This is a genomic window from Arthrobacter sp. YA7-1, from assembly GCF_025960325.1.
Taxonomy (GTDB): domain Bacteria; phylum Actinomycetota; class Actinomycetes; order Actinomycetales; family Micrococcaceae; genus Arthrobacter; species Arthrobacter bambusae_A.
The window spans coordinates 1,773,257-1,830,061 of sequence record NZ_CP110114.1 but is presented as its reverse complement, the minus strand read 5'-3'; the positions used below and the strand labels follow the sequence as shown (position 1 = coordinate 1,830,061).

The following is a 56,805-nucleotide window of genomic DNA, read 5'->3' as shown; positions in this document are numbered from 1 at the left end:
TGAAGAGCCGGCAACCAGCAGCACCAAAGGCCTGCCGTTGCCGTCGACCAGGGCATGGATTTTCGTGGTCAGTCCGCCGCGGGAGCGGCCGATCGCGTGGTCGGCCGGCTCATCATACAGATTCATGTAATTCGACGGTTCCCCCTGTGGGGCGGGGAAGGTTCGTGCCGTGCTGGTGGGCGCGGTTGACCGTGGAGTCGACCGAGACCGCCCAATCCACCACGCCTGCGGCATCGGCGGTGGCCAACAACTGGGCCAGGAGCCGGTCCCAGGTGCCGTCGCCGCTGTAGCGGCGGTGGCGCTTCCAGATCGTCTGCCACGGCCCGAACTCAGCAGGAACATCGCGCCACGGGATCCCGCACCGGAACCGGTAAATGATGCCCTCCACGACACGGCGGTCATCCCGAAACGGCCGTCCACGCCGGCCCGAGGTTGAAGGCAGCAACGGCTGAATCCGGGCCCACTGCCCATCAGTCAAAACAGAAGTACGAGACACCCTTCGAGCATCCCTCACCACCGTGCCAACATTTAGGAGACACGCTCTAGTGAAAACGAACTCCAGACCCTCACTCGTATCGTCGCTAAGACGATTGCCGGTTATAGAGGGACAGAACCAGGCCCCGACTCCGCACTTCGTCAAGACCGCCGGCGGGCAACGCAGCCTGGACGAAGCCTCACCGGCACGTGCACGCCACCTGGGCGGGCTGAAAGGTTATGCCAAGGTCGGGATAACAAGGCGTACGTGACCAACATCCCCGCGAAACGTCATGACCTCATGATCGGTTCCAACCACGACCTGTGGCACGTCGAGCAGTCCTTCCGGATGAGCAAGCCAGACCCGCGGGCCAGGCCCATGTTCCACCGCACCGCCCTGCCAGGGCTCCCGCACCTGGTACCACCGTCTCGGTAAGAGTCGACCTGGCAGACCTGAGTACCCCGGTGATGGTCGGCCTCGACGGATACCGGAGGATCCTTGCCATCCTTTTCCGTGTCCTCTGCGCAGCATTCCTGCACCTCGCGGGCTGGCTTCTCTGGAACTACCCGCCAAAGATGCCTGCCTTCCCACGTCTATTTCCAAGATTGCAGGTGTTCAGCCGCGCTGGGCGCACCCTTGATCAGCGCACTGCGCCAAGTAAGCAGCCCTTCATTCTGAAGGCGACCAATCACGATGACGGGATGCACACCTTGGGCCTCTGCTTGAGAGGCCACCCAGCCTTGGCTTATACGCTCCGGTGGAGCTTGAAGCGCCTTCGGGAGTATCCACTGCGCGGCAAGCTCGTTGGCGGACTCCTCCTCCCCGAGTGTGTGCTGATCCTCATCGTCAAGAACCATATGTTCATCGACGTGACCAAGACTCACGTGGGCTATCTCATGGAGAAGCGTAAAGAGGACCTTGTCCAGTCTTTGACCGCGTCCTGAGATAGCTATCACCGGGCTGCCATCAAGTAGAAAAGAAGCACCATCCAGCTTGCTGGAGGGAAAAGCCTCGACGTATACAAGACGAACGCCCACGCAAGCGAAGAGTTTCGGTAGATCACGGAATGCAGACGGATTAAGAACTTCCTGGCTGAGGCGCTTGGCGAGCGAAATTAGGCCTTCCGCAGAGAAGGCCTCTACCGAAAGCGACTTTGCTTTCCGATGCACGCAAGCCAACCAGGTTTTCTGCGTTGGAGAGAGGTTCTCGAGCTGATTGCTGCGGCGCGCGGCGATTAGAAATGCTGGCTCGTCATAAATCGAATCTAGGCCAAAAAGCTGGCGGATCTGATCGGCCTGCCCCTGCGTCGAAGTCGCAGTTATGATGCCGCGTTTCCGCAGCACGGCCACCGGAGCGAGTTCTTTCAGACGGGCGCGCAATCGGACATCATCAAGTTGGACTTGAGTGTTTTCATTTTGCCCTTGGCGCCACAAAAAGTAGCTGTCTTGCAGCTTGAGCCATAACTCGGCACTGGTGCCCAGTGCGGCGCCGATCTGGGCAGCCGACTCCCGGGTGATCTCTTTTTTTCCGGAGATGATCTCCGAGACGAACTGGGGCGGTCTACCCAGGATCTCGGCAAATTCTGCCTGAGTCCAGCCCCGTTCCTCCAACTCTTCAGCGAGGTACTCGCCGGCCGGAAATACTTCCGCCAACCCAGCACTCATTTTGATCTCCATCAGTGGTAGTCGACTAGCTCGAGGATGACCGCGACGCGCTCTCCCTCACTTTGGAAGGTCAAGATCAGCCGGAACTGATCATTGAGCCTGATCGAGGAGGTGCCTTCCCGATCTCCGTTCAGTTGTTTCAGGCGCAGAGAGCGGATCGCTCTAAGATCGCGCTCATCGACCGCAGCAGCTATCACTTGGTGCTTTTTGCGGAAGGCCTTGATGACGTCCGCGCCCCATTGCGGAGGCCGAAAGTCCACGTCGTGAGCGAGGCGGTCCAGCTCCCGGCTGGCATACTCCACACGCAAGTTGACTCCGATCCATCACCCCTCGGCAGATGCGCCGGATCAACCATATCGCAGGAGGACCCGCTGGGCTCACAGACTCGCTTCCAACTAATCGATTTGCCTTCTTCACCCCTTGGGTGAAGACTATGTGTCAAGACTACCTCTAAGCGTCGTCAATCTCTATCCCTGAGGAGGGACACATGGCTACAACCAATGCGCAGCGCGACCCGAAGGAATATGCGGTCATCGTCAATGGGCGCGAACGGGTCATTGCGACCAAGGAAGTTTCCTTTGCAGAAGTACTCGGCCTGGCTTTCGATCCCGTTCCGCATGGTCCGAACTGGGTTTTCACATTGACGTTCCGCAAGGGCGAGGGCAATAGGCCCGAGGGATCGCTCACCGCAGGCTCCTACGTCAAGGTCAAGGAAGGGATGGTCTTCAATGTCACAGCGACTGATAAGTCGTAACGCTCCGCTCAAACGTCTTCGCGATGAGGGATACGAGGTCTCCGTGGAAGGCGGCTACCTGGTTGTACGACACATCCCGTATGTGACCCAGGGTAGGACTTTGAGTTACGGCGTTATGGTCTCCGCACTGGAAGTCAGCGGAGACACTGTCCGAGAACCGAGTGACCACACCGTTCGCTTTGCCGGGGAGGTGCCCTGTACCGGCGATGGGAGCCCGTTCAACCAGATCATTAATGGCTACGTTCAGGAAACGGTGTCCCAGGATTTGGTGGCGGAGTATTCGTTCTCCAGCAAGCCTGCCTCGGGCCGCTATGAGGACTACTACGAGAAGATGACCACCTACATTCGCATCCTGGAGGGGGAAGCACACACTATCGACCCGACGGCGACCGCCCGGACACACCCTGTAATTTCCCCTGAGGAGGAACTCGGCTCAGTATTCAGGTACATGGACACAGCCTCAAGCCGGGCCGGCATAACGGCAATCACTGACAAGCTCGCGGGGCACCGCATTGGAATCGTCGGCTTAGGGGGCACTGGCTCTTACATTCTTGATCTCGTCGCTAAGACTCCCGTCGCGGAGATTCATCTGTACGACAGGGATCAGCTCCTGCAGCACAATGCGTTTCGGATGCCAGGCGCACTTTCCGTAGAGGAACTGGCTGGGAGTCCGGGCAAGGTGGTGCACCTGGCGGCATCCTACTCAAAGCTGCGGTCCGGTGTCGTTGCGCATGAATGTCATATCTCGGATGAGAATGTCGGTGAACTAGCGAAACTCGATTTCGTTTTCCTTTCGCTCACTGGCGGAGAAGCAAAGCGCGGAATCGTCACCGTCCTTGAAGAGAACCATGTTCCTTTCATTGACTGCGGCATGGGGATCTATGAAGTGGACGGGGTCCTGGCCGGGCAACTCCGCACCACCACAAGCACTCCTGGTTTCCGTGAGCATGTCCACGGTCTGGGGCGTATTCCCTTCAGCGACGGCGAGGCGGATGAGTACTCCCAGAATATTCAAATTGCTGACCTCAACGCACTGAACGCTTCAATAGCGGTAATCCGATGGAAGAAATTCTGTGGGTTTTATCTGGACCTGGAAGGCGATCACCACAGCGTGTATGTCATTGATGGCAACCATATGTTGAACGAAGACAAGGCATGAAATGACCGCAATCTCGCACCGTTTCGTTGACCTAATCCCGGAGGACCTAGAAGACGGAGTTGTATACGTATGTGTTCAATACGAAACAGTTAGCCACCTCTGCTTCTGCGGATGCCGCAATGAGGTAGTCAGTCCCCTCCATCCGCAGCAATGGTCTCTCAGTTTCGACGGCAGCACTATTTCTCTTACGCCCTCGATCGGGAACTGGAGCTTTCCCTGCCAGTCCCACTACTGGATCCATCGCAGTCAAGTCCGTTGGGCAAAGGGACTAGGGAGCGATCAGATCTCCAAACTCCGGGCCAGGGAGCAGAGGCTTCTAGAGGACCACTATGAAGCTCAGCTCGACACTGAACCAGATCGAAAGACCCTGATACCGGCGGTGAGCAGGTTGCGGAACCAAATCGCAGCCTGGTTGCGGCGCAGTATGTGAGGACTGCACTGATATCCGCCGGCGCCTTTCCTGAACTGCCAATCAGACGAATAGCCAGGCCATAATGCTTCGGCGGGCTTAGTGACAGGGCATCCTCGTTGCTCGGCCAATCGCCGGGGGTCGATATGAGAGTCCGTTGCTCGACAGGGGAGATGGATGAATGCACTGATCCGGGTAAAGCTGTGAGGACTCGCCCGTATCATCACGGCACCTAAGACAACGGGAGATTTCTCCCGTTGCTGCCCCATTCGGGGAACTCAGGCAAAATGACGATCACCATCCCAGAAGATGCGGTCACAAAAGCAGATTACTCACAAGCAAGCGCCCAGCCATGGCAGGCCCACGGCGCCAAGCTCTCAATTTTGACCCGTATGCGTGGCCAAGCGACTGCATGTTCCGCGAGGAAAGTATGGTGAGCCTGCCTCGGCATACAACAGTACCGGGATTCCAAAACCACGCAGATTGGAGAAGACACCAGTTGCAATTGTTTTGCCGGCTACCCCGCCTCAAATCCTGCTGCGGGCAAACAGAGGCTTTCGGGGTCGGGAGGAGACCATGAGGGCGCCCGGCCAGGTGTTCATTGAGGGCAAGAAGCCGTGCAGTGTGTGCAGGAAAATCCTCGACGTCAGCGCCTTCGGCAAGTCGTCCTCAGCGCCGACCGGTCTGGCTCACGCCTGCAAGGCGTGCGTGAAGGAAAAACGGGACAAGAAGCATGTCGCGGTCCCGCGGACCACAGCAATACTGGTGGTTGACGGGATGAAGCCCTGCCACACGTGTAAGAGGCTGCTTCCAGTCAGCGAATTCCACAAGCACGCGATGACAGTGAGCGGCTTGGCCAGCAACTGCAAAGAGTGCGTGGCCGAGGCGTTCCAGAAGAGATACGTCCCTACCCCAAGGACCACGGCAATTCTGGTGATTGACGGCATGAAGCCGTGCAGTACCTGCAAAGAGCTTCTGCCGGTGAGCGAGTTCGGCAAGGATTCCAACACCGTTACCGGCCTTCGTCATTCGTGCAGGAGGTGTTCCAATGCCGAGACGAGGTCCAGACGAAACAATGAGAAGGCCAAAGATCCCGAGGCATACCTCGCCAGGGAGAGGGCCTCGGCACAACGGTGGCGGGCGAGTGCACCCCCGGAACTGCGCAAGACCAGGGGCCGGAAACAGCTTTTCACCGAGAGAGGTGTGACCGCGGAGTGGTACGACGAAACGCTGGCTGAGCAAGGCGGAGTCTGCGCCATCTGCAAGCAGCCCGAGAGCAAGCTCAGCAGCGGCGGCGGCCCGAAGATGCTCGCGTTTGACCACGACCACACCACCGGAAAGGCTCGTGGTCTCATCTGCCAGCAATGCAACATCGGGATCGGCGCGTTCCGGGACAGTCCGGACCTCCTCCGGAAAGCAGCCCTTTACCTTGTCGAAAGAAAGTGGGAATCAATTGGCCAGAGCTTCGAAGATCGTTGACGGCGAGAAGCAGTGCGGAAAGTGCAAGAAATGGCTTCCAGTAGAGGAGTTCTACAAGCTAGCGAGAGCAGCAACCGGCCTCGCAAGTGCGTGCAAATCGTGCACCCTTACTGTCCATCAAGATGCCAACTACCGCCTCCGCTACAAGGAGCGGGACCCCGAGGGTACCGCCGCGGAGAAGCGCCGACGCCACATCAAGACGATGTACGGGGTGACTCCGGAATGGTACGACGCGATGATGGAGTCACAGCGCGGCACCTGCGCGATCTGCCGTCAACCTGAGACCGTAATGCGGTTCGGCAAGTTGAAGCTGCTATCCGTGGACCATGATCATGCGACAGGCGTGGCAAGGGGCCTCTTGTGTCAGGCATGCAACCAAGGAATAGGCCACCTGGGGGAAGACATCGAACGCATGGAAGCCGCGGCCCAGTATCTCGAAATGCACGCACCAAAAGACCCGGAACCAGAGGCCGGGTATAACGATATTCTTGTGTTGGGCAGCAACACCGCGGGGCATCACTGACTCCGAATTAGCGCCGCGATTCCCGGCAATCAAACAGGCGGCATCTGGATCGTGCGGCGGGCCGCCCAGACCCCCACCCGGCTCCTGGGGAGCGGCCGTGCAGTGCTAGAGGTCACATCTGTCATCATCAGAATTTAGGCGGAGTAGTGAGCGAACATTCCGGGATGCCCGCGATTCGCTCGCAACTTGACTGACTGACATCACGGATCGTCAGGATCAGCTGCAAGACCGCCTTACGTCTTGGCTAGTGCGGCCATATGCGAGTATGCCGCGTTCACACGGGCCAAGCGGCGCAAAATGGATACACCCGACTACCGCGAAAAGTCAAGCTTTGTCAACAGTCAGGGACCAAATAAGCCCCTGACCTGCGGAAACACTGTGCCCGAGGTGGGACTCGAACCCACACACCTTTCGATACCGCATTTTGAGTGCGGCGCGTCTGCCAATTCCGCCACTCGGGCGCGGAAACACCGAAACAAGACTAACCGACGTCGGGCTCTTCACAGAACTCAACGCTCCCTGTTGCAGTGCGCGAAACTACTCTACATGCAGATAGGCTAATTTCCAGAACCGGCTCGGCCGAGCAATAAATCATACGCACGGACCGGGTGCAACTAAGATGGTTGAGAACCCGCCGTACGTCTTGAAGGAGATCCCGTGTCAGAACAGACGGAGTCCAAGCCCGCATCCCAGCCGGCACGCCGAGTAGTTGTCGCAGAGGATGAGACCCTCATCCGCCTGGACATCATCGAGATCTTGAAGGGCGAAGGCTACGACGTTGTCGGCGAGGCCGACAACGGTGAGAAGGCTGTCCAGCTGGCCGAGGAACTGAAGCCGGACTTGGTCCTCATGGACGTCAAGATGCCTGTCATGGACGGCATCTCTGCCGCGGAGAAGATCGTCAAGGCGAGGATCGCCCCCGTGGTCCTGCTGACAGCGTTCAGCCAGAAGGAACTCGTGGAGCGCGCACGCGACGCCGGCGCCATGGCCTACGTCGTCAAGCCCTTCACCCCGGCAGACCTGATCCCGGCCATCGAGATCGCCCTTTCCCGCCACGAAGAGATCAAGGCGCTCGAAAACGAGGTGTCCGACCTTCAGGAGCAGTTCGCCACGCGCAAGCTTGTGGAGCGCGCCAAGAGCCTCCTGACCACGAAGATGGGCCTCACGGAGCCGGAAGCGTTCCGTTGGATCCAGAAGACCTCCATGGACCGTCGCCTGAGCATGCGCGAGGTCGCCGAGACCATCATCAACCAGGTCAACTAGCACTCCCCCGCGAAGGGCGCCGCTTCCACGCGAAGCGGCGCCCTTCGTCGTCTCCGGCCAGCCCCCGACGACGAACAGCACCCGCCGCGGCGACGAACCACCCAGCCCCAAACAAAACAAAACAAAAAAACAAAGGAGGCCCCGCCACACGGCGGAGCCTCCCCTGCTAGATCCGAAAAGCTAATCCGAAAAGATCAGGCCTTCGACTTGGCCTTCTTCTTTTCCGGCCACGGTCCGACCTTTTCCTTGCGGGCTGCGGCCTCTTCCACGCGGGACGTGTCCGCGAGGTCGCCCACCTTGTGGACCTTGAGTGAGTTCGTGGAACCGGCCTGTCCGGGAGGGGAACCGGCAGCGATGACCACAAGGTCGCCGTTCTCCACGATCTTCATCTCGAGGAGGCTGCGGTCCACCTGGGCCGTCATGGCGTCGGTGTGGCCCACCATGGGGACGAGGACGGGCTGGATGCCCCAGGTCAGCGCCAACTGGTTCCAGACGTGCTCCACGGGGGTGAAAGCGAACACCGGCTTGACGGGACGCAGACGGGACAGGCGGCGGGCCGAGTCGCCGGACTGGGTGAAAGTACAGATGTACTTTGCGTCCAGCTGGTCGGCGATTTCAACGGCGGCACGCGTGATGGCGCCACCCCGGGTCTTGGGCTTGGTACCCAGCGGAGGAACGCGTTCGAGGCCGTGCTCTTCAGTGGACTCGATGATGCGGGCCATGGTCTTGACCGTCTCGATCGGGTACTTGCCCACGCTGGTCTCGCCGGAGAGCATGACTGCGTCGGCGCCGTCGAGCACTGCGTTGGCGCAGTCCGAAGCTTCGGCACGGGTCGGTCGCGGGTTGTCGATCATCGATTCAAGGACCTGGGTGGCCACGATGACGGGCTTGGCCCAGCGGCGGGCCAGTTCGATGGCGCGCTTCTGGACGATCGGCACTTCCTCGAGCGGGAGTTCCACGCCGAGGTCGCCACGGGCGACCATGATGGCGTCGAAGGCGTCGATGATTTCGTGGAGCTGGTCCACTGCCTGCGGCTTCTCGATCTTGGCGATCACCGGCACGCGGCGACCCTCTTCGTCCATAATTTCGTGCACGCGCTTGATGTCGGAGGCATCGCGGACGAAGGACAGTGCGACCAGGTCGACACCGCGCTTCATGGCCCAACGGAGATCGTCCTCGTCCTTTTCGCTCAGCGCGGGGACGTTGACGGCAACGCCTGGCAGGTTGATGCCCTTGTTGTTGGAGACCCAGCCGCCGACGGTCACCGTGGCGACCACCTTGACGTCGTCAACCTCGATGGCGCGCAGCGCGACCTTGCCATCGTCGATCAGCAATGCATCGCCGACGTTGACGTCTTCGGTGAGGCTCTTGAGCGTGGTGGAGCAGATGTCCCTGGTACCGGGGACGTCCTCGGTGGTGATGGTGAAAGTGTCACCGACGGCGAGCTCGTGGGGGCCGTCGACAAATCGACCCAGGCGGATCTTCGGGCCCTGCAAGTCGGCCATGATGGCAACGGGCTTGTGGAGCTGGGCGGAAGCCTTGCGGACGTTCTCGTACGTGTTGTCGTGTACCGAGTAGTCGCCGTGGCTCATGTTCATGCGGGCGACGTCGACGCCGGCTTCCAGCACCGCGAGGGTGTTGTCAAAGCTGGAAATTGCCGGTCCGAACGTTGCCACGATTTTTGCGCGTCTCATATACCTACCCTAGTAGTGTGCTGCAGTTGGAGTTGGGAAAGCGTCGTGCGCCGGTCCTTAGAGGACCGCTATAGCCCGGTCGGTGGGAGCCACCGGCGCGGGGAGAATGGTGCTGCCCATGAGGTACTTGTCGACGGCGGCCGCGCAGGCGCGGCCTTCAGCGATAGCCCAGACAATCAAGGACTGCCCGCGGCCGGCGTCGCCTGCGACGAAAACTCCCTCGGTGTTGGTCATGTAGTACCCATCTCGGGCCACGTTGCCGCGGCCGTCGAATTCTGCGCTGACCTGTTCGGTGATACCGGCAGGTTCCGCGCCCGTGAAGCCGAGCGACAGGAAGACCAGATCGGCCGGAATGACGCGCTCCGTGCCGGCCTTCGGCAGGCGCTTGCCGTCCACGAACTCGGTCTCGGCCACCTTGACCCCTGTGAGCTTGCCGTTTTCGCCGACAAACTCGACGGTCGAGGCGAGGTAGGTGCGTTCGCCTCCCTCTTCGTGCGCGCTGGCAACCTCGAACAGTGTGGGAAACGTCGGCCAAGGCTGGTGGGTGGCACGCTCGAGCGGCGGCTGCTTGCCGATCGCGAGGGTCGTGACGGACGCGGCGCCATGACGGTGTGCCGTGCCGAGGCAGTCGGCGCCGGTGTCTCCGCCGCCGAGGATGATGACGTGCTTGCCCTTGGCATCGATCTGGCCTTCCACGGTTTCACCGGCCACCACGCGGTTGGCGGGCACCAGGTAATCCATGGCGAAGTGGATGCCGTCGAGATCGCGGCCCGGGATGGGAAGGTCGCGCGGAACGGTGGCACCGGTGGCGATCACCACCGAGTCGTAACGGCGGCGCAACTGCTCCCACGTCACGTCGCTTCCGACCGCCACACCCGTGCGGAAGCGGGTGCCCTCGGCCTTCATCTGCTCGACGCGGCGGTCGACCTGTTCCTTCTCCATCTTGAAGTCGGGGATGCCATAGCGCAGCAGTCCCCCGATCTTGTCGTCACGCTCGTAGACGGCCACAGTGTGGCCGACGCGCGTCAGCTGCTGCGCGACCGCAAGTCCCGCCGGGCCGGAGCCGACGACGGCGACCGTCTTGCCGGAGAGGCGCGCCGGCGGAAGCGGTTGGACCCAGCCGTTTTCGAAGGCGTCGTCGATGATCGAAACCTCAACCTGCTTGATGGTCACGGCAGGCTGGTTGATGCCCAGGACACAGGATGCTTCGCACGGCGCAGGACACAAGCGGCCCGTGAACTCCGGGAAGTTGTTCGTGGCGTGCAGGCGCTCGATCGCTTCCTCGCCCTTGCCGCGCCACGTGAGGTCGTTCCACTCCGGGATAAGGTTTCCCAGCGGGCAGCCCTGGTGGCAGAACGGAACCCCGCAATCCATGCAGCGGCCTGCCTGGCTCTTAAGCACGCCCTTGTCCTGGGCTTCGTAGACTTCCTTCCAGTCCATGATGCGGACGGGAACGGGACGGCGTGGCTGCGTCTCGCGCTGCCGGACTTTCAGAAATCCGCGTGGATCAGCCACCGGTTACCTCCAGGATTCGGGACCATACTTCTTCGCCATCGGGATCAAGGCCTTCCTCGATGGCATCGAGACGGGTTTGCAGGACTGCGGCGTAGTCGCGCGGCAGAACCTTGGTGATGCGGGCAGCGGTGTCATCGAAGTTCTCGAGCAAGCGGCCTGCCAGGACGGATTCAGTTTCTTCCAAATGCTTGACCAGGAGGCCGTGCACGATGGTGCGGTCCTCGTCGTCGAGCTCAAGCAACTGCAGTTCGCCGGAATCCAAGGCCTGCTTGTTGACCCTGGCAGGCTGGAGGTCCAGCACGTAGGCGGTGCCACCGGACATGCCGGCACCGAAGTTGCGGCCGGTGCGGCCGATGATCAGCGTCTGGCCGCCCGTCATGTACTCGCAGCCATGGTCACCGATGCCTTCGACGACGGCCGTGGCGCCCGAGTTGCGGACCAGGAAGCGTTCGCCCACCTGGCCGCGCAGGAACATTTCGCCGCTCGTGGCGCCGTAGCCGATCACGTTGCCTGCGATGACGTTGCGTTCCGCTTGGAAAACGTTGGTGCGGTCGGGGCGGACGATGATGCGTCCACCCGAGAGGCCCTTGCCGACGTAGTCGTTGGAGTCGCCGAACATGCGCAACGTGATGCCGGCCGGAAGGAAGGCGCCCAGCGACTGCCCGGCGGTGCCTTTCAGCGTGACGTCTATGGTGTCCGTGGCAAGCACATCGATGCCGAACGTCTTGGTGACGACGTGACCCAGCATGGTGCCCACTGAACGGTCCGTGTTGATGACGTCGACGGCGATCTTCACCGGCGTGCGGTCGCTCAAAGCCTCGGCGGCCATGCCGATGAGGCGCTGGTCGAAGTGCTTGTCGAGTTCGTGGTTCTGGCCGGTGAGGTTCCGCAGGGGAACGTCGTCGTCGAACTCGAGGCCGTGCAGGATCGGGTCGAGGTCGAGTCCCTCGGCCTTCCAGTGGTCCACCGCTTCGCGGGTGTCCAGGACCTCGGCATGGCCGATGGCCTCCTCGAGGCTGCGGAAACCGAGTTCGGCAAGCAGTTCGCGGACTTCTTCGGCAAGGAATTCGAAGAAGTTGACCACGAATTCGGGCTTGCCAGTGAAGCGCGAGCGGAGCTCCGGGTTCTGGGTTGCGACGCCCACCGGGCAGGTGTCGAGGTGGCAGACGCGCATCATGATGCAGCCGGACACCACCAGGGGCGCGGTCGCGAAACCGTACTCCTCGGCACCCAGCAGCGCAGCGATGACGACGTCGCGGCCCGTCTTGAGCTGGCCGTCCACCTGGACCACGACGCGGTCGCGGAGCCCGTTGAGCATAAGCGTCTGCTGGGTCTCGGCAAGGCCGAGCTCCCACGGGACCCCGGCGTGCTTGAGCGAGTTCAGCGGCGAGGCGCCGGTTCCGCCGTCGTGCCCTGAAACGAGCACGACGTCGGCCTTCGCCTTGGTGACGCCGGACGCCACCGTGCCGATCCCGACCTCGGACACCAGCTTGACGTGCACACGAGCCGAGGGGTTGGCGCGCTTGGCGTCGTAGATGAGCTGCGCGAGGTCCTCGATGGAGTAGATGTCGTGGTGCGGGGGCGGGGAAATGAGCCCCACGCCGGGGGTGGAGTGGCGGGTCCGGGCCACCCAGGGGTAGACCTTCTGCGCCATGAGCTGGCCGCCTTCACCGGGCTTGGCGCCCTGGGCCATCTTGATCTGGATGTCCTCGGCGTTGGTCAGGTACAGGCTCGTCACGCCGAAACGCCCGGAGGCAATCTGCTTGATCGCGGAGCGGCGCTCCGGGTCCAGCAGGCGGTCCACGTCTTCGCCGCCTTCGCCGGTGTTGGACTTGGCGCCCAGCCGGTTCATGGCGATTGCGAGCGTCTCGTGGGCTTCCTTGGAGATAGAGCCGTAGCTCATCGCTCCGGTGGAGAAGCGCTTCACGATGCTGGAAACCGGCTCGACTTCCTCAAGGGGCACGGCGGGACGCTGGCTGTCCTTGAACTTCAGGAGCCCACGCAGGGTCATGAGGTTCTCGGACTGGTCGTCGATTCCCTTGGTGTAGGACTTGAAGATGTCGTAGCGGCGTTCGCGCGTGGCGTGCTGCAGGCGGAAGACCGTCTCCGGGTTGAACAAGTGCGGTTCGCCGTCGCGGCGCCACTGGTATTCGCCGCCGCCGAGCAGCGGACGGTGCGGCAGCTCGATGCCGCCTTCCGGGTAGGCCATCTGGTGGCGCGCGGAAACCTCAGCGGCGATGACGTCCAGGCCGACGCCGCCCAACTGCGAGTGGGTGCCGGAGAAGAATTCGTCCACGAGGTCCTGGGACAGCCCCAGTGCTTCGAAAGTCTGGGCGCCGGTGTAGGAGGCCACCGTGGAAATGCCCATTTTGGACATGATCTTCAAGACACCCTTGCCGAGGCCCTTGATGAGGTTGTACACGCCGTCTTCAGCGGTCACGCCGACGACTTCGCCGGTGCTGATGAGCTGCTCCACGGACTCCATGGCCAGGTAGGGGTTGACGGCGGAAGCGCCGAAGCCCACCAGCACTGCCACGTGGTGCGTTTCGCGGACGTCGCCGGCCTCCACCACCAGGGCGGTCTTGGTGCGGTTGGCGCTGCGGAGCAAGTGGTGGTGCACCGCGCTCACGAGCAGCAGGGACGGGATCGGCGCCCACTGCGCGTTCGAGTCACGGTCCGACAGCACGATGTACTGCACGCCGCGGTTGATCGCACCGGAAACCTGCTCGCAGATTTCGGTCAAGCGGCTTCGGAGCGATGCTTCTCCGCCCTCCGGGCGGTAGAGTCCGCGGACCTTCATGGCGACCTTGTCGCCGTCGGCATTCTCGATGTTGGCGATCTTGGCGAGCTGGTCGTTGTTGATCACCGGGAACGGCAGGGAGATCTGCGGCTGGCGCACCTGCCCGACGTCGAGCAGGTTTCCGTTTGGACCGATGGCGCACTTCAGCGAGGTGACAAGCTCTTCGCGGATCGCGTCCAGGGGCGGATTGGTGACCTGCGCGAAAGACTGCACGAAGTAGTCGAACAGCAAACGCGGACGCTTGGACAGCACGGCGACCGGGGTGTCGGAACCCATGGCGCCGAGCGGTTCGGCCCCGGTACGGGCCATGGGCCCAAGGAGGATCTTCAATTCCTCGGTGGTGTAGCCGAATGTCCGCTGGCGGATGTTCACGGACGCCGCGGTATGCAGCACGTGTTCGCGCTCGGGAAGGTTGTTGAGGTCGATCAGGTTGTCCTTGACCCATTCAGCCCAAGGGTTGGCGGCGGCCACCTCGGCCTTGACCTCGGCGTCGTCGATGATGCGGCCGGCTTCGGTGTCCACCAGGAACATCTTGCCCGGCGAAACACGGCCCTTCTTGACCACCTTGGCGGCCTCGACGTCGATCACGCCGACCTCGGAGGCGAAGACGATCAGGCCATCTTCGGTGATCCAGTAGCGGCCGGGGCGCAGGCCGTTGCGGTCGAGGGTCGCCCCCACGAGGTTGCCGTCGGTGAAGGACACTGCTGCGGGACCGTCCCACGGTTCCATGAGCAGCGAGTGGTACTCGTAGAAGGCGCGGCGGGCAGGATCCATCGTGGCGTGGTTTTCCCATGCCTCGGGGATCATCATCATGATCGAGTGCGTGATGGGCCGTCCGGAAAGCCAGAGCAGCTCTGCAACCTCGTCGAAGGACGCGGAGTCCGAGGCACCCGGCGTGCAGATGGGGTACAGCTCCTCCGGGGAATCGCCCAGCAGCGGGTTGGCGAGCTGGGACTGGCGCGCCCGCATCCAGTTCCGGTTGCCCTTGACGGTGTTGATTTCACCGTTGTGGGCGATGGTGCGGAACGGCTGCGCGAGCGGCCACGACGGGAACGTGTTCGTGGAGAAGCGCGAGTGCACGATGGCCAGCTTGGTCTTGAAGCGCTTGTCCGAGAGATCCGGGTAGAACGGCTCCAGCTGGGCTGTGGTCAGCATGCCCTTGTACACGATGGTGCGCGAGGACAGCGACGGGAAGTACACGCCGAACTTGTTCTGGGCACGCTTGCGGACACGCCAGGCGCGGGAGTCCAGTTCATTCCTGTCCAGCACCTCGCCCGTCGCGGAGGCGAGGAACGGCTGCGCGAAGTAAGGCATGCAGGCACGAGCCATGGCACCGACCAGGTCTCCGACCACGGGCACTTCACGCCAGCCAAGAACCGTCAGGCCCTCGTCTATTGCAAGGGCTTCGATGCCGGCCTTCGCGGTTCCGGCTTCGCGGGCTTCAGCCGGAAGGAAGGCGGTACCGACGACGTACTGCCCGGGTGCCGGGAGTTCGAACTCCGTGACGGCCCGGAAGAATTCGTCCGGAACCTGCATGAGGAGCCCGGCGCCGTCGCCCGTGCCTTCGTCGGCGCCCACGGCGCCCCGGTGTTCAAGGTTGCGCAGGGCAGTCAGGGCCGCTTCCACGATGTCATAGCCGGGTTCACCACGCAGGGTGGCGATAATGGCAAGGCCACAAGCGTCCTTCTCCTGCTCAGGGTTGTAGAGTCCCTGGGCTTCCGGGAGCGCAGCAAAACGTTTGAAGGGCGAGATGGCACCTTGCGGTTCGACTGCTTCGGACCAGCTTGGGTTATGAAGATGGGTCATTGAAGACGTCCTTCCTCGAGATCGTGCGAATGGAAGGGACAACGTTGGCCCCACCTTGCCAGCCGTGTGACGGGCATAACAAAGCGCTAGTTACTAGAAATTGTAGGACAGCGGGCAAGACGCAACGAACAGTTACGCATGCCCCTGACCCAAGCTTGACCGCGGAGCCTCTGTGTGCTGCCGGGCTACTGCCAAGGGTGCCACGACGCTGTGGCCGGGGGTCTCTGGGCGGTAGCCCGGTTCCCCGATGCCGTAGCGCTGGCTACTTGGTTCTGCCAGCTTCCGGCCCGGATCCAGGGACACTGCTGGCGGTGGTTTCGGTGGACGCTGAGCCGGAATCCGACGTGACGCCGGCATGTGGCTCCTCGGCCGTTTCCGTTGGCTCAGCAGTATGGCCCAGATCGCTTTGGTTATTCCGGAGATTACCATGCGCACCGGTATCTGAGACAGATCCGTCCGCATCATGGGACTTCGTATCGGTCACAATTGGGCTGTCCGCCTCCCGGGCGGCAGCCGTGTCGTCGTCGGCAGTCCGCTCATCGTCCCCGGCATGTGGGTGGCCGACGGCGGGCTCATCCTCTTCGGCGGTCACCGCGACGGGCTCCCTGCCGGGAAGGTACGCCGTGTCCGGCTCGGGCCTGCCGCGCAGGCTCAGCGCGATGAAGATGATGAGCGCCGCGATGAAGACGAAGATACTGGTCCACACGTTGAGCCGTGTGGTGATGCCGAAGAGGTTGATCTGTTCGGCGTCGTCGATCCGCAACGCTTCGATCCAGACGCGGCCGAGCGTGTAGTAGATGGCGTACAGCCAGAAGAGCCTGCCGCGGCGGAAATGGAAGCGGCGGTCCAGGACGAGGAGGACCACGACGCCGATGATGTTCCAGAGGGATTCGTAGAGGAACGTCGGGTGGAACAGCGTGTCGCTGGGCATCCCGGCCGGAAAGTTGGGGCTGTTGGGGTCTATTTGGAGGCCCCATGGCAGCGTGGTGGGTCCGCCGAAGAGTTCCTGGTTGAACCAGTTCCCCCAGCGTCCGATCGCCTGTGCCAGCAGGAGCCCGGGGGCTGCGGCGTCGAGGAAGGCAGTGAGCTTGACGCCGGAACGGCGGCATCCGAGCCAGGCGCCGACAACGCCGAGAACCACGGCACCCCAGATGCCCAGGCCGCCCCGCCAGATCTGCGGGATCAGGGAGAGGTCGCCGGTGCCGTTGAAGCCCGGTCCGAAGTACGCGTCCGGCGATGAGATCACGTGGTAAAGCCGGCCGCCCACAATGCCGAAGGGGATCGCCCAGATGGCGATGTCCCACAGGCTGCCTTCGGGAGTGCCGCGACGCTTCCAGCGCACGGCGGTGAGCCACAGGCCCACGACGATGCCCAGGAGGATGCACAGCGCGTAGGCATGGATGCGGAGGGTCCCCCACGGAAGCGGAATATCAAATCCGGACCATGAGGGGCTCGGAATGCTCATGGGAGCCATTGCCGCGACGTGGAGGAGACTCTGCATTGTCTACGCTTTTCCTTTTCTAGGCCTGCGCTGTGGCCCGGCCGAGGCCGGCACTGAGGTTCTTGGTGAGTTGCGCGACGGCGTCAACGCCGCCGTCGCGGATCGCGGCAACCAGCGCGGTACCAACGATCACGCCGTCCGCGTAAGCGGCGATCTCGCGGACATGGTCTGCGGTGGAGACTCCGAGTCCGACACAAACACGTTCGGCGCCGGCTGCATGCGTGTCCGCCACAACCTTCTCCGCGGCGCTGCTGACTGACTGCCGCGCTCCGGTGACACCCATGATGGAAACGGCGTAGACGAAGCCGCGGCTTGCCTCCACCGTCATGGCCAGGCGCTCCGGCGTGGACGAAGGCGCTACAAGGAAGACCCGGTCCAGTCCGTATTTGTCCGATGCAGCGAACCATTCGGCTGCCTCGTCCGGGATGAGGTCCGGAGTGATGAGCCCTGCTCCCCCGGCCTCGGCCAGCCTGCGTGAGAACTCGTCCACGCCCATGCGCATGACGGGGTTCCAATACGTCATGACCAGCACTGCGGCGTCGGTGGCCGCGGTGATGCCCGCGACGACGTCGAACACGCTGGCGACGTGGAAACCGTTGGCGATTGCTTCCGTGGTCGCAGCCTGGATGACGGCGCCGTCCATGACGGGGTCCGAATACGGGATGCCGATTTCGATGAGGTCCGCGCCGTTGCGGGCCATGGCAATGCCGGCGTCGATGCTTGACTGAACGTCCGGGTAGCCTGCCGGCAGGTATCCGATCAACGCGGCCCGGCCTTGTGCCTTCGCGCGGTCGATCGCGGCCGCGGACTTGCTGCTCATCTGCTCAGTCATCAGTTCCGGCCCCCGTTTGCTTCTTCAGTGCTGATCTCAAGGTTGCTGCGTTCGGACGTTCCCTTGGGCTTGCGGGTGGAGAGGGTGGTGCCCTTGACGTTGCCGTTCTCATCCAACATGTCGAACCATTCGGCGGCCGTTTCCACGTCCTTGTCGCCGCGCCCGGACAGGTTCACGATGATGATCGTGTCTGCCGGGTTTTCCTTGCCTTCCGTGAGTTGCTTGCCCACCTTGATGGCGCCGGCGAGGGCGTGCGAAGACTCGATGGCGGGGATGATGCCTTCGGTCCGGCAAAGCAGGCGGAACGCTTCCATGGCCTCGGTGTCCGTGATGGGCTCGTACGTGACGCGGCCGATGTCGGCGAGGTAGGAGTGCTCCGGACCCACGCTCGGGTAGTCCAGGCCGGCGGAAATCGAGTGGGACTCGATGGTCTGGCCGTCCTCGTCCTGCATGAGGTAGGACCGGGCACCATGGAGCACCCCGGGGCGCCCGAGGGTGATGGCTGCGGCGTGGCGGCCGGTTTCGACGCCCTCGCCGCCTGCCTCAAAGCCGTAGATCTTCACTGAGGCGTCGTCCAGGAAGCTGTGGAAGATGCCGATGGCATTGGAACCACCGCCGATGCAGGCACAGACGGCGTCGGGCAGCTTGCCGGTCTGCTCCAGGATCTGGGCGCGCGCTTCCTCGCCGATGACCTCGTGGAAGAAACGCACCATCGCCGGGAACGGGTGTGCGCCGGCCGCGGTGCCCAGCAGGTAGTGGGTGTTGTCGACATTGGAAACCCAGTCGCGGAGGGCGTCGTTGATGGCGTCCTTGAGCGTCTGTGATCCGTTGGTCACGGGAACCACGGTGGCGCCCAGGAGCTGCATGCGAGCCACGTTGAGCGCCTGGCGGCGGCAATCCTCGGCGCCCATGTAGACGACGCACTCGAGTCCGAGCAGGGCCGCAGCGGTGGCACTGGCAACGCCGTGCTGGCCCGCGCCGGTTTCCGCGATGACACGGGTCTTGCCCATGCGCTTGGCGAGCAAGGCCTGTCCGAGCACGTTGTTGATCTTGTGCGACCCGGTGTGGTTCAGGTCTTCGCGCTTGAGGAAGATGCGGGCCCCGCCGGCGTGCTCCGAGAACCGCTTGGCCTCCGTGAGGAGCGACGGACGGCCTGAGTAGTTCTTGTTGAGGTCCTTCAGCTGGGCGAGGAACTCGGGATCGGCCTTGGCTTTCTCGAACGTGTCCTCAACTTCGTCCAGGGCGGCGATGAGGGACTCGGGCATCCAACGTCCACCGTAAGAGCCGAAATATGGCCCAGCGGCGTTGCGGAGCGAGGTTCCGCCTTGTAGGAATGCGTCGGCCACATTCTCATCCGAGTTGGCTGTTGATGCGTCCACCATCAGTCTCACCGTCCTGTTCAGTTGGTAGTTGGGTTCTTCCGGGAGCCGCGGCACAGCAGGCAGCCATGGTGTCTGCTGTTGTCCGGGTCCCGGCCGCGATTCAGGCCTGCCTTAGGTCCTGACTGCGATGGCGGCAGCTCCGGCCGCCTTGAATTCGCTGATCCGCTCGTGTGGCGTGGAGTCACTCACAAGGGCTTCGCCCACAAGGATTGCGTGGGCACCGTTTCCCGCATAGTGCGCGACGTCCTCGGCGTTCCGCACCCCGGATTCAGCCACGACAACTGCTCCCGCGGGAATGCTTCCCGCGAGCGAGGCAAACAGGGTGCGGTCGACGTCGAGCGTCTTGAGGTTGCGGACGTTCACGCCGATGATCCGTGCCTTGGCTGCGGCCGCACGCTCGATTTCCTCTGGCGTGTGGGTTTCCACCAGGACGTTCATGCCAAGCTCGTGGCTCAACGCGCTGAATTCGCGCAGCTGTGCATCGGAAAGCGCCGCGACGATCAGCAGGATGAGGTCCGCGCCGTGGGCGCGGGCTTCCCAGATCTGGTACTCGTCAACTGTGAAGTCCTTGCGCAGCAGCGGGATGTCGACGGCGGCGCGGACCGCGTCCAGGTCAGCGAGGGACCCGTTGAAGCGCCGCTGTTCGGTGAGGACGCTGATCACGGAAGCGCCGCCGTCCGCGTACTGCACCGCAAGTGCCGCAGGGTCGACGATGCTCGCGAGATCGCCTTTCGACGGGCTGCGGCGCTTGATTTCCGCGATGACCTTCAATTCGTCGCGGCTGGCAGACGGACCGCCCAAGGCAGCCCACGCGTCCAGTGCGGGCGCGGTGGCCGCTGCGCGCTCTTTCAGCTCGTCAAGGCCAACAAGAAGGCGGCGTGCCTCCATGTCCTCCCTGACACCGACGATGATGTCATCAAGAACGGTCACGGTCAGTGGCCGGCGTTCTTCAGCTTGCTGCCGTCGACGCCGTAGCCCGCCTTGCGCATGGCCCAGCCGGCGATCAGGCCGGCGAACATGACAACAATGCCGGCGATGAAAATGGGGGTGCTGGCGATCACAAAGGCGATGGACGAAATCAAGGCCCCTACCAGCATGACAATCACGCAGGTCCACGCGGCCGGGCTGTTGCCGTGGCCGATGGCGTCGCTGTGGCTTGCAGCGGTCACAGGGGCCTTGCTCGCGGACACTGTGGTTTTGCTCATGTGAAAATCTCCTCAGGATGAATACTGCTTACATTCTGCCATTTATTGACTGCACCCGGCACATCGTCCGATGTCCGGACAGTCGGGTCTTAAGTGGGGTCTTCTCCGCGGGAAAGGCTGTCCCAGCTGTCGATCTCGTCGACCGGTCCGGAACCCGCGAGGGCCGCCCGGCTGGCGACGTCGTACTTGGTGCGCGCCTTCCAGTGCCTGCCCGCGAGCGGAAGCAGGCCGCCGCACAGGGCGAGCAGGCCGGCAGCCACGACGGCGAGTACCGGGAACACAGTCGACGATGCTGCCGCCTGCCCGCCCGAAATGCCTGTGGTCGCCGCAATGGTTCCTTGCGCCGCACCGAGTGGGTCTGCCAGGACGGTCACCGCGGCAATGAGGATGCCCGCCGAGGCGAGCACGATGATCGTTGAAATGATCCAGCGCGAAACCTTGCCCGCGATGGACGATGCCAGTCCCCCGGCAAGGGCGACGAGCGCGAGCGCGGTCACCGCTGTGGCGGCCTTGCTCCCCTGGACGTGGAGGTCGGCATTCGCCGCGGCGGCTGGATCGAGCCGGACGTTGATCCAGGTCTGCGTGGTGGTCCCGAAAACGGCGAGGGCAAAAATGGCCATGGCGAGCACCACATTGCCCTTCCGTGCCCATACGGGAGGCTTTGCGGTGGCCGTCTGAGGGCGGTCGACGGTCACAGCGCGGGCTTCCCGTCGACGATCGATTCCGCGGAAACGGCGTCCGGGGAAATGTTGTGGAGCGATCCGGCGGTGTGCACGGCACGCAAGGGGGCCGCCGCCTTGTTCACGGTCTCCAGCGCTTCGGAAGGCTTGTGGGAATCGGCCACGATGCCGCCTCCGGCCTGGACGTACGCCCGGCCCTCACGCAACAGTGCCGAGCGGATGGCGATCGCCATGTCCATGTCGCCTGCGAAGTCCAGGTATCCGACGACGCCGCCGTAGATGCCGCGCCGGTGCGGTTCGAGTTCGTCCAGGAGCCGCAGTGCGCGCGGTTTGGGCGCGCCGGACAGCGTGCCGGCGGGAAAGGTCGCCTTGAGGACGTCGTATGCCTTCGCCCCGGGCGCCAATTCTCCGACGACCGTGGACACGAGGTGCATGATGTGGCTGAAGCGTTCAACCTCCATGAACTGCGTAACGTCCACTGTTCCGGCCACGCAGACCTTGGACAGGTCGTTCCGGGAGAGGTCCACGAGCATGAGGTGTTCGGCGCGTTCCTTCTGGTCCGCGAGCAACTCGGTGGCCAGCGCTTTGTCGGCTTCCACGGTTTTGCCGCGGGGCCGCGATCCGGCGATCGGGTGGGTGATGACCTCGTTGCCGGTCACCGTCACGAGGGCCTCGGGAGAGGAGCCGACGATCGTGTACTCGCGTCCGTCGGGATCTTCGAGGCTGAAGAGGTACATGTAAGGGCTCGGGTTGGTGTTTCGCAGCACGCGGTAGACATCCAGCGGGTCCGCGGCGCACTCCATTTCGAAGCGTCGCGAAATGACCACCTGGAAGACCTCGCCGTCGACGATCGCTTCCTTGCCGCGATCGATCGCGTCGAGGTACTCCTGCTCGGCCCAGCGTTCCTGGACGCTCGACGCGAAGTCGAGGGCTTCGGACTGCAACACCGATACAGGCTGCTTCACGGGCGTGCTGATCTGGTCCAGCAAGCGCTTCACCCGGGCGACGGCGTCGTGCCAGGCTTCGTCGACCCGTTCGGAACTGTTGTCGAAATTGATCGCGTTGGCAATCAGCAGGACGGTGCCGTCCATGTTGTCGTGGACAGCCATGTCCGTCACGAGGTTCAGGGCCAGTTCCGGCAGGTTGAGGTCATCCTCCGGGGGGCTGGTCAGCTTCTCCCAGTGCCGGACGGTTTCCCAGCCAAGGAAGCCCACAAGGCCGGAGGTCAAGGGAGGAAGGTCCGGGAAGCGGTCGGTCTGCAGGGCTGCAATGGTGTCGCGGACGGCGTCGACCGGGCTGCCGTCCACGGGCACGCCGACAGGAGGCTCGCCGATCCAGTGCGCCTGGCCGTCCTTGCTTGTCAAGGTGGCACGCGACCGCGAACCAATGAAGGAATAACGTGACCATGCCCCGCCGACAGCTGCCGACTCCAGGAGGAAGGTGCCGGGCTGGCCTTGGGCCAGCTTGCGGTAGAGCCCGATGGGGGTCTCGGCGTCGGCCAGTACCCTCAGCCGGACCGGGATGACACGGCTGTGCGCGGCGAGTTCGCGGAACTCCTCCAGGCCCGGGCTGATGATTCCAAGGTCCTGCATGGTTTGTGTTCTCCGCCTCTTCTTGTCTGCTTGCCTCAGTGGATGGTGTGTAGCGGGTTAGTCCCGCTCGCCGGTCACGGCGGCGAGGCTCCGGTCATCGAAGCACGTGCGCGTACCGGTGTGGCAGGCCGCACCGACTTGGTCGACGCGGACCAGGAGGGCGTCGCCGTCGCAGTCCAAGGCCACCGATTTCACGAACTGGACGTGCCCGGAGGTGTCTCCCTTGCGCCAATATTCCTGGCGGGAGCGGGAGAAGAATGTGACGCGTCCCGTGGTCAGGGTCCGGTGCAACGCTTCGTCGTCCATCCAGCCGAGCATCAGCACTTCGTCGGTGTCGAACTGCTGGATGACCGCCGCCACCAAGCCGGCGGAATCGCGCTTCAGCGCGGCGGCCAGCTCGTGCGGGAGCGGACTAACGGGCACGACGGCGCGCTCCGCGGCGGAAGCGGCAGCGGGCGTGGCTGGGGGTGTTGACTGCTCAGACATCAGATCAAGTCTAGTGCCTCAAGTGGAGGCGAAATTCAGCGGCGGTTCCACTGCGCAACAGAGAGCGTCTCGTGCTAGTTTCACAAGTGATGCATTTCGTCGATCCCTCCCGCGAAGTACTGGCCGAAACACTCCTGGCGGCCGGACCTGACTCCCCCACGCTCTGCGAAGGGTGGCTGACAAGGGACCTCGCCGCGCACTTGTACTTGCGGGAGCGCAAAGCGGCCGTCGGTATTGGCTTGCTCATCAAGAGCCTCGCCCGGGCCTCGGACAAAGCCACGGCCAAGCTGGCCTCCAAGCTCAAGACCACGGAAGATTACGCCGAGCTGGTGAACACCTTCCGTTCAGGGCCGCCCGCTTTGTCTCCCCTGAAGATCAAGGCCCTCGACGAGTCCTCCAACCTCATTGAATATTTCGTTCACACGGAAGACATCCGCAGGGCGGGTGACCGTTGGGCTCCACGGGCCCTCGACGAGGAATACTCGGACGCCTTGTGGGATGAATTGATCAAGCGAGCCGCCATTCTCTATCGCGGCGTGGACCTCGGGATCGTGCTGGTACGGCCCACCGGCCCCCGCCATGTTGCCAAGCGGGCGCCCGTATCCGTCGCCATCGTGGGCGAACCTGGTGAACTCCTCATGCATGCCCATGGCCGCACGCATCACGCCCTGGTCACCTTCGAAGGCCAGCCGGACGCCGTCGCGCTGCTCCAGTCCGCCGAAGTCGGCCTCTGACCCGCTTAAACCCAACTGACTCGCAGTTGTTGTCGTTATGAGCGCTCAAAACGACAACAACTGCGAGTCAGTTGGGTTGAGACCCGCTAGCGGACCAGGAAGCCTGCTTCGCGGATCGCGGCTTTGACCTGGGCGATCATGTCATCCGGGCCGAAGTGAAACACTGACGCGGCCAACACGGCGTCGGCACCTGCTTCAACAGCCGGCGGGAAATGCGCCGGTTTGCCGGCACCGCCGGAGGCGATGATCGGAATGTGGACGGCCGCACGGACCAGGCGGATGAGTTCCAGGTCGAAGCCGTCCTTGGTACCGTCGGCGTCGATCGAATTCAGGAGGATCTCCCCCACACCGCGGTCCGCGGCTTCCTTGGCCCACGCAATGGCGTCGATTCCGGTCCCTTGGCGTCCACCGTGCGTGGTCACCTCGAAGCCGGACGCCGTGGGCTCGGAGCCGGGCCTGGTCCGCCGCGCGTCAACCGACAGGACCAGCACCTGCGATCCGAAGTGGCGGGTGATCTCGTCGATGACGTCAGGGCGGGCGACGGCGGCCGTGTTGATGGAGGCCTTGTCCGCGCCGAAACGCAGGAGCTTGTCCACTTCGGCCACGCCCCGGACGCCACCGCCGACGGTCAGCGGGATGAAGACTTCCTCGGCGGTGCGGCGAACGACGTCGAACGTGGTTTCCCGGTTGCCCGACGACGCCGTGACGTCAAGGAACGTGAGTTCGTCCGCCCCGGCGTTGTCATAGCGGTGCGCAAGCTCCACGGGGTCTCCGGCGTCGCGCAGACCCTCGAAATTGATGCCCTTCACCACACGGCCGGCGTCGACATCCAAACAAGGGATGACCCGTACTGCTACAGCCATTGCTGCTCCTCGATGGTCTCGTGTCAGATGCGGCAGGCGTGGATGCTGCTGACCAGGATGGCGCGGGCGCCGAGGTCGTACAGCTCGTCCATGATCCGGTTGGTTTCCTTTTTCGGAACCATGGAACGGACGGCAACCCAATCCGAGTCGCGCAGCGGCGACACTGTGGGCGATTCGAGGCCCGGGGTGAGGGTGGCGGCTTCTTCCACAAGGTCCTTGCGGATGTCGTAGTCCATGAGGACGTACTGACGGGCGACGAGAACGCCCTGCAGGCGCCGGATCAGGACCTCGATCTCCTTCGCCGTGCCGTTTGCCGCACCACCCTCGCCGGTGCGCCGGATCAGGACGGCTTCGGACTTGAGGATGGGCTCTCCGAAGATCTCCATTCCGGCAGCCTTGAGCGTGTTGCCGGTTTCGACGACGTCAGCGATCGCGTCGGCGACGCCGAGACGCACGGAAGACTCGACGGCACCGTCAAGGCGGACCACCTTGGCTTTGACGCCGCGCTCGGCGAGGTAGTCGCGCAGGAGGCCGTCGTAGCTCGTGGCGAGGCGCTTGCCTTCAAGCTGCTCGACGCCGGTGAAGTCGCCGACAGGCCCGGCGAAACGGAAGGTGGACGCGGCAAAGCCAAGGGGAAGGAGCTCTTCTGCTTCGACCTGCGCGTCCAGGAGGAGGTCGCGGCCGGTGATACCGACGTCGAGGGTGCCCTGGCCTACATACACGGCGATGTCGCGGGGGCGGAGGAAGAAGAACTCAATGTCGTTGTCGGGATCGACCATGACCAGTTCACGGGTGTCGCGGCGCTGGCGGTATCCCGCCTCGGTCAGCATCGCGGAGGCGGCTTCGGACAGGGAGCCCTTGTTGGGGACGGCTACTCGCAGCATGGGGGACTTTCTTGGGAAGTGGAAGGGGAAGTTTCAGGCATTGTGCTCACGGCGCTGTTTTTTTCTTCCGCGGAACGGGTCCCGGAAGAGACCTTTCCCGGAAGAGACGGCGCAGTCAGCGGGGGCCACGCTGGGCTCTGCCAGGACCTTTTCAGGTCCGGACCGAGCGGACGTGGCTAGAGATGCTTGTAAACGTCTTCCAGGCCCAGACCCTTGGCGAGCATCAGGACCTGCAGGTGGTAGAGCAACTGGGAGATTTCCTCGGCTGCGGCTTCATCGGATTCATACTCTGCAGCCATCCAGACTTCGGCGGCTTCCTCCACGACCTTCTTGCCGATGCCGTGGATTCCGGAGTCCAATTCGGCCACGGTGCGGGAGCCTACCGGACGGGTCGCTGCCTTTTCGCTCAGTTCTGCGAACAGCGTCTCGAAATTCTTCACGCCCTACAGCCTACTTGCTCGGGGCCGGTGACCGCCTGTCGGGTCATTGAATGACGGAAGGGATGTGAGCGAACGCACAACGTGTGCCGGCACGCCCACATCCCTTTCGTCGCTGTTAGGCGTACTGCTTGAGGGTCAGCGCAGTGGAGAGCGCAGCGGTCACGGCTTCGTGGCCTTTGTCCTCGGACGAGCCGTCCAGCCCGGCGCGGTCCAGGCCCTGCTGCTCGGTGTCGCAGGTGAGCACGCCGAAGCCCACCGGCACGCCGGTGCGGACGCTTACTTCGGTGAGTCCCGACGTCGCCGCCTGGCACACGTAGTCGAAGTGCGGCGTGCCTCCGCGGATGACGACGCCGAGGGCAACGACGGCGTCGAAGTGCGGCGCGAGCCGTGCAGCTGCGACGGGAAGCTCAAAGGATCCCGGGACGCGCAGCACGGTGGGCTCGGCGATGCAGGCTTCCTTGGCGGCACGCAGCGCGCCGTCGAGAAGGCCGTCCATGATCTGGGTGTGCCAACTGGCAGCCACGATGGCGAGTTTCAGCTGGTGGGTTTCCTCGGGATTGAGGGTGGTGAGGTCGATGGTAGGGGCGCCGTGTCCGCTCATGGGTGTGTGGTGATCCGTTCAGTCTTAAGGGTGAAGTTCAGTCTTGTTCGAGGTCAAACGTGCCGGCAGTTGCGTGCGTGCCGGCCGGTTCAGCGTCACCGAGGGTGAGGCGGTGGTCCATGCGGTCCTTCTTGGTCTGGAGGTACCGAAGGTTTTCTTCCCGGGACGGGACCTCGGTGGGCACCATCTCGACCACCTTCACGCCGGCCGCGGCAAGCCGGTTCTGCTTGTCCGGGTTGTTGCTCAGGAGCCGGATTTCATGAAGGCCCATTTCGGCAAGGATCTGGGCGGCGGCCTTGTAGCAGCGGGCGTCCACGGGGAGCCCCAGCTGCTCGTTGGCCTCGACCGTGTCGAATCCGGCCTCCTGCAGGGCGTAGGCCTTGATCTTGTTGGCAAGGCCGATGCCGCGGCCCTCCTGTCCACGAAGGTAGAGGAGAGTCCCGCCCTCTTCGCGGATGAGTTCCAGGGCGTAGGCCAGCTGTTCTCCGCAATCGCAGCGGTACGAACCGAAAACGTCGCCCGTGAGGCACTCGGAATGCAGACGCACCAGGGGAGGCTTGCCGGCAAGCGGCGCTTTCGGGGAACTCACCGCCAGGTGCTCTGCCCCGGTGGCGAGGTCGGTCCACGCCTGTGCCACGAACTCACCGAAGGCGGTGGGTAGCTGGACAATCGGGCCGCCGCTCACGGGATGCGTTGCGCGCGCGGGCGTGCCGCCGTCCTGCGTTGTCGCTGTGGTCATCGCTGCTCCTCGTTTCCTGCCGGAATTGCAACCTGGTGCCCCGCCTCCGACGCTACAACATAAGCCACGAGGTCCTCGATCGAAATCAGAGGACATCCATGCTCGGCAGCGAACTCCCGGAGGCTGTCCAGGCGCATCATTTCACCATCGTCATGTACCAATTCGGCGATCACGCCCACCGGGGCGAGCCCCGCAAGCCTGCAGAGATCAACTGCCGCCTCCGTGTGTCCCGGACGTTCACGCACTCCCCCCTTAACGGCCCGGAGCGGAAAAATATGCCCGGGCCGTGTGATCGAGGACGGAGTGCTGCTGGAATCAGCCAGAATCCGGGCGGTCAGGGCCCTGTCCGTGGCGGAAATGCCGGTGCTTACGCCCAGCGCAGCATCACAGGACACCGTGTACGCCGTGCCTTTGGCGTCTTCGTTGACCAGGACCATGGGCGGCAGCGCCAGGGCATCGGCCCGCGACTCCTCGAGGGGAACGCAAATGACTCCCGAGCTGTAGCGGATGGTCCAGCCCATGAGGGCAGGCGTCGCGTGTTCGGCGGCGAAGATGATGTCGCCTTCGTTTTCGCGGTCTTCATTGTCCACCACGATGACGGGACGGCCGGCTGCCATGGCCTTGACGGCCTTCTCCACCGGGTCCAGCCCCTGGCGCACCACTGCGGTACTGCCGTTGTGTGCGGCGCTCACTGGGCAGACCCAGCGGCGGTTGCCGAACCGAAGGAGAGCAGTCGCTCGGTGTATTTCGCGAGGACGTCCACCTCAAGGTTGACGCGCCCGCCCGTGGCCTTGGCCCCGAGCCCGGTTTCGTCCAGCGTGGTGGGAATGAGTCCCACCTCAAACCAGGGGTTCACTTCTTCGGCCGGGCTGACGGCAGTGACGGTGAGTGAAACGCCGTCGACGGCGATCGAGCCCTTTTCGGCGATGTACCGTGCCAGCGGGGCCGGCACGGCAAAGCGGAGGCGGTCCCAGTTACCCAGCGACTCGCGCTCCAGAAGCTGCCCGACGCCGTCGACGTGGCCCTGCACGACGTGGCCGTCCAAGCGGCCGCCCGCCTGGACACAACGCTCAAGGTTCACCGAATCACCGGCGGCAAGCTCGCCGATAGTGGTGCGGACGAGGGTTTCGCCCATGACGTCGACGCTGAACTCCCGGCCGTCGATGTCCGTTGCGGTGAGGCACACGCCATTGACCGCGATGGAGCCGCCCAAGCCAAGGCCTTCGGTGGTGCTCGGGGCCGTGAGGCGCAGCGTGGCGCTGGCCTCGCCGTCGTGCTCGACGGACAGCACCGTGCCTTGTTCAGCGACGATTCCGGTAAACATCAGTGTCCTCCTGTGGTGGTGTCCGAGGCGTCCTTGCCCGGAAATGGTTCGTGGTGTTCGGTGTGCGACTTGCTCCAGGCCGGTTTGTTTCCGTCCGATGGTCCGGACCTCAAATGCAGCCTGAGGTCCCGGCCCAGCGCATGGACCGCGCCGCCACCGGCGTCGTCCCAGTTCCAGTGCTGGGCGTCGGCGAGGGTGGAGATGCCGAGATCCATGAGGGCAGGCGTACCGGCACCCAACAGGGTGGGCGCAAGATAGACGATCAGTTCATCCACCAGGCCGGCGGCGAGGAAGCCGCTCAGGATGCGGGAGCCGCCTTCCACCATGACGTGCCGGACGCCTTCGGCGAACAGCAACTCCAAGGCCTCTGACGGGTCGCGGGTCGGCAAATGGATGAACTTGCCGTCAGTCCCCCGCACGGCGGCATCGGCCGGGACCTCCCGCAGCCCCATGACGGCCCGGAGCGGCTGGCTTGGCGATTCCACGCCGTCACTCTCCCGCGCCGTCAGGCGAGGGTTGTCCACCAGGACGGTCTCGGTGCCCACAAGAATGGCGTCGATCAGGCGCCGCAATCCGTGGTTGTCGGCAAGCGATTCAGGGCTGGAGATCCATTGGCTGGTTCCGTCGGCGGCCGCGATCCTGCTGTCGAGGGTCTGGGCAATGTGGAGCGTGACGAAGGGGCGCCTGGCGTCCACCGCGTTGAACCACTCGCGGTTCAGCTTCAAAGCCTCGGCCGCGGCGAGCCCGGACCGCACATCCACGCCGGCAGCGCGCAGCCTGCCGGAACCGCCAGCGGCTGGATCGTGGGGATCATCGACGGCGTAAACCACCCGTGATATGCCGGCGTCAATGATCGCAGTGGTGCACGGTCCTGTGCGACCTACGTGGTTGCAAGGCTCCAAGGTCACCACCATGGTTGTTCCCGCGAGGTCGAGGCCTTTCGCCTTCGCCTTGGCGATCGCATCCGCCTCGGCATGTGGCGTGCCTGCGCCGCGGTGGTAACCCGTGATGAGCTGTTCTCCGTTGGACCCGAGCACAACCGCACCCACCAAGGGATTGGCACCACGGTGTCCCCGCAGGGCCACGTGCAGCGCCGTCTCCATGGCCGCGGACTCAGCTTCCGAAAAATTCGCTTCAATAGCGTCGCTCATGAGAGGGCTCCTGCGGTTTCCGGCTCGGGCGTTGGCCTGAGCCGCCGGCTTTCACGTCGGTCTGCGCGCCACCAGACGAAGAATCCGGCAAGGGTGAAGAACCCGTAAAAGAGGTACATGAAGGCGCTGGCAAAATAGCCCGCGCTGAAAAGCAAGGGAACGCCCACAATATCCACGGCGACCCAGATCAGCCAGAATTCGGTCCAGCCGCGCGCCATGCCATACGTCGCCAGGAGTGAACCCATGAAGGTCCAGGCGTCCGCCCACACAGGGGGGTAGGAACCCATGGAAGCGAAGACGGGAGTGAGTGCGGCTGTTCCCGCAATCATGGCGGCCACCATGCCGACCCGCGCTGCGGGGCTTGCCCAGCCGGGCACGATGGCGTGGCCATGCGCGCCTGCTTCGAGTCCCCGGCGCCAGCGGTACCAGCCGTAGACGGCGACCGTAATGAACATGATCTGGCGTCCGGCCTGGCCCCACAGGGTTGCCGGCGAGGCGGCGCCGAAGACGTTGCCCAGAAAGACCGTGAGCAGGAGCAGGTTGCCCGCGATTCCGATGGGCCATGCCCAGACTTTGCGGCGCATGCCGCCCAGGGCGCTGGCGAGCCCGAAAATGTTGCCTAGCACTTCGCGAAGAACAAGCACAGATCCGCCTACGGGAATCTGTGCTTCGAAGAGCCATCGCAGAAAGTCCATGTCGTTCCTTCCCTCGAATGCCGCGATGGCTCCGGGGGTGTACGACAGCGCGATGCCGGGCGCACGAAACGCCCAAGCATGACTGTACGTGCTTCTCCCATCCAGACTTTAACTGTCGGTACTGGAGTTCCACCAGTTCAACCGTCCGCCGTCGAGAATCCCGTGAGGGAACGCGATGGCTCGCGGGTCGCGGACTATAACCGCCGGTTCGGAATTACACCGACCCCGGAGCACGTATGTGTGTTGCTATTCTGACACAACTGGAGGCATGGACGATGTATTCCCGGTGCAATATGCATGCCATTGCGTCATTGTTGTCACATTGCCGCGCGTCCGGTCACATTGCCGCGAGGCCTGCCGCCCGGAGCCGCTCAATGGCGGCAGCGGGGTCCTCATGTCCGTACACCGCGGAGCCCGCAACGAACACATTCGCACCGGCTTCTGCTGCCCGGACAATGGTCTCCTCGGTGACGCCGCCGTCGACCTGGATGGCGACGCCGATACCCGAGCCCTCGATCGCCGCCCGCGCCCGCCGGATCTTCGGCAGGGTCACGTCGAGGAACGACTGCCCGCCGAAGCCAGGCTCCACGGTCATGATGAGGAGCATGTCCAGTTCGCTGAGCATGTCCAGGTACGGTTCCACCGGAGTGGCCGGACGGAGGGCCATGCCTGCCTTCGCACCGCGGGCACGGAGCTCACGCGCGAGCTTGATGGGAGCCATCGCCGCTTCCGCGTGGAAAGTCACGGAAGCCACGCCTGCGTCGGCGTAGGCCGGTGCCCAGCGGTCGGCGTCGGAGATCATCAGGTGGGCGTCGAGCGGCACCGGGCTCACGGCCTGGATCCGCTCCACCACCGGAAGGCCGAGCGTCAGGTTCGGCACAAAATGGTTGTCCATGACATCGACGTGGACGGCGTCGGCGTTGCTGATTCTCTTCAGCTCGGCTTCCAGGTTCACGAAGTCCGCGGACAGGATGCTCGGGTTGATACAGCACTCAGTCAAGGCAGTTCCCTCAGTGTTGGTGGCGGTCTGGTGGTTGTGGCAATTCTCCAGCTTAGGTACGCGGGACGTTCAGCCGGGGAAAGGCGCCGAAGGTTACGGCTTCTTCCGGATCAGCGCCAGGAACATCGCGTCGGTTTGATGCACGTGCGGCCACAGCTGGGCGGTCAACTCGTGCCCGGCGCCGAGGTTGCCGCTCAGGCTGACAGCGTCCAGGGCCGCACCGGCGTCGATCTGCTCCAAGTCGTCCCGCTTGCGCAGGACATCGCTGACGACGGCGGTGGTTTCGGCCGGGTGCGGGGAGCACGTCACGTACGCCACCACTCCGCCCGGTTTGACGGCGTCGATGGCCGAATTGAGCAATTCACGCTGCAGCGGTCCGAGATCGGCAAGGTCCTTGGGGGTCCGGCGCCAGCGCGACTCGGGCCTGCGCCGCAGGGCGCCCAGGCCGCTGCAGGGAACGTCGACCAGCACGCGGTCGAAGCCCCCCGGTTGTTCCGTGCCGACGTCGCGGCCGTCGCCAACCCTCACTGTCCAGGAGCCCGCGGGAACCGCAGAGAGGGCTTGGCTGACCAGCTTGGCCCGGTGTTCCGCCGGTTCGTTGGCCAGGAGGGTCGCACCTTCCTGGTGGGCGAGGGCTGCCAGCAGCGCGGCCTTGCCGCCTGGACCGGCACACAGGTCCAGCCATTTCTCGCCGTCTTGGGTGGCCTGTCCGAGGTCCACACCCGCGACGGCGCGGGCTACCAGCTGCGATCCGACGTCCTGGACGCGCGTGGTGCCCTCGCGGATGGAGGACATGCGCCCCAGGTCGCCGCCGCTGGACAGCGCCGAGTCGATCACGAGTTCACCGGGAGTGGCCCCGTCCTCCAGGGCTTCATCGAGGTTGCCGATGCCGGGAAGCGCCACGAGGTTCACCACAGGGGCGGCGTTGTCGGCTTCGAGCAGTTCGGTGATTTCACTCGCGGGACGGCCATGCATGACGAGCGACTGGCGCAGCGCCCTGACGATCCATTCCGGGTGCGCATGGCGTATGGAGGCGATCCTGGTTTCGTCGGTCTCGTTCTCCAGCAGGTGGTCGAGCCACTCCGGGAGCGTCCGGGCGGTGACTTTTCGGAGCACGGCGTTGATGAGCGACGACGGGCCGGCCCCGATGACCGCGCGGGCCAGCCCGACAGTCTGGTCGAGGGCTGCGTGCGCAGGAACGCGCATGGCGAGCAATTGGTGGGCACCCAGCCGCAATGCATCCAGGACTGCCGGATCGAGTTGGTCGAGCGGCCGGTCGACACACTCGGCCAGGACGGCGTCGTACATTCCTTGGCCGCGCAGCGCTCCGTAGCTCAGTTCGGTGGCGAATCCGGCGTCGCGCTTGTCGAGGTGGTGGTGGCGGATCCGTGAGGGCAGCACGAGGTTCGCATACGCGTCTTCCGAAGCGACCGCGCGCAAGACTTCGAAGGCCACCAGTCGCGCCGGATCCGCGCGTCGGGTCCGCTGGGACGGTGCGTTGGTGGTGAAACCGCGTTGCGGGCCCCTGTTGCGTTCGCGGCCTTGGGCGTTGCGGCTGCTTTCGCCGCGGGGACCGCGGTTGCCGTGGCTACCGCCGTCCCTGTTCCCACTGTTGTCGGAGCCGCGCCGGCCGGACTCATTCATTCGAATTCCACGCTTTCTGGTGTTGCCAAACCACGGGCCCAATCGGCCGACGGCATCATCTTTTTGCCCGCAGGCTGGATCTGCCCGAGCTGCACCGCATGGGATCCGGTCCCGACCAGGACGTTCTTGCCGTCAATCCGGATCTTGCCGGGTGCAAGGTCCCGGATGTCCGGGCGCAATCCCACGGGTTCCAGCTTGACCCGCTGCCCGTCGAGCATGGTCCACGCTCCCGGTTCGGGGGTGACCCCCCGGGCCCTGCGGTTGATGGCGAGGGCCGGTTGCCTCCAGTCGAGCCGGCCGTCGTCGAGCGTCAGTTTGGGCGCGAGCGAAACGTCGCCTTGCTGGGGCACCGGAGCCGCACTGCCGGACTCGACGGCGGACAGAGTCTGGGTGAGCAGGACCGCGCCGCTGCGGGAGAGCCGTTCCAGCAAGTCGCCCGCTGTGTCTTCGGGGCGGACGGTTTCCGTCAACGTCCCGAAAACCGGCCCGGTGTCGAGTCCTTCTTCCAGGTGGAAGGTGGCCGCCCCGGTGATGTCATCGCCGGCGATGACTGAGCGTTGGACCGGTGCGGCGCCCCGCCAGGCGGGGAGCAGGGAGAAGTGGAGGTTGATCCAGCCGTGGCGCGGAACACCGAGTGCGGCTTTGGGGACAAGGCCTCCATAGGCCACGATTGCGGCGACGTCCGGCTCATATGAAGCGATCCGCTCCGTTGTCCCGGCGTCCACCTTGGAGGCGTGGATGATGTCGATGCCGAGCTTAGCGGCACGTGCTGCCACGGGCGACGGCGTCAGGATCCGTTTGCGGCCGGTCGGGGCATCCGGCCTGGTCAGCACCGCCACGACCTCGAAACCCGCCTCGATCAGCGCGTCAAGGGACGGTACGGCGACGGCCGGAGTGCCGGCGAAGAGCACCCTCATTCGGCGGCGCCGAAGCTGCCGAAGCTGGAGCCCACGGTGTTGGCCCTCTTGGCGGTGGTCCGTTCGGTCACGGAGTGGTAGTCCGCCGCGCGGATGGCCCGGAGGGCGGTTTTCCGGTCCTCACCCTCGAGGCGGTCAGTGAACAGGATCCCGTCAAGGTGGTCGGTCTCGTGCTGGAAGCAGCGGGCAAGCATGCCCTCCGCCTCGACGGACACGGGATTGCCGTGCAGGTCCACGCCGGTGGCACGGGTGGTCCTGCGGCGGCGGACCGGGAACGCGAGTCCGGGAATGGAGAGGCAGCCTTCCACTTCGTCGGGCTGGAAATCATCGCTGCTCTCGAGCACGGGGTTGATGATGTGGCCTTCCACGCCGCCGATCCGGTAGGTGAAGACCCGCTGGCTCACGCCGACCTGCGGCGCGGCGAGCCCTGCACCGTCCACGTCTTCCATGGTCTCGGTCATGTCCGACACAAGTTTGGCGAGCTCAGGCCCGAATTCCGTGACTGGATCAGCAACTGTGCGGAGCACGGGATCGCCGATGATACGGATACTCAAAATGGCCATGTGCTGTCTTTCCTCACGATCGGCGAAGCTTCGGTCCCGGCAAAAGGGGCCTAGGCCAGTTTAGTTGAGCCTGCGGATGCCGTGGCGGCAGGGTACGACGGCGGAGCCACAGGGAGCAGCGCCGTTCCGGCTGCGGCCACGTCGGCAGACATCTCCCACACTCTCTTCAAGGCGCAGAACTTCCACCAATGGTGTTTGAGGACGTCCGGGTTGGCCCGCTGGGGACGCACTTCGGTCTGGCCGATAGCCACCGCGAGGAGAACCGGGTTTTCACCGTATTTCCACGGCTCCCACTCCCCTGCCACTGGATCCACAAGGCTCTCCTCGGCTTTCATTCCCGCGACAAGCTGCATGACCACCTTGTCATCGAGGGGTTTCACCGTTCCATCGCGGGTGGTGCCTTTGGTCTTGTAGTCGATCAGGCAGACCCTGCCATTGATTTTGGCCACGAGGTCCAGGGTTCCTGCGTAGCCCACGCTGGCGTTCCACACGGTGATCTCGGGCGCGATGGGTTCCACCCGGTACAACTCCCACCATTCATCGAAGCGGGCCGCGAATGCTTCCTCTCCGTGTGAAACGAGCTCATCGAGTGTTTCCTTCACGCGGTGCGGGCGTCCGAGGGCGCGGAGCGCCACTTGCTCGCAGTAGTTGTGCACGCGGTCTCCGCGGCGCGCAGCGTCGTCCCGGTACACCTCCGCTGCCTTGGCGGCTTTGTTGACCGCCTGCCTCAACTTGGCAGGACTGGAAAGGTGCTGCGGGAGTTCGGGGTCTTTCGCCAAGCTGCTGGCACCCATGTAGCCGAACCAGCCGTCCAGGGAATGGGCCTGCTGGCCGATCACCGTGGTGATGGAAGGAACCGAGAAGGCCTCGGACGTGGACCGGGCATACATCCGGCCGTATTCGGTGGCATGGGCAAGCAGTGGATCTGTCATGGGAAAACTCTTTCACACACCGCTGACAAGAAGACGCGGAGCCTTTGTGGCCGAGCACGGGACGTCCCGGGCGCGCTATTTAGCGCGCTAGTTAACAAGACCGTACGCATGGTGCACTTGGTTCTGTGACTCACGGTGCCATAATTGGTCACGTCCTCGGCTACGGGAGCAAATCTTGGTCCTCGATATAACAACCCTGCGAGTCGCCCTTGGCGTTGTCGCCCTGACGCTGCTCCTTTTGTTCTATGCATCCTTCAGGCGCACGCGATCGTCCTACAACGGGTGGTGGTGCATCGCACTCCTGTGCTTCCTGGCTGGAAACCTGGCCTTCCTCCTCAACGGGACGCCACATCAAGTCTGGGCGAATCCCTCGGGGAACGTCCTGTTGGTGGCGGGCGCGCTGAGCGTGTGGACCGGCGCCCGGTCCTTGAGGATGCTGCCGCCCCCCAAATGGCAGTTTGCTACTGCGTGTGGAGTCACGGCCCTTGCCTCCGTGTTGGAGAGCCCCGGTTACAACACCTGGTCCGGAGGCTTGGTATATCTGGGGTTCATGACGCTGGGCATCGCTTTGGCGTCCCGCGATCTGTGGCGCCTGGATTCCAGCTACTCCCATGTGCACAAGTCGATGGCCTTGGCCGCCGGTTTCCTTGCCGCCTACTATTTTTGCCGCCTTGCCGTTTACCTCGTCGAAGGTCCCACCGGCCCGACCTTCCGGATGTATTTTGGCCCGTCGATTGCCAGCCTCGTCACGCTGGTACTCCTGGTTGCCGTGTCCTTCAGCATGACCGCCCTCAGCAACGATCAGCTGATCAACCGGCTCAGTGAGCGCGCTGCCCGCGACAACCTGACCGGGCTTCTCAACCGTGGCACTTTCATGGACCTGGCCACCCAGGAACTCGAGCGCCTCCACGCTTCAAGCTCGGTCGCTTCCTTGATCCTGGCCGACCTGGACCACTTCAAGGCGATCAACGATGAGTACGGCCATGCCGCCGGCGACGCCGCGCTGCAGGCATTCGCGGCTGCGTGCAACGAGTCGGTACGATCCACCGACCTGGTCGGACGATACGGGGGCGAAGAGTTCATCCTGCTTTTGCCGGGAGCCAGCCAGGAACGGGCCGAAAGCATCGCGGCCGACATCAATCGTGCCTTGGCGGCACGCAAAGACCTCGAGGACATCCACATTCCTACCGTGAGTTACGGAGTCACCTCCACCGGGTTCGACGCCGTCGACCTCACCGCGATGATTGCCGCTGCAGACGCGGCCCTCTACGAAGCCAAGTCACTCGGAAGGAACAGGGTGGTCAGGGCAGCGCCCCGCGGATAACAGCGAAGCTCCCACGTGTGACTTACATCACAAGATACTGTGATTTGAACCACACGGGGTTTCGATTGTGACTTGCATACTCAGGTGTAACCTGATATGCGACACCAGTGATGGTGCTGGTGCTGACCAAGGAGTCGTGCCATGAGTATCGAATCAAGTTCTGCCGCGGGAACCACCCCGGCCGATAGTGGTCACCGGGCTGGAAACCCCCTCTCAGCCCAGAGTGTTGCGGCATCCCCGCAGGCGAGCGCCAGTCCCCCGTTTGCCGATCCTGCAGCCTTGGGTTTGGGCGCATTCGCGTTGACCACTTTTGTCTTGAGCGTCGTCAATGCCGGCCTGATCGCCAAGGGCGACGAACCCGTGGTCCTTGGGTTGGCTCTCTTCTACGGCGGCCTCGCACAGTTCGGCGCCGGGATCTGGGAATTTGCCAACCGCAACGTCTTCGGCGCGACGGCCTTCTGCTCGTACGGGGCGTTCTGGCTGTCCTTCTGGTTCCTGGCCCAGTTCAGCGCGGCCGGCCTTCCACCGGCGGACGCCGGCAAGGGCGTCGGCCTCTACCTGCTGGCGTGGGCCATCTTCACCGCCTACATGACCATTGCCGCGTGGCGTGTCAGCATGGGCGTCTTCGCGGTTTTCGTTGCCCTGACGCTGACCTTCATCGCCCTGTTCATCGGCGCCTTCGCCGCGTCCGCCGCCATGACGATGCTCGGCGGCTGGCTGGGCATTGTGACTGCGCTCATCGCCTGGTACTGCTCCCTCGCGGTGGTCGCGAACTTTACGTTCAAACGAGTCCTGCTTCCCGTGGGACCACGGTGACCGGTGATGGCCGACTACCCGACAGAACCGGATGAAACCCTCGCAAACCTGCTGCACGAACAACGGCGATTCCCCCCGGAAGCCGGCTTTACCGCCCAAGCCAACGCCACGGCGTCGGACTACGAAGAGGCCGACGCCGACAGGCTGGCTTTCTGGGCGAGGCAGGCGGAGCGGCTGGACTGGTCGCAAAAATGGTCAGAGGTCCTGGACTGGTCCAACCCGCCATTCGCCAAATGGTTCGTCGGGGGCAAGCTGAACGCAGCCTACAACTGCCTGGACCGGCATGTCGTCGCCGGCCGCGGAGACAAAATCGCCTACTACTTCGAAGGGGAAGGCGGAGATACCCGCACCATCACCTATGCCCAGCTCACTGACATGGTCCGCCAGGCAGCGAATACGTTGACTGATTTGGGCGTCACGGCAGGAGACCGGGTGGCCATCTACATGCCGATGATCCCGGAGACCATCGTGGCGATGCTGGCTTGCGCCCGGATCGGGGCTCCGCACACTGTCGTCTTCGGCGGGTTCTCCGCGGACGCCCTGCGGACGCGGATCCACGACTGCGACGCGCGGATCGTCATCACCTCCGACGGCGCCTACCGCCGCGGCAAGGCAACCGGGCTGAAGCCCGCCGTCGACGAGGCCCTGCTGGACTGCCCGGACGTCCGCAACGTCCTCGTGGTCAGACGCACAGGCCAGGAGATCGACTGGATCCAGGGGAGGGATATCTGGTGGCATGAGTCGGTTGAGTTGGCGTCCACTGACCACCAGGCCGAAGCTTTCGATGCCGAGCATCCGCTGTACGTGATGTACACCTCGGGGACAACCGGCAAGCCCAAGGGCATTCTGCACACCACCGGCGGCTACCTCACGGCGTGCGCCTACACGCATTGGGCTGTGTTCGACCTGAAAGCGTCCTCCGACATTTTCTGGACAGCGGCGGACATCGGATGGGTCACCGGGCACAGCTACATCGTGTACGGTCCCCTGGCCAATGGCGCCACCTCCGTGCTGTACGAAGGGACTCCCGATACCCCGCACCAAGGCCGCTGGTGGGAAATCATCGACAAGTACAAAGTTTCGATTCTCTATTGCGCCCCCACCGCGATCCGCACATTCATGAAGTGGGGCGCCCAGATACCGGCAAAGTACAGCCTCGGGAGCCTGCGTGTGATCGGGACGGTGGGCGAGCCGATCAACCCGGCAGCGTACATCTGGTACCGGGAGAACATCGGGCACAACCGCACTCCGGTTGTGGACACCTGGTGGCAGACCGAGACCGGGTCCATCATGATCAGTCCGCTCCCTGGAGTTACGGCGGGCAAGCCGGGTGCCGCCATGAAAGCCCTGCCCGGGATCGTGGCCGACGTCGTGGATGACGCGGGGGCGCCGGTTGCCAACGGTTCCGGCGGCTATCTGGTGCTGAAGGCGCCGTGGCCCTCCATGCTGCGCACCATCTGGGGCGACGACGAGCGGTACGTGGAGACCTACTGGTCACGGTTCCCGGGTCTCTACTTCACAGGAGACGGTTCGAAGAAGGACGAAGACGGAGATATCTGGCTTCTGGGCCGGGTCGACGATGTGATGAACGTGGCAGGGCACCGGCTCTCGACGACGGAAATCGAATCGGCACTGGTGTCGCATGCGAAAGTCGCGGAAGCCGCCGTCGTCGGCGCCACCGACGAAACCACGGGGCAAGCGATCGTCGCCTTCGTCATCCTCCGCAGCGAGGCGGGCGACGGCGGCCCGGAAGTGGTGCAGGAGCTGCGTGAGCATGTTGCCAGGGAAATCGGCAAAATCGCCCGGCCCCGCCAGATCATGGTGGTGGCTGAACTGCCCAAGACCCGGTCCGGGAAGATCATGAGGCGGCTGCTCAAGGACGTCGCACAGGACCGGCCGATCGGGGATGTCACGACCTTGGCGGACTCGTCGGTCATGGACCTGATCAAGGCCGGGATGCCGGGAGGAGCTGGAGGGAAGCGCTAGCCTGTGGCATCCGGACAACAAAAGGGAGCTCCTCCGACCTGCGTTTCCGCGGCCGGAGGAGCTCCCTTTCCTGGTGGGCGATACTGGGTTCGAACCAGTGACCTCTTCGGTGTGAACGAAGCGCGCTACCACTGCGCCAATCGCCCGTGCACAAGAAGACTAACCGACCCCGGCCGGAATTCAAAAATCGGGGCAACCACCGCGAAAATGCGTGTGAATCACATTGGTGTAACTCGCAAAATCCGCGCCAATCCAAGGAACTATCGCTCATTGCGTACGATTCGGGCAGATCGATTTGGAGTTTCCCGGAACCTCCTATAGAGTTTTTACTCGTCGGAAAGCGACGGAATGCCCGCTGCGGACAGGCCGTCCAAGAAGACATGCGGACGTAGCTCAGCTGGTAGAGCACCACCTTGCCAAGGTGGATGTCGCGAGTTCGAATCTCGTCGTCCGCTCGCAGGACACTGTCACGGCATTGAGTTCTTGGAACCTCAGGAATCGTGCTTACACGGTGGGTTGGCCGAGAGGCGAGGCAGCGGCCTGCAAAGCCGTATACACGGGTTCGAATCCCGTACCCACCTCGGTGAAAACCTTGGTTTCCGGTCCAGGCCGGATTGCATTTGGGCGATTGGCGCAGCGGTAGCGCGCTTCCCTGACACGGAAGAGGTCACTGGTTCGATCCCAGTATCGCCCACCAAGGCAAGGCAACTTGCTTGTTGATGAAGGTCCGGCCCGCCGGAACGCATCATGTGCGGACGTAGCTCAGCTGGTAGAGCACCACCTTGCCAAGGTGGATGTCGCGAGTTCGAATCTCGTCGTCCGCTCTCGTATTTTAAGGTCCCGGAAACGGGCCGGCCGGCTTATGCCGATCCGGGCGATTGGCGCAGCGGTAGCGCGCTTCCCTGACACGGAAGAGGTCACTGGTTCGATCCCAGTATCGCCCACCAAGGCAAGGCAACTTGCTTGTTGATGAAGGTCCGGCCCGCCGGAACGCATCATGTGCGGACGTAGCTCAGCTGGTAGAGCACCACCTTGCCAAGGTGGATGTCGCGAGTTCGAATCTCGTCGTCCGCTCCACTCCCCTATCCCGGCCCGGTTCCGCTGGCCTAAAGCAGGGACATCTATCCAAGCAGCTCCGCCGGAGCTGCTTTTTTTGTGCCCTGGACGCTCGCCTACGGGGTCCGCATGTCGGAAGGATCGGCAAAACTGATCGATACTACTCAGCAAAAATCACTTTATCCAATGTGATTCGGATCGCATACTTTTCTTCGGGCAGTCATTCGCCAACGCCGCAAGGCAGGAGCACACAGTGAATCAACAAACACTCGTCCGTTCGATCATGAGGAAGAAACCCATTGATGACATCGAGGAGGAAAGTAAGCACAGCGGACTCTTCAAAAGCCTGGGCCTCTGGCAACTGACTGCAATCGGCGTCGGCGGCATCATCGGCGTCGGGATCTTCTCCCTGGCTGGTCTCGTGGCGCACGGAAGCGCGGACACGCCGGGCGTCGGCCCCGCTGTGCTGATTTCGTTCCTCGTCGCGGGGCTTGCCTCAGCGGCCGCAGCACTTTCCTACGCCGAATTCGCCGGGATGATTCCCCGCGCGGGATCCGCCTACACCTACGGCTACGTTGCCCTCGGCGAGGTCATCGGATGGTTCATCGGCTGGGACCTCCTGCTGGAGTACATCGCAATCGTCGCCGTCGTCGCGATCGGCATTTCCGGATACTTCGACGCGTTCCTTTCCGGGATCGGCGTCCACATGCCGGCGTGGATGACCTCGACGGCGGACGAGGGGCACGGCGGCATCATCAACCTACCTGCCATCCTGGTCTGTTTGCTGGTCACCTGGATCCTGTCCCGTGGAACCAAGGCCTTCGGCCGCTTCGAGCTGGTGGCGGTGGCCATCAAGGTGGTCCTGATCCTGTTCATCATCGGCCTCGGCATCTTCTACATCAACACCAACAACTACAACCCGTTCATGCCCAGCGGTTTCGGCCCGGTGGTGGCCGGTTCGGCCACCGTGTTCTTCGCCGTGTTCGGCTACGACGCCATGAGCACCGCGGCCGAGGAAGCCAAGGACGGCAAGAAGCACATGCCCAAGGCGATCGTGCTCTCGCTTGTCATCGCAATGCTCCTTTACGTTGCGGCGACGCTGGTGCTCACCGGCATGCAGAATTACAAGGACATCAACCCGACGGCCGGTTTCGCCTCCGCCTTCAGCGGTGTTGGCCTGCCTGTCATCGCGACCATCATCTCGGTGTTCGCCGTCCTGTCCATCCTCACCGTCATGTTGACCTTCCTCCTCGGCGTTACCCGTGTTTGGTTCTCCATGAGCCGTGACGGCCTGCTCCCGGGCTGGTTTGCGAAGACGGACCGCCATGGCACCCCGCAGCGTGTCACGTGGATTGCAGGCCTTGCGTCGGCATTCTTGGCGGGAGTGTTCCCCATCAAGGCAGTTGCGGACCTGACCAACATCGGTATCCTGGCCGCGTTCGTCGTCGTTTGCCTCTCGGTCATCATCTTTCGGTACAAGAAGCCCGACGCGCCGCGTACCTTCCGGCTGCCGTTCATGCCCGTGGTTCCGGCATTCGGCATGCTTGCGTCAGCCTTCCTCATGACGCAGTTGCGTTGGGAAACCTGGCTGCGCTTTGTCGTGTGGCTGGCCATCGGACTCGTGATCTATTTCAGCTACGGCCGCAAGCATTCCCTGATGAACCCGGACAGTCCCCGCCATCAGGAGCTTTCTGCCCACGAGGCCCAGCTGTGACCCCCTCCAAGAGGCATTTGACATCCCAGTCAAATTTTCCCTTGGCACCTCCAAGGTCTCGGGTTAGGATCGAAAACGGAGGAGCGAACTGGCTCCGGGATGGAAAGGAGGTGCCCGTGGGATTATTTGACGATCTGAAGGGCAAAGTTCAGGACCTCGTTGGTGGCAATGAAGAAGCCATCAAGGATGGCATCGAATAGGCCGCCGATTTTATCGACGACTAGATGCGGTTCAGAGAGCCGCTTCCAGGTTCGTGGGCAACCTCGACGGTTTGCTGTAAGGGCTTCGGCCCGGACAGCTCCCTCCGCCAATGAGGCTCCGTAGCCGGTTCAACCGGCCAGAGCTCCCGAATACAGTTACGTCAACGGGGCACCGGTCCCGCCGCGAGGCGCCGCCGGTGCCCTTGGCGTTTAACCGCCGCGTCCTCGGCAGACGGGCCGCGGCTCCGGTAACGTGAGGGACTATGCCAGCGTCACCTCTCCACACCGGACAGACACGTCCAGCGCCCGCTTCGCGGCAGCTCTCCCGTCCGCTTGTGGCCGGAATCGTGACCGCGCTGGTCGGCTTCACTTCATCCTTCGCAGTGGTGCTCGCAGGCCTCAGGGCGATGGGGGCCACTCAGGAACAGGCCGCCAGCGGGCTGCTTGCCCTCACTCTCACCTTCGGGGTCGGAGTGCTCTGGCTGTCCTGGCGCTCGCGCGTGCCGGTTACGCTCGCGTGGTCGACGCCCGGCGCCGCTTTGCTGGCAGGAGCCGGAGTGCCCGACGGCGGGTGGCCGGCCGCCGTCGGCGCCTTCCTTGTGGCCGGGGTGCTGATCGCCCTGACGGGGCTCATTCCGGCTCTCGGCAAGCTGATGGCGAAGATTCCCACGGCCCTCGCCCAGGCGATGCTGGCCGGAGTGCTCCTGTCCCTCTGCCTTGCCCCGTTCAAGGCCTTGGGCACCGCTCCCCTGCTGGTGGCTCCCGTGATCCTCTGCTGGCTCGTCATGATGAAGCTGGCGCCCCGCTGGTCGGTCCCTGCCGCATTGTTGGTGGCGTTGGCCGTCATTGGACTCTATATCGTGGCCAACGGTGCGGGCATTCCCACGAACCGGTTGTTGCCCGGGTTGCAGTGGACCACCCCCGCTTTCACGCTGAGCTCGGTGGCCGGCGTCGCGCTGCCCTTGTTCATTGTCACCATGGCATCCCAGAACATTCCCGGGGTGGCTGTGCTGAAGTCCTTCGGCTACACCGTCCCGTGGCGCCAGACAATGTTGGTGACCGGGGCAGGGACTGCGCTCGGGGCTCCCTTCGGTGGACATGCGATCAACCTTGCCGCACTGAGCGCCGCGTTGGCAGCCGGGGAAGAAGCGGGTGAGGACCGGGGCCGGCGCTGGATCGCGGCCTTCACGTCCGGCCTTGCCTACCTCGTGCTGGCAGCGTTCTCCGCCGCGCTGGTGACCGTCGTGGCGGCGGCACCACCAGGGCTCCTGGAGGCCGTCGCAGGATTGGCCCTGCTGGGCACCTTGGCCTCCGCCATCGCTTCTGCGCTGGCTGTCGCCGAAGAACGCATCGGAGCCTCCGTGACGTTCCTGATCGCAGCCTCGGGCCTCAGTTTCGCGGGAATCGGCGCCGCGTTCTGGGCACTCGCCGCCGGAATCCTGGTTCGTTGGGTCCTGAAAGACAGGGAACCCCAAAACTAGAGTGGGGCAGCAGGGTCCCTACGAAGGCTCGTGGTTTTGGCCCTCACGCGCCAGGGCGGTCAGGCGGGACACGGCGCGGAAGTACTTCTTCATGTACCCGCCGGTCATCATTTCCTCGGTGAAGAGCTTGTCGAAGGGGACGCCGCTGGCAAGGATCGGGACGTCCTTGTCGTACAGGCGGTCGGCCAGCACCACGAAGCGCAGGGCAACGGCCTGCTCCGTAATGGTTGCGACATCGCGCCAGACGACCGCGTCGATTCCTGCGATCAGCTTCCGGTAACGGCTGGGGTGGACACCCGCGAGGTGGTCGATCAGGCCGCGGAAATCGTCCACGGCCACTGTCTGGCCATCGAACTCGGCGTGCATCTGCCGCTTAAGGTCTTCGGTCTTCAAGGGTGCCGGGGCTGCGGGCAGTCCGCGGTGCCTGAAGTCTTCTCCGTCGATCCTGACGACATCGAACTGGTCCGCAAGGACCTGGATCTCCCGTTGGAAGTCGACGGCGGCAAAGCGGCCGTCCCCTAGTGAACCAGGCAAAGTGTTGGACGTGGCAGCGAGCTTCACACCGGCGTCGGACAATTCACGCATGAGGCGCGACATCAGCACCGTGTCGCCCGGATCGTCGAGCTCGAATTCGTCAATGCAGACAAGCTTGTAGCTGCTCAAAGCCTCCACGGTCTTCCGGAAGGACAGGGCGCCTACCAGGTTGGTGTACTCCACGAAGGTCCCGAAGGCTTTCGGCCCGGGAGCGGAGTGCCACAGGGAAGCCAGCAGGTGGGTCTTTCCGACGCCGAATCCGCCGTCGAGGTAGATCCCGGCCCTGGTGTTGACTTTCTTGCTGAAAAGGCGCTTGAAAAGACCGTCTCCGTCGCCGGCTCCCACCGTCGCCCCGAAAGCTTCCAGGGCCTTGACCGCCGCGGCTTGGCTGGGCTGGTTCGGATCCGGCCGGTAGCTCTTGAAGGACACCGCTCCGAACCGTGGCGAAGGGTAGAAACCCTTGAGAATCTCATCCGCTGAGGCCGCCGGCGTGCGCGCGACGAGCTGTTCGATCTGTACCAATGCGGTCCGTTCTTCGTGTCGTAAGTCCCCAGCAAGAATACCGGCAATGACACGCCCCGGGCGGACACGTGATGAAGGCCATATTTCACCATATGAACGGGGAGGAGCTTTAGTCCCTGGCCCTCGATACTGTGGGATTAATGCCCGGGCACGTCCTATCGCCCGGCGCCGCCCGGTGTCAGTGAAAGTGTCAGTGAAAGGCCATACCAATGTCCTACCCCGTTGAACAGAACGAGAAGTTCGCCGCGTACGCCCACCCGGAACGGCTGGTGTCCACCGAGTGGCTCGCCGCAGCCCTTGAAGGCGGTGCGCTCGGCGACGGCAAGCTGGTTGTTGTCGAATCCGACGAAGACGTCCTCCTGTACGAGACCGGCCACATCCCGGGGGCAGTCAAGATCGACTGGCACACCGACCTGAACGATGAAGTCACGCGGGACTACGTCGACGGTGAAGCGTTCGCAGCCTTGGCGGCCGCCAAGGGAATCTCGCGTGACACCACCGTGGTGATCTACGGCGACAAGTCCAATTGGTGGGCCGCTTACGCCCTCTGGGTATTCACCCTCTTCGGCCACGAAGACGTCCGGCTCCTGGACGGCGGCCGCGACAAGTGGATCGCCGAAGGCCGCGAAGTCACCACCGACGTCCCCCAGCCCGCCGCGGGCGAATACCCTGTGATCGAACGCAACGACGCCCCGATCCGCGCCTTCAAGGACGATGTCCTGGCTCACTTCGGCAAGCCGCTGATCGACGTCCGCTCCCCCGAGGAATACACCGGCCAGCGCACCCACATGCCGGCCTACCCCGAAGAAGGCGCCCTGCGTGGAGGCCACATTCCCACCGCAGCCTCGATCCCGTGGGCACGCGCCGCTGCCGAAGATGGCACCTACCGCAACCGGACCGAACTTGAGGACCTCTATCTCGGAGAAGCAGGCCTCACGGAAGGCGACGACGTCGTGGCCTACTGCCGCATCGGCGAGCGTTCCAGCCACACCTGGTTCGCGCTGAAGTACCTGCTTGGCTTCGAAACGGTCCGCAACTACGACGGTTCCTGGACAGAGTGGGGCAATGCAGTGCGCGTCCCGATCGTCAAGGGCGCCGAGCGGGGCTCCGTCCCCGCACTCGCCGGAAAGTAGTCCGGACCTCCGTGCCTTGCCGTCCTGGCGCGGCCATATTGACGCAACAGGGAGCCAGACCGGCCCGGACCTGCGTAAGCTGGAAGTGATGAGTACCAATACCTTGCCCGCCGCACTGGCGGAAATTGTCGATGACTTCCAGGCACTGACCGAGCCCGATCGCCTTCAGCTGTTGCTTGATTTCTCGCGCGGGCTCCCGGCCTTGCCGGAACGGCTGCTGGACCACCCCGAGCTCCTGGAGCAAGTGGTGGAGTGCCAGTCGCCCCTGTTCCTGACCATTGAGCAGGAAAAGACCCCCGACGGCGTCGCGTACCGTTTGTACTTCAAGGCACCGCCCGAGGCGCCCACCACGCGCGGCTTCGCGGGGGTTTTGCACGAGGGCCTGGACGGGCTGACTGCCGCAGAGATCCTGGCTGTTCCCGACGACATGCCCGAATTGCTGGGCCTCACCCGGGCCATCACACCGCTGCGCATGCGCGGGATGACGGCCATGCTGGGGCGGATCAAGCGCAAAGTCGCCGCGGCAGACCGCTTGTTGTCCTGATCCGGGATACTCCGGGAATGGCCAAGAAACAGGCTGCACAGGGAACGCCGGCCACAGCCGTACTGGCTGCGGCCGGCGTTCCTTTCACGCTGCACCCCTATGCGCATGATCCTTCGGCGCCCAGCTATGGCCTCGAGGCAGCCGAGGTCCTCGGCATCGATCCCGGGCGGGTCTTCAAGACCTTGATGGTGGACATTGAAGGCAAGCTGGCGGTCGGCATCGTTCCGGTCAGTGGCACGCTGGATCTCAAGGCAATTGCCGCGGCTCTCGGATCCAAGAAGGCCACCATGGCCGATCCCAAGATGGCCGAGCGACGCACCGGCTATGTCCTGGGTGGAATTTCCCCGCTGGGCCAACGCCAGGCATCGCCCACGGTGCTCGACGAATCGGCGCTGGCCTTCGGCACGAACCTCGTCTCGGGTGGACACCGTGGCCTGGACATTGAGCTGGATCCCGCAGACCTTATTCGGCTGACCGGCGCCCGGACTGCGCCGATCGGCAGCCCCTAGCAAGCGCAGGGAGCACGGGCGCCAAGGCTCTCAATCCGACGCCGGCCCGCCACGGGGCGTGAGCCGTGGAGCCAACCACGAGCTCACCAGCCGTTCCCACTTCTGCGGATCCACGTTCCACTCTTTCGTGTGGCGGGCGCCGTCGAAGGGCTCAAAGGTGACCATGTCCGGATTCTTTTCGGCGAGGCTGGCCGAGGGCTCGTAGGGAACGTATTCGTCATCCACGCTATGGATCACGAGCGTCGGAGTCCGCAGTTCGACGGCACGGGTGTCCCAGTCCATCGCCTTCAAGTCGACGGGCGCGGCGAGGCCGGTGAGGCGCCGGCCCAAAGGGTGCCCCAACATCAGCTGTCCGTAGCGGCCGACGGCGTAGGGAATCCTGTTGATCTGTGCGTGGTGTGCCAGGACGTTGACCCAGTCGATGACCGGCGCGTCCAGGACCATGGCCCTGATCACGTGGCGGTTGCGCGAAAGATCGGCCGTCTGCAGGCAGATCGCCCCGCCCATCGACCAACCGAACAGGACCACCTCGTGGGCGCCTTGGGCGAGGGCGTAGTCAATGGCGGCGTCGACGTCGTGCCATTCCGTGGACCCCAGGCCGTAACGCCCGTCGGGGGCCGACGGTGCCAGTCCGTCGTTCCGGTACGAAACCAGGAGGCTGTCGAGCCCGAGTTCGCGAGCGGTGCGCACGGCGCGCAAGCCTTCGAGCCGGGTAGCACCACGGCCATGGACCATGATCGCCCACACCTTCGCCGGCTCCCCCGCGCCCGACGGAATCAGCCACGCAGGGGCGTGGCCACCCTCGACGTCGATCTGTATGTCTTCCGAATCCAGGCCAAGCGCCGCCGGGGAGTCATAGACTGCACCGCTCCACCATGCGCGCCGGGCTGCCGCCAGATCCCCGCTGTAGACTTCCTCGACTTCGCGCTGCACCGTCCGCTCAGCGGGTGAATAGGACACGATCCGTCCGATCCGCGCGAACCCCGTCCCGCCCGCGAAGTAGAGGCTGAAGACGCCGTCGACGGTGGTGTCGGGGGTCGCTGCGAGGATGACCTGAAGCCCTTTGTCGCCGCGCACCACCGCCAACACTTCCTGGTCGGCTTCCCGCGTTGAAGGGGTGATGACCCGCCGGGCGAAATAGGCTGCGAGCGCGGAAGAACCTGCGCCGAGCAAGCCGGCGATGCCGCTTCCGGCAACGATCCCGGCAACGGCCCATTTGGCGCGCACGGACATTTTCGCGCCGTTCTCAACGGTCGGAGCAGCTCGGGTCATGGATGCCATATGACCATTCTCCCGGTTGCGGGGCAGTGTTCCGAACAGCGCCCCCTGTGGCGTTTCGTCCCGGGACACGACGCCATAGGAACAACAGAATTGCCGCACCAAACCATGCCTCCCGGCGCAGCTCAGGTCTACGCTGTAGCCATGAGTGAACCAATCGTGATCCTTACCGAAGAGCCTCTCGGCCCGGACGACCGCGTCAATATTGCCAAGCTGATCGACGGCGGAGACTCGCCCCTGGTGGTGTTGGTGCCGTCGAACACGGAACGGCACTTGTTGGTCGACTTCCTCGAGAACCTCTCACTGCTTGACGTAGCCAAGGCATTCCGGGACCTGATCGCGGAGGCACCGGATCCCCAGTCGGAGCGGGCACAGGCTGCGGAGACCTTGTCGGCTTCCCTCGTCGCCTTGGATGGGCTGGGTGGCGGCGTCACGGGTGAAATCGTCGACGGCGGTGCCGTGGCGGGCTTGGTGTCCAAGGTCAAGGCACTCAACGCGGCACAGGCCGTCGTGGTCACCCGCCCGCACGCGATTGCCGATACCTTCCACACGGACTGGGCGAACAAAGCCCAGGACCAGTTGGGGCTGCCCGTGCTTCATCTCTATGCCGGCTCGGGATTTATCGGCGACTCGTGAACGTTGGAGAGAGCATGAGCACTGCAGACAACAGGAAATATTTCCAAGCAGCGGACCCCTTGGCCGGGGTTCCCCACCAGGACGTCCCGAAGGACGGGCAATGCGTGGAGAAAACGGACGCGGAGTGGCGCGAGGAACTTACCCCTGAGGAGTTCAGGGTCCTCCGCCAGGCCGGAACGGAACGCCCTTACACCGGTGAGTACTGGGACACCCATACAGCGGGCGTGTACCAATGCAGGGCGTGCGGCGCAGAGCTATTCACCAGCAATGAGAAATTCGATTCCCATTGCGGCTGGCCGTCCTTCTGGGCCCCGCTCGCGGAAGGCACTGTCCGGTACATCCATGACCGCACTTTGGGAATGGAACGGGTGGAGGTCCGTTGCGCCACGTGCGATTCGCACCTGGGACACGTTTTCGAGGGCGAGGGCTACGGCACGCCGACTGACCAGCGGTATTGCATCAACTCCGTTTCGCTCAAGCTCGTCGAATCCCCGGCAGGGCAGTAAATCCGGACCCCGGCTCCGGACACAAACGACAAGCTACCGGCGGTCCCCCGCGGCCAGCCCTCCCCGGGCTGGATCTTCCGGGGCCGCCGGAACCACTTGCACAAGAGTTTCTTATGCTCGCGCCGCTTTTGAATTAGCTACTCTGACTGCTTGCTACGCTCACCTCAGAACAATGATTCTTGAGGAAAGGCACCGTCGACGATGACCACCACCGTTACCACCACCCGTCCGCGCATCACGTCGGACAACCGGGACTGGATCTCCCTGAAGGCCGCAGCCACCGCGCTGCAGACATTCCAAAGCCAGGACGGTTCAATCCAGGATTCCCTCCACCATGAGGCTGCCCGGGCCTACACAGCCACCATCATGGAGGCCATCACGGCCCTGGCTCCTGCGTTCCCGCACGACGCTGCCTATCTTGACCTCCTGCTGGAAGATTTCGGCCGCTGGGCCCACGCCGGCTTCGGAGTCCCGGACTTCCTCGACTCGCTCCTGGCGTTCCAGCCGCAGGAACACCGTGAAGACGGGCTCCAGCACCTCGTGGTATTCCCCATGTACACCCAGAACGGCAGCACGAGCCGGCTCGTGGAAGCCGTCCTGCTCGAAGTGATCTGGCCCGAGTTCATCGGCGCGTTGGAGGCCGGAGACTACTCCAACAAGCTGTTCGTCCCCATCCGCTTCCTGGACTTCACTCCCGGCTACGACACCAATTCGGCCGTGCTCTTTCCCGAGACCGTCGCAGTGCGCGAAACGCCCGCCTTCACGTGGGGCGCCATCTTCGCCGACCGCGAGGCCGCACGCTTCCGCCGTGTCCTCAAAGCGGCCGCCGCAACCACCTCCCTTGAGCTGCCGGCGGATGCCGCCGAGCTCCTGGATGACCAGGAACTCACGCAGCGGACGTTCGTCATGTGGGACCTGATCCACGACCGCACCCACATGCGCGGCGACCTTCCCTTCGATCCGTTCATGATCAAGCAGCGGATGCCGTTCTTCCTCTACTCGCTCGAAGAGCTCCGCTGCGACCTGACAGCCTTCCGAGAATCCGTCCGGATCGAAAAGGACGAGGACGCTTCCCCCGACGCCCGGCGCCACGCGAAGCTCGTGCAGTACGCGGTCATCTTCGACCGCATCTTCCGGTTCGCCATCACCGGCAACCGGGTCCGCAATTACGACGGCCTGGGCGGCCAGCTCCTCTTCGCCTGGATGCACCAGCACCACGTCCTGCACTGGACCGACAGCAAGCTCAGCATCGACTGGGACGAGGCGGCCGACGTCGTCGTCGAACTCGGCGCCCGGATCGAAGAACTGTACTGGCGCTCCATCGACCGCCCCAAGGCCGCCCACTGGCTCGCAGCGTATAAGCTCATTTCCGGTACGGTCACTCCCCACCCGGCTTCGGTCTGGGCGAAGGGCCCAGAGGCACTGCCGCTCGACGGGCCGCCCCGCGGCCTCACCGACCAGGTCCTCGACGACGAATTCCCCCTGTCCATGTTCTACGAAGCACTGGAGAAGAAAATGCGTCCGATCATCGAATCAACCACCGGTATCACCGGGCAGACCGCAGCCTCATGACGGGCGAACCGCTGACTGTCGTCGTCACGGGCGGCAGCAACTCCTCCGGCATCGCCGTGGCCCGCGCCTTCGCCCAGGCCGGGCACCGGGTCTTCACGATCGGCTCCAACGAGGCCCGCATCAAGGCCGCCGCGGCCGAGGCGGGCAACGACGTCACTCCCCTCGTGTGCGATCTTTCCCGGCTGGAGTCTGTGCGCGAACTCGCCGCGGAGATCCACCAGAGCACGGAAAGGGTCGACGGCGTCGTCCACCTGGTCGGTGGGTGGCGCGGCGCCAAGGGAATCGAAGACCAGCCGGACCAAGACTGGGCCGCGCTTGAGCAAAGCGCCATCACCACCCTGAGGAACGTCTCCAGGGTTTTCTACAAGGATCTCGCGTCCTCCCCCACGGGTCGTTTCGCCATGGTGAGTTCGACGGCGGTCGCCGCACCCACCGCGGGAGCCGCCACCTACGCGGCGGCCAAGGCTGCGGCGGAGACCTGGACCCTGGCCCTGGCCGACGGGTTCCGCCGCGATCAATCAGGCAACAAGGACGAACCTACGGAACAGCACAGTGCGGCCGTCGTCTTCGTGGTCAAGTCGCTCCTGGACGCGGCGATGCGGCGGGAACACCCGGAACGGAAATTCCCCGGATACACGGACGTCGACGACTTGGCGGCGGCCGCCGTCGGGCTCTTCGACAAGCCGGCAGCGGAACTGAACGGACAGCGCCTCCTCCTGGCCAAATAGACTGAAAGCGTGAACGAACAAGTGACGAGCACTACAGAAGAATTCCCGGCTGCCTTCGATACGGAAGCCGGCGGGCGCCTCCACGATCCCTCCATCCGCGGATTCGCCTCGGACAACTACTCAGGAGTCCACCCCGAAATCCTGGCGGCCCTCGCCGCGGCCAATGGCGGCCACCAGGTCTCTTACGGGGAGGACCAATACACGGAACGGCTCCAGGAAGTCATGGAGCAACACTTCGGCGAGGGCATCGAATGCTTCCCCGTCTTCAACGGGACCGGCGCGAACGTGTTGTCCCTGCAATCACTGTTGCCGCGCTGGGGTGCCGTCATCTGCGCCTCGACCGCCCACATCAATATGGACGAGAACGGCGCGCCGGAGCGTATCGGCGGCATCAAGCTGCTCCAGGTCCCCACTGTGGATGGCAAGCTGACCCCCGGGTTGATCGACCGCGAAGCCTGGGGCTGGGGCGACGAGCACCGTGCGCAGCCCCTGGCGGTCTCCATCACGCAGACCACGGAGCTCGGCACGTGCTACACGCCGGAAGAGATCCGGGCGATCGCCGACCACATCCATGCCAAGGGCATGAAACTGCACATGGACGGCGCCCGGCTCGCCAATGCCGCCGCACACCTTGGGTTGCCGTTGCGGGCCTTCACCCGCGACACCGGAGTGGACATTTTGTCCTTCGGCGGTACCAAGAACGGGCTGCTGTTCGGCGAGGTTGTCGTTGCCCTGAATCCGGAAGCCGCCCACGGACTGAAGTTCCTGCGGAAGATGAACATGCAGCTTGCCTCCAAGATGCGCTTCATTTCGGTCCAGTTCATCGCGCTTCTTGAGTCCGGGCTGTGGCTTCGCTCTGCGGAACACGCCAATGCCATGGCCTCGCGGCTGCGTACAGCCGTCGACTCCATCGAGGGTGTGGAGCCGACCCAGGCCACAGAGTCCAACGGCGTCTTCGCGGTCCTGCCCGCCGGCGTCGCTGACCGCCTCCGATCCTCCTTCAAGTTCTACGACTGGAACGAAGCGAACCGCGAGGTGCGCTGGATGTGCTCCTTCGACACCACGGAAGAGGACATCGATTCCTTCGTTGCCGCAATCAAGCGCGAACTGGCGTCCGCATAGGGCATGGGACGGGGCGGCGTGGCTTCAAGGTTTCGCCGCCCCTGACACATAATCTGCGAAGGTGAACGCACTCGCACAGGTTCCCGCGGATTTCTTGCATGCGTTGGGAACGCTACGAAAAGCAAAGTGCCGGAGCGAGCTGCGCCTCGCGGAAATCCCGGCGCCGTCCCGCCTGGCGCCCTTCGCCGTGGCCTTGGGCGCCGAGGTCTTCAGCCGGTCGGCGCGTCCCGGCCAGACCCCTGTCCATGGCCCCGCGGCCATGGCATTTTCCCGTGAGAACAACGCGGGATCCCCCGGCGCGGCCGATGACGAAGACGATGAGCTCGCAACAGGCAGGTTCATCCTGCTCCACGATCCCGACGGCTCGGCTGTGTGGGACGGGGAATTCAGGATCGTCACCTATATCCGGGCCCAGCTCGAAGCCGACATGGGCAACGATGCCATGCTCGGTTCCGTGGCCTGGACGTGGCTCGTGGACGCCCTGGAGAACCACTCAGCCCGGTACCGGGCCGCGGGAGGAACGGCCACGCGCATCCTGTCCGAGAGTTTCGGCACTTTGGCCGAAAGACCGGAAACCATCGACATCGAACTCCGTGCCTCATGGACACCTGCGTCTTCCGATGTCCAGGCCCATCTGGAGGCCTGGTGTGACATGGTCTGCACGTTCGCAGGGCTTCCTCCCCTGCCTCCCGGCGTCACGCCCCTGCCGAACCGGAGGCTCACATGAAGCCTGTGACAGTCTCTGGAAGCTCCGGCCGGACCGGCCAGGCACAGAGTCGGTAAACTGAAGGCACCATGACCCCTGAAAACCTGGAACCCACCACGGCCGGCGCTCCGGCTGCTGATCCCACACCACACATCACGGTAGACGGCTTTGAAGGCCGGATACCCGAGATCATCGATCTGGATGCCCCGCGCGAGGGCGTGCCCCTTGTCATCGACACCCTCGCCGGCCTGGAGCGGTGCGCGGCCGCCATCGCCGCAGGATCCGGCCCCGCCGGGGTCGACGCCGAGCGGGCCTCCGGCTTCCGATACGGGCAGCGCGCCTTCCTGGTGCAGATCAGGCGCGACGGCGCAGGAACCTGGCTGATCGACCCCGAACCCTTCGCTGACTTGAAAATCATCAACGAGGCGCTGCGCGGCGTCGAGTGGATCCTGCACGCCGCCACGCAGGATCTTCCGTGCCTGGCCGAGCTTGGCATGTGGCCCGACAAGCTCTTCGACACGGAACTCGCCGCACGCCTCGCCGGACTGCCCCGCGTAGGCCTCGCAGCCGTCATCGAGCAGCTCCTCGGCTTCGGCCTCGCGAAGGAGCACTCGGCCGCCGACTGGTCCACCCGGCCCCTCCCCGAACCGTGGCTGCGGTACGCGGCCCTCGACGTCGAGGTGCTCGCCGAACTGCGTGAAGAACTCATCGAACTCCTGGAAGCAGACGGCAAGCTCGAATTCGCCGAACAGGAATTCGCGGGCATCCTTGGAGCAGGCCTTCCGGTCCCGCGGGTGGACCCGTGGCGCAAGACTTCCGGGTTGCACCAGATCCGCGACCGCCGTCAATTGGCTGCCGTGCGTGAGCTTTGGTACGAACGGGATCAGCTCGCGCGCAAACGGGATGTTGCACCCAGCCGCCTCATTCCCGATTCCGCCCTGGTCGCCGCGGCCAAGGCCATGCCGGCAACCGTTCCGCAACTCCTGGCCACCAAAGGCTTCCACGGGCGGGCCGCACAGCGCGAAGCCCCACGCTGGCTGCGCTGCATCGCCGGCGCACGGAACACCGAGGACCTTCCGCCGCTGCACCTTCCAACCAACGCTCCCCCACCGCCGCGTGTCTGGACAGACCGCGATCCCGACGCCGCGGCGCGCCTGGGCACTGCACGGCCCCGGCTTCAGGAAGCGGCCGATGGGCTCAAGCTCCCCGTGGAGAACCTGCTCACCCCGGATTACATGAGGCGCGTGCTGTGGCGGCCTCCGTCGGACATCACCGTGGAGTCCGTGTCGGAAGAGCTGCGCGCCCTCGGCGCCCGCGAGTGGCAAATCGCCATCACGGCGCCGATCCTCACCGAGGCGTCACTGAATCCGCAACCGTTGCCGCCCAAGGAACCCAAAGAGCCGCGGAACCCGGCTTCCAAGGAACGAACCCCGGCCCCTTAGCGGAAGGTTCCGGCACCCCCCGGCGTCGCCCGCTCACAAACAAACCCTTCCGGCGCGACCCCCGCTCACATACAAGCCTGTTTCCACGTCCATTCATGAGTGATGTGAGCGAGGGTCCGTCGGAAACCCTTCATACGTGAGCGGGCGTCCGGCGGAAAGCCCCCATATGTGAGCGGGGGTCTCCTTGCGCGCTAAGTTACCGGCGAGTAACATGGCCGTGAATGAGACCGGCTTCCCCTCTGCGGGGTGTCCGGCATCCATGTCTCAACGAGGAGCCACAATGAGCCAAACCGGAAACAGCGCCACGCCGCGTACAGTCCGCGACGTCGTCTTCGTGGACGGTGTCCGGACGCCGTTCGGCAAGGCCGGCGACAAGGGAATCTATGCGGGCACCCGTGCCGACGACCTCGTGGTCAAGTGCATCCGCGAACTGATGCGCCGCAACCCGAGCCTGCCCGCCGAGCGCGTCGACGAAGTGGCCATCGCCGCCACGACGCAGACCGGCGACCAGGGCTTGACCATCGGCCGCACCGCCGCCCTCCTGGCGGGCCTTCCTCGCAGCGTGCCCGGCTTTGCCATCGACCGCATGTGCGCAGGTGCAATGACCGCGGTCACGACGACGGCGAGCGGCATCGGTTTCGGCGCGTACGACGTCGTGATTGCGGGCGGTGTGGAGCACATGGGCAACCACCCGATGGGCGCCGGCGCGGATCCCAACCCCAGGTTCATGTCCGAGCGGATCGTGGACCCGGCCGCCCTGAACATGGGCAACACCGCCGAGAACCTGCACGACCGTTTCCCGTCGATCACCAAAGAGCGGACGGACACGTACGCAGCGGCGTCGCAGGCAAAGCTTGCCGCGGCTTACGGCAAGGGCCTGATCCAGCCCGATTTGGTCCCGGTCGCCACGATGAAGCCCGGACAGGGGTGGACAGTGAACACTGTCGACGAGCCGCCGCGCCCCGGCACCACGGTGGACGACCTCTCGGAGCTGCGCACCCCGTTCAGGGCCCACGGCCGGGTCACCGCAGGCAACGCCGCCGGCTTGAACGACGGCGCGACGGCGGCAGTCCTGGCCTCCGCAGAGGCCGCCGAGGAGCTTGGCCTGTCCGTGAAGATGCGCCTGGTCTCCTATGCCTTCGCCGGCGTCGAACCCGAAGTCATGGGCATCGGACCGGTCCCGGCCACCGAGAAGGCCCTCAAGAATGCCGGACTCGGGATCGAAGACATCGGCCTCTTCGAGATCAACGAGGCCTTCGCCGTTCAGGTCCTGAGCTTCCTGGACCACTT

53 protein-coding genes, 8 tRNA genes, 2 pseudogenes and 1 riboswitch (1 of these 64 running past the window's edge) are annotated in these 56,805 nt (G+C 64.1%); of the genes and pseudogenes, 31 read left to right on the top strand and 32 right to left on the bottom strand.

Translation table 11 applies throughout. The features are described from left to right. Positions 1–12: 12 nt before the first annotated feature. Positions 13–496: pseudogene (locus tag OIT41_RS08530) on the bottom strand (IS5 family transposase); the annotation flags it as partial. 246 nt (positions 497–742) lie between these two features. Here OIT41_RS08530 and OIT41_RS08525 point away from each other — a divergent pair. Further along, a complete protein-coding gene (locus tag OIT41_RS08525; RefSeq protein WP_264637779.1) occupies positions 743–910 on the top strand; it encodes a hypothetical protein in 168 nt (55 codons plus the stop codon). Between the two features lie 158 nt (positions 911–1,068). Here OIT41_RS08525 and OIT41_RS08520 read toward each other — a convergent pair whose 3' ends face one another. Next, the gene (locus tag OIT41_RS08520) at positions 1,069–2,151 is read right to left on the bottom strand and encodes a HigA family addiction module antitoxin (protein ID WP_264637778.1); all 1,083 of its coding nucleotides are present in this window, start codon (positions 2,149–2,151) and stop codon (positions 1,069–1,071) included. Beyond that, positions 2,151–2,441, bottom strand: a complete 291-nt coding sequence (locus tag OIT41_RS08515) for a type II toxin-antitoxin system RelE/ParE family toxin (RefSeq protein WP_264637945.1) — start codon at positions 2,439–2,441, stop codon at positions 2,151–2,153. Before OIT41_RS08515 ends, OIT41_RS08520 begins: the two co-directional genes overlap by 1 nt. Before the next feature lie 185 nt (positions 2,442–2,626). On the opposite strand from OIT41_RS08515, the gene OIT41_RS08510 reads away from it, so the two are divergent. The 5 genes from OIT41_RS08510 (at position 2,627) to OIT41_RS08495 (ending at position 6,463) form a co-directional block, all read left to right on the top strand. Further along, positions 2,627–2,893, top strand: a complete 267-nt coding sequence (locus tag OIT41_RS08510) for a multiubiquitin domain-containing protein (protein WP_264637777.1) — start codon at positions 2,627–2,629, stop codon at positions 2,891–2,893. Beyond that, positions 2,868–4,052 carry a ThiF family adenylyltransferase gene (locus tag OIT41_RS08505; protein WP_264637776.1) on the top strand — a complete coding sequence of 395 codons (1,185 nt, stop codon included), beginning with the start codon at positions 2,868–2,870 and terminating at the stop codon, positions 4,050–4,052. Before OIT41_RS08510 ends, OIT41_RS08505 begins: the two co-directional genes overlap by 26 nt. Position 4,053: 1 nt before the next feature. Beyond that, positions 4,054–4,482 (top strand): DUF6527 family protein, encoded by a 429-nt coding sequence (locus OIT41_RS20955; protein WP_413542318.1) that lies wholly within the window; start codon positions 4,054–4,056, stop codon positions 4,480–4,482. Between the two features lie 555 nt (positions 4,483–5,037). Then, positions 5,038–5,940, top strand: a complete 903-nt coding sequence (locus OIT41_RS08500) for an endonuclease VII domain-containing protein (protein WP_264637775.1) — start codon at positions 5,038–5,040, stop codon at positions 5,938–5,940. After that, positions 5,915–6,463, top strand: coding sequence for an endonuclease VII domain-containing protein (locus OIT41_RS08495; protein WP_264637774.1), 549 nt, complete (start codon positions 5,915–5,917; stop codon positions 6,461–6,463). Before OIT41_RS08500 ends, OIT41_RS08495 begins: the two co-directional genes overlap by 26 nt. Positions 6,464–6,842: 379 nt before the next feature. Here the strand turns inward: OIT41_RS08495 and OIT41_RS08490 are convergent. Continuing rightward, a tRNA-Leu gene (locus OIT41_RS08490) sits at positions 6,843–6,924 on the bottom strand. 196 nt (positions 6,925–7,120) lie between these two features. Here OIT41_RS08490 and OIT41_RS08485 point away from each other — a divergent pair. Beyond that, positions 7,121–7,726: an ANTAR domain-containing response regulator gene (locus OIT41_RS08485; RefSeq protein ID WP_028266834.1), complete on the top strand. Its 606-nt coding sequence runs from the start codon at positions 7,121–7,123 to the stop codon at positions 7,724–7,726. A gap of 194 nt (positions 7,727–7,920) precedes the next feature. Here the strand turns inward: OIT41_RS08485 and pyk are convergent, their stop codons facing one another. The 11 genes from pyk to hisI form a co-directional block, all read right to left on the bottom strand. Continuing rightward, on the bottom strand, positions 7,921–9,420 hold the full coding sequence (pyk, locus tag OIT41_RS08480; protein WP_078105448.1) for a pyruvate kinase: 1,500 nt from the start codon (positions 9,418–9,420) through the stop codon (positions 7,921–7,923). Between the two features lie 57 nt (positions 9,421–9,477). After that, on the bottom strand, positions 9,478–10,935 hold the full coding sequence (locus OIT41_RS08475; RefSeq protein ID WP_078105449.1) for a glutamate synthase subunit beta: 1,458 nt from the start codon (positions 10,933–10,935) through the stop codon (positions 9,478–9,480). Further along, positions 10,928–15,541: a glutamate synthase large subunit gene (gltB, locus tag OIT41_RS08470; protein ID WP_078105450.1), complete on the bottom strand. Its 4,614-nt coding sequence runs from the start codon at positions 15,539–15,541 to the stop codon at positions 10,928–10,930. Before gltB ends, OIT41_RS08475 begins: the two co-directional genes overlap by 8 nt. 262 nt (positions 15,542–15,803) lie before the next feature. Continuing rightward, positions 15,804–17,042 carry a prolipoprotein diacylglyceryl transferase gene (gene lgt, locus OIT41_RS08465; RefSeq protein WP_264637773.1) on the bottom strand — a complete coding sequence of 413 codons (1,239 nt, stop codon included), beginning with the start codon at positions 17,040–17,042 and terminating at the stop codon, positions 15,804–15,806. Positions 17,043–17,061: 19 nt separating this feature from the next. After that, positions 17,062–17,874, bottom strand: coding sequence for a tryptophan synthase subunit alpha (gene trpA / locus OIT41_RS08460; RefSeq protein WP_264637772.1), 813 nt, complete (start codon positions 17,872–17,874; stop codon positions 17,062–17,064). Then, positions 17,874–19,256, bottom strand: coding sequence for a tryptophan synthase subunit beta (trpB, locus tag OIT41_RS08455; protein ID WP_241708271.1), 1,383 nt, complete (start codon positions 19,254–19,256; stop codon positions 17,874–17,876). Before trpB ends, trpA begins: the two co-directional genes overlap by 1 nt. Before the next feature lie 111 nt (positions 19,257–19,367). After that, positions 19,368–20,186, bottom strand: a complete 819-nt coding sequence (trpC, locus tag OIT41_RS08450) for an indole-3-glycerol phosphate synthase TrpC (RefSeq protein WP_264637771.1) — start codon at positions 20,184–20,186, stop codon at positions 19,368–19,370. A 2-nt stretch (positions 20,187–20,188) separates the two neighbouring features. After that, a complete protein-coding gene (locus OIT41_RS08445; RefSeq protein ID WP_078105454.1) occupies positions 20,189–20,461 on the bottom strand; it encodes an HGxxPAAW family protein in 273 nt (90 codons plus the stop codon). Between the two features lie 89 nt (positions 20,462–20,550). After that, entirely contained in the window at positions 20,551–21,156 is a 606-nt protein-coding gene (locus OIT41_RS08440) for a Trp biosynthesis-associated membrane protein (RefSeq protein WP_264637770.1), read from the bottom strand. Beyond that, positions 21,153–22,733 (bottom strand): anthranilate synthase component I, encoded by a 1,581-nt coding sequence (locus tag OIT41_RS08435; RefSeq protein WP_264637769.1) that lies wholly within the window; start codon positions 22,731–22,733, stop codon positions 21,153–21,155. The genes OIT41_RS08440 and OIT41_RS08435 overlap by 4 nt, the downstream gene beginning before the upstream one ends. A 57-nt stretch (positions 22,734–22,790) precedes the next feature. Beyond that, positions 22,791–23,219: a phosphoribosyl-AMP cyclohydrolase gene (hisI, locus tag OIT41_RS08430; RefSeq protein ID WP_264637768.1), complete on the bottom strand. Its 429-nt coding sequence runs from the start codon at positions 23,217–23,219 to the stop codon at positions 22,791–22,793. 89 nt (positions 23,220–23,308) lie between these two features. Between hisI and OIT41_RS08425 the strand changes: the two genes are divergently transcribed. Further along, on the top strand, positions 23,309–23,953 hold the full coding sequence (locus OIT41_RS08425) for a TIGR03085 family metal-binding protein (protein ID WP_078105457.1): 645 nt from the start codon (positions 23,309–23,311) through the stop codon (positions 23,951–23,953). An 86-nt stretch (positions 23,954–24,039) separates the two neighbouring features. On the opposite strand, the gene hisF is transcribed toward OIT41_RS08425, so the two are convergent. The 14 genes from hisF to OIT41_RS08355 form a co-directional block, all read right to left on the bottom strand. Then, the gene (gene hisF / locus OIT41_RS08420; protein ID WP_078105458.1) at positions 24,040–24,816 is read right to left on the bottom strand and encodes an imidazole glycerol phosphate synthase subunit HisF; all 777 of its coding nucleotides are present in this window, start codon (positions 24,814–24,816) and stop codon (positions 24,040–24,042) included. A 23-nt stretch (positions 24,817–24,839) separates the two neighbouring features. After that, positions 24,840–25,700: an ATP phosphoribosyltransferase gene (hisG, locus tag OIT41_RS08415; RefSeq protein ID WP_078105459.1), complete on the bottom strand. Its 861-nt coding sequence runs from the start codon at positions 25,698–25,700 to the stop codon at positions 24,840–24,842. Positions 25,701–25,876: 176 nt separating this feature from the next. Continuing rightward, a complete protein-coding gene (locus tag OIT41_RS08410) occupies positions 25,877–26,140 on the bottom strand; it encodes a phosphoribosyl-ATP diphosphatase (RefSeq protein ID WP_264637767.1) in 264 nt (87 codons plus the stop codon). Between the two features lie 115 nt (positions 26,141–26,255). After that, positions 26,256–26,741: a 6,7-dimethyl-8-ribityllumazine synthase gene (ribH, locus tag OIT41_RS08405; protein WP_264637766.1), complete on the bottom strand. Its 486-nt coding sequence runs from the start codon at positions 26,739–26,741 to the stop codon at positions 26,256–26,258. A 37-nt stretch (positions 26,742–26,778) separates the two neighbouring features. After that, positions 26,779–27,480: a GTP cyclohydrolase II gene (ribA, locus tag OIT41_RS08400; protein WP_241708275.1), complete on the bottom strand. Its 702-nt coding sequence runs from the start codon at positions 27,478–27,480 to the stop codon at positions 26,779–26,781. Continuing rightward, positions 27,477–28,172 carry a 3,4-dihydroxy-2-butanone-4-phosphate synthase gene (gene ribB / locus OIT41_RS08395; RefSeq protein ID WP_139359513.1) on the bottom strand — a complete coding sequence of 232 codons (696 nt, stop codon included), beginning with the start codon at positions 28,170–28,172 and terminating at the stop codon, positions 27,477–27,479. The genes ribA and ribB overlap by 4 nt, the downstream gene beginning before the upstream one ends. After that, on the bottom strand, positions 28,169–28,804 hold the full coding sequence (locus OIT41_RS08390; protein WP_264637765.1) for a riboflavin synthase: 636 nt from the start codon (positions 28,802–28,804) through the stop codon (positions 28,169–28,171). Before OIT41_RS08390 ends, ribB begins: the two co-directional genes overlap by 4 nt. Beyond that, entirely contained in the window at positions 28,804–29,955 is a 1,152-nt protein-coding gene (ribD, locus tag OIT41_RS08385; protein ID WP_264637764.1) for a bifunctional diaminohydroxyphosphoribosylaminopyrimidine deaminase/5-amino-6-(5-phosphoribosylamino)uracil reductase RibD, read from the bottom strand. Before ribD ends, OIT41_RS08390 begins: the two co-directional genes overlap by 1 nt. Further along, positions 29,952–30,650 carry a nicotinamide riboside transporter PnuC gene (gene pnuC / locus OIT41_RS08380; RefSeq protein ID WP_264637763.1) on the bottom strand — a complete coding sequence of 233 codons (699 nt, stop codon included), beginning with the start codon at positions 30,648–30,650 and terminating at the stop codon, positions 29,952–29,954. The genes ribD and pnuC overlap by 4 nt, the downstream gene beginning before the upstream one ends. 84 nt (positions 30,651–30,734) lie before the next feature. Then, positions 30,735–30,888: riboswitch (FMN riboswitch) on the bottom strand. Between the two features lie 99 nt (positions 30,889–30,987). Continuing rightward, a complete protein-coding gene (rpe, locus tag OIT41_RS08375; protein WP_264637762.1) occupies positions 30,988–31,650 on the bottom strand; it encodes a ribulose-phosphate 3-epimerase in 663 nt (220 codons plus the stop codon). 93 nt (positions 31,651–31,743) lie between these two features. Next, the gene (locus OIT41_RS08370) at positions 31,744–33,294 is read right to left on the bottom strand and encodes an RsmB/NOP family class I SAM-dependent RNA methyltransferase (RefSeq protein WP_264637761.1); all 1,551 of its coding nucleotides are present in this window, start codon (positions 33,292–33,294) and stop codon (positions 31,744–31,746) included. Next, a complete protein-coding gene (gene fmt, locus OIT41_RS08365; protein ID WP_264637760.1) occupies positions 33,291–34,211 on the bottom strand; it encodes a methionyl-tRNA formyltransferase in 921 nt (306 codons plus the stop codon). Before fmt ends, OIT41_RS08370 begins: the two co-directional genes overlap by 4 nt. Continuing rightward, positions 34,208–34,774, bottom strand: a complete 567-nt coding sequence (gene def / locus OIT41_RS08360; protein ID WP_078105470.1) for a peptide deformylase — start codon at positions 34,772–34,774, stop codon at positions 34,208–34,210. Before def ends, fmt begins: the two co-directional genes overlap by 4 nt. A 50-nt stretch (positions 34,775–34,824) precedes the next feature. Further along, positions 34,825–35,706 (bottom strand): cytochrome, encoded by an 882-nt coding sequence (locus OIT41_RS08355; RefSeq protein ID WP_264637759.1) that lies wholly within the window; start codon positions 35,704–35,706, stop codon positions 34,825–34,827. A gap of 175 nt (positions 35,707–35,881) precedes the next feature. On the opposite strand from OIT41_RS08355, the gene OIT41_RS08350 reads away from it, so the two are divergent. The 3 genes from OIT41_RS08350 to acs all read left to right on the top strand — a co-directional run bounded on the left by OIT41_RS08350 (position 35,882) and on the right by acs (position 39,832). Continuing rightward, positions 35,882–37,030, top strand: a complete 1,149-nt coding sequence (locus OIT41_RS08350; RefSeq protein WP_264637758.1) for a GGDEF domain-containing protein — start codon at positions 35,882–35,884, stop codon at positions 37,028–37,030. A 141-nt stretch (positions 37,031–37,171) separates the two neighbouring features. Then, a complete protein-coding gene (locus OIT41_RS08345) occupies positions 37,172–37,846 on the top strand; it encodes an acetate uptake transporter (RefSeq protein ID WP_078105473.1) in 675 nt (224 codons plus the stop codon). A 6-nt stretch (positions 37,847–37,852) separates the two neighbouring features. Continuing rightward, positions 37,853–39,832, top strand: a complete 1,980-nt coding sequence (gene acs, locus OIT41_RS08340) for an acetate--CoA ligase (RefSeq protein WP_264637757.1) — start codon at positions 37,853–37,855, stop codon at positions 39,830–39,832. Positions 39,833–39,903: 71 nt separating this feature from the next. On the opposite strand, the gene OIT41_RS08335 is transcribed toward acs, so the two are convergent. Then, positions 39,904–39,978, bottom strand: a tRNA-Val gene (locus OIT41_RS08335). Positions 39,979–40,214: 236 nt separating this feature from the next. Between OIT41_RS08335 and OIT41_RS08330 the strand changes: the two genes are divergently transcribed. The 9 genes and pseudogenes from OIT41_RS08330 (at position 40,215) to OIT41_RS08290 (ending at position 44,283) form a co-directional block, all read left to right on the top strand. Beyond that, a tRNA-Gly gene (locus OIT41_RS08330) sits at positions 40,215–40,287 on the top strand. A gap of 55 nt (positions 40,288–40,342) precedes the next feature. Next, a tRNA-Cys gene (locus tag OIT41_RS08325) sits at positions 40,343–40,413 on the top strand. 41 nt (positions 40,414–40,454) lie between these two features. Continuing rightward, positions 40,455–40,529, top strand: a tRNA-Val gene (locus tag OIT41_RS08320). Between the two features lie 54 nt (positions 40,530–40,583). After that, positions 40,584–40,656, top strand: a tRNA-Gly gene (locus OIT41_RS08315). Between the two features lie 48 nt (positions 40,657–40,704). Then, positions 40,705–40,779: transfer RNA gene (locus OIT41_RS08310), tRNA-Val, on the top strand. Between the two features lie 54 nt (positions 40,780–40,833). Next, positions 40,834–40,909: transfer RNA gene (locus OIT41_RS08305), tRNA-Gly, on the top strand. A gap of 262 nt (positions 40,910–41,171) precedes the next feature. After that, complete coding sequence (locus tag OIT41_RS08300) at positions 41,172–42,602, top strand: amino acid permease (RefSeq protein ID WP_413542317.1); 1,431 nt, start codon at positions 41,172–41,174, stop codon at positions 42,600–42,602. Between the two features lie 116 nt (positions 42,603–42,718). Next, a pseudogene (locus OIT41_RS20950) lies at positions 42,719–42,799 on the top strand (antitoxin); the annotation flags it as partial. Positions 42,800–43,065: 266 nt separating this feature from the next. Beyond that, the gene (locus tag OIT41_RS08290; protein ID WP_264637755.1) at positions 43,066–44,283 is read left to right on the top strand and encodes a benzoate/H(+) symporter BenE family transporter; all 1,218 of its coding nucleotides are present in this window, start codon (positions 43,066–43,068) and stop codon (positions 44,281–44,283) included. Positions 44,284–44,301: 18 nt separating this feature from the next. Here the strand turns inward: OIT41_RS08290 and zapE are convergent, their stop codons facing one another. Continuing rightward, positions 44,302–45,339 (bottom strand): cell division protein ZapE, encoded by a 1,038-nt coding sequence (gene zapE / locus OIT41_RS08285; RefSeq protein WP_078105483.1) that lies wholly within the window; start codon positions 45,337–45,339, stop codon positions 44,302–44,304. Positions 45,340–45,548: 209 nt separating this feature from the next. Between zapE and OIT41_RS08280 the strand changes: the two genes are divergently transcribed. From OIT41_RS08280 to ybaK, 3 genes are all read left to right on the top strand, one after another. Then, positions 45,549–46,472, top strand: a complete 924-nt coding sequence (locus OIT41_RS08280; protein ID WP_078105484.1) for a sulfurtransferase — start codon at positions 45,549–45,551, stop codon at positions 46,470–46,472. 88 nt (positions 46,473–46,560) lie between these two features. After that, positions 46,561–47,016, top strand: a complete 456-nt coding sequence (locus OIT41_RS08275) for a SufE family protein (protein WP_171983380.1) — start codon at positions 46,561–46,563, stop codon at positions 47,014–47,016. A gap of 17 nt (positions 47,017–47,033) precedes the next feature. Further along, complete coding sequence (ybaK, locus tag OIT41_RS08270) at positions 47,034–47,525, top strand: Cys-tRNA(Pro) deacylase (RefSeq protein ID WP_264637754.1); 492 nt, start codon at positions 47,034–47,036, stop codon at positions 47,523–47,525. Positions 47,526–47,555: 30 nt separating this feature from the next. On the opposite strand, the gene OIT41_RS08265 is transcribed toward ybaK, so the two are convergent. Continuing rightward, on the bottom strand, positions 47,556–48,806 hold the full coding sequence (locus OIT41_RS08265) for an alpha/beta hydrolase family protein (protein ID WP_241708289.1): 1,251 nt from the start codon (positions 48,804–48,806) through the stop codon (positions 47,556–47,558). A gap of 141 nt (positions 48,807–48,947) precedes the next feature. On the opposite strand from OIT41_RS08265, the gene OIT41_RS08260 reads away from it, so the two are divergent. From OIT41_RS08260 to OIT41_RS08225, 8 genes are all read left to right on the top strand, one after another. Continuing rightward, positions 48,948–49,439: a hypothetical protein gene (locus OIT41_RS08260; protein ID WP_241708290.1), complete on the top strand. Its 492-nt coding sequence runs from the start codon at positions 48,948–48,950 to the stop codon at positions 49,437–49,439. A gap of 14 nt (positions 49,440–49,453) precedes the next feature. Beyond that, positions 49,454–49,945: a peptide-methionine (R)-S-oxide reductase MsrB gene (gene msrB, locus OIT41_RS08255; RefSeq protein ID WP_241708291.1), complete on the top strand. Its 492-nt coding sequence runs from the start codon at positions 49,454–49,456 to the stop codon at positions 49,943–49,945. Positions 49,946–50,146: 201 nt separating this feature from the next. Beyond that, positions 50,147–51,517, top strand: a complete 1,371-nt coding sequence (locus OIT41_RS08250) for a DUF6421 family protein (protein WP_241708292.1) — start codon at positions 50,147–50,149, stop codon at positions 51,515–51,517. Continuing rightward, positions 51,514–52,245, top strand: coding sequence for an SDR family oxidoreductase (locus OIT41_RS08245; RefSeq protein ID WP_264637753.1), 732 nt, complete (start codon positions 51,514–51,516; stop codon positions 52,243–52,245). Before OIT41_RS08250 ends, OIT41_RS08245 begins: the two co-directional genes overlap by 4 nt. A gap of 9 nt (positions 52,246–52,254) precedes the next feature. Further along, a complete protein-coding gene (locus OIT41_RS08240) occupies positions 52,255–53,367 on the top strand; it encodes a threonine aldolase family protein (RefSeq protein WP_413542316.1) in 1,113 nt (370 codons plus the stop codon). 61 nt (positions 53,368–53,428) lie between these two features. After that, entirely contained in the window at positions 53,429–54,094 is a 666-nt protein-coding gene (locus OIT41_RS08235; RefSeq protein ID WP_078105489.1) for a DUF3000 domain-containing protein, read from the top strand. Between the two features lie 68 nt (positions 54,095–54,162). Continuing rightward, the gene (locus OIT41_RS08230) at positions 54,163–55,515 is read left to right on the top strand and encodes an HRDC domain-containing protein (RefSeq protein ID WP_264637752.1); all 1,353 of its coding nucleotides are present in this window, start codon (positions 54,163–54,165) and stop codon (positions 55,513–55,515) included. A gap of 280 nt (positions 55,516–55,795) precedes the next feature. Continuing rightward, a protein-coding gene (locus tag OIT41_RS08225) for a thiolase family protein (RefSeq protein WP_264637751.1) crosses the window boundary here: on the top strand, positions 55,796–56,805 show its 5' portion. 283 nt of this gene lie beyond the right edge of the window; only the first 1,010 of its 1,293 coding nucleotides appear in the window; the start codon lies at positions 55,796–55,798; its stop codon lies beyond the right edge, outside the window.

Coding starts and splice junctions, on each gene's coding strand:
- OIT41_RS08520 (WP_264637778.1), bottom strand. CDS start 2,151: ATGGAGATCAAAATGAGTGCTGGGTTGGCGGAAGTATTTCCGGCCGGC.
- OIT41_RS08510 (WP_264637777.1), top strand. CDS start 2,627: ATGGCTACAACCAATGCGCAGCGCGACCCGAAGGAATATGCGGTCATC.
- OIT41_RS08505 (WP_264637776.1), top strand. CDS start 2,868: ATGTCACAGCGACTGATAAGTCGTAACGCTCCGCTCAAACGTCTTCGC.
- OIT41_RS20955 (WP_413542318.1), top strand. CDS start 4,054: ATGACCGCAATCTCGCACCGTTTCGTTGACCTAATCCCGGAGGACCTA.
- OIT41_RS08500 (WP_264637775.1), top strand. CDS start 5,038: ATGAGGGCGCCCGGCCAGGTGTTCATTGAGGGCAAGAAGCCGTGCAGT.
- pyk (WP_078105448.1), bottom strand. CDS start 9,420: ATGAGACGCGCAAAAATCGTGGCAACGTTCGGACCGGCAATTTCCAGC.
- gltB (WP_078105450.1), bottom strand. CDS start 15,541: ATGACCCATCTTCATAACCCAAGCTGGTCCGAAGCAGTCGAACCGCAA.
- lgt (WP_264637773.1), bottom strand. CDS start 17,042: ATGCAGAGTCTCCTCCACGTCGCGGCAATGGCTCCCATGAGCATTCCG.
- trpA (WP_264637772.1), bottom strand. CDS start 17,874: ATGACTGAGCAGATGAGCAGCAAGTCCGCGGCCGCGATCGACCGCGCG.
- trpB (WP_241708271.1), bottom strand. CDS start 19,256: ATGGTGGACGCATCAACAGCCAACTCGGATGAGAATGTGGCCGACGCA.
- OIT41_RS08445 (WP_078105454.1), bottom strand. CDS start 20,461: ATGAGCAAAACCACAGTGTCCGCGAGCAAGGCCCCTGTGACCGCTGCA.
- OIT41_RS08435 (WP_264637769.1), bottom strand. CDS start 22,733: ATGCAGGACCTTGGAATCATCAGCCCGGGCCTGGAGGAGTTCCGCGAA.
- hisI (WP_264637768.1), bottom strand. CDS start 23,219: ATGTCTGAGCAGTCAACACCCCCAGCCACGCCCGCTGCCGCTTCCGCC.
- OIT41_RS08425 (WP_078105457.1), top strand. CDS start 23,309: ATGCATTTCGTCGATCCCTCCCGCGAAGTACTGGCCGAAACACTCCTG.
- hisF (WP_078105458.1), bottom strand. CDS start 24,816: ATGGCTGTAGCAGTACGGGTCATCCCTTGTTTGGATGTCGACGCCGGC.
- hisG (WP_078105459.1), bottom strand. CDS start 25,700: ATGCTGCGAGTAGCCGTCCCCAACAAGGGCTCCCTGTCCGAAGCCGCC.
- ribH (WP_264637766.1), bottom strand. CDS start 26,741: ATGAGCGGACACGGCGCCCCTACCATCGACCTCACCACCCTCAATCCC.
- ribA (WP_241708275.1), bottom strand. CDS start 27,480: ATGACCACAGCGACAACGCAGGACGGCGGCACGCCCGCGCGCGCAACG.
- OIT41_RS08390 (WP_264637765.1), bottom strand. CDS start 28,804: ATGTTTACCGGAATCGTCGCTGAACAAGGCACGGTGCTGTCCGTCGAG.
- ribD (WP_264637764.1), bottom strand. CDS start 29,955: ATGAGCGACGCTATTGAAGCGAATTTTTCGGAAGCTGAGTCCGCGGCC.
- pnuC (WP_264637763.1), bottom strand. CDS start 30,650: ATGGACTTTCTGCGATGGCTCTTCGAAGCACAGATTCCCGTAGGCGGA.
- OIT41_RS08370 (WP_264637761.1), bottom strand. CDS start 33,294: ATGAATGAGTCCGGCCGGCGCGGCTCCGACAACAGTGGGAACAGGGAC.
- fmt (WP_264637760.1), bottom strand. CDS start 34,211: ATGAGGGTGCTCTTCGCCGGCACTCCGGCCGTCGCCGTACCGTCCCTT.
- def (WP_078105470.1), bottom strand. CDS start 34,774: ATGGCCATTTTGAGTATCCGTATCATCGGCGATCCCGTGCTCCGCACA.
- OIT41_RS08355 (WP_264637759.1), bottom strand. CDS start 35,706: ATGACAGATCCACTGCTTGCCCATGCCACCGAATACGGCCGGATGTAT.
- OIT41_RS08345 (WP_078105473.1), top strand. CDS start 37,172: ATGAGTATCGAATCAAGTTCTGCCGCGGGAACCACCCCGGCCGATAGT.
- acs (WP_264637757.1), top strand. CDS start 37,853: ATGGCCGACTACCCGACAGAACCGGATGAAACCCTCGCAAACCTGCTG.
- OIT41_RS08300 (WP_413542317.1), top strand. CDS start 41,172: ATGAGGAAGAAACCCATTGATGACATCGAGGAGGAAAGTAAGCACAGC.
- OIT41_RS08290 (WP_264637755.1), top strand. CDS start 43,066: ATGCCAGCGTCACCTCTCCACACCGGACAGACACGTCCAGCGCCCGCT.
- OIT41_RS08280 (WP_078105484.1), top strand. CDS start 45,549: ATGTCCTACCCCGTTGAACAGAACGAGAAGTTCGCCGCGTACGCCCAC.
- OIT41_RS08275 (WP_171983380.1), top strand. CDS start 46,561: ATGAGTACCAATACCTTGCCCGCCGCACTGGCGGAAATTGTCGATGAC.
- ybaK (WP_264637754.1), top strand. CDS start 47,034: ATGGCCAAGAAACAGGCTGCACAGGGAACGCCGGCCACAGCCGTACTG.
- OIT41_RS08265 (WP_241708289.1), bottom strand. CDS start 48,806: ATGGCATCCATGACCCGAGCTGCTCCGACCGTTGAGAACGGCGCGAAA.
- OIT41_RS08260 (WP_241708290.1), top strand. CDS start 48,948: ATGAGTGAACCAATCGTGATCCTTACCGAAGAGCCTCTCGGCCCGGAC.
- msrB (WP_241708291.1), top strand. CDS start 49,454: ATGAGCACTGCAGACAACAGGAAATATTTCCAAGCAGCGGACCCCTTG.
- OIT41_RS08250 (WP_241708292.1), top strand. CDS start 50,147: ATGACCACCACCGTTACCACCACCCGTCCGCGCATCACGTCGGACAAC.
- OIT41_RS08245 (WP_264637753.1), top strand. CDS start 51,514: ATGACGGGCGAACCGCTGACTGTCGTCGTCACGGGCGGCAGCAACTCC.
- OIT41_RS08230 (WP_264637752.1), top strand. CDS start 54,163: ATGACCCCTGAAAACCTGGAACCCACCACGGCCGGCGCTCCGGCTGCT.